The sequence below is a fragment of the Serratia sp. P2ACOL2 genome (genome assembly GCF_003691565.1).
Lineage (GTDB): Bacteria > Pseudomonadota > Gammaproteobacteria > Enterobacterales > Enterobacteriaceae > Serratia > Serratia liquefaciens.
This window is the reverse complement of record NZ_CP033162.1, coordinates 4,186,719-4,244,389: the sequence shown is the minus strand read 5'-3', so window position 1 is coordinate 4,244,389 and position 57,671 is coordinate 4,186,719. Positions and strand designations below refer to the sequence as shown.

The 57,671-nt window shown below is 54.4% G+C and carries 48 protein-coding genes, 2 tRNA genes and 3 rRNA genes (1 of these 53 only partly in view); 37 read left to right on the top strand and 16 right to left on the bottom strand.

Translation table 11 applies throughout. The annotated features are described in order from the left end of the window. From rpsB to EBA31_RS20485, 18 genes are all read left to right on the top strand, one after another. A protein-coding gene (rpsB, locus tag EBA31_RS20570) for a 30S ribosomal protein S2 (protein ID WP_020828365.1) crosses the window boundary here: on the top strand, nucleotides 1-6 show its end. The gene continues 720 nt to the left of window position 1, outside the view; the window shows 6 of its 726 coding nt (coding positions 721-726); its start codon lies off the left edge, out of view; it ends in the stop codon at nucleotides 4-6. A 128-nt stretch (nucleotides 7-134) separates the two neighbouring features. Next, nucleotides 135-986, top strand: coding sequence for a translation elongation factor Ts (tsf, locus tag EBA31_RS20565; RefSeq protein ID WP_020828364.1), 852 nt, complete (start codon nucleotides 135-137; stop codon nucleotides 984-986). 148 nt (nucleotides 987-1,134) lie between these two features. Further along, nucleotides 1,135-1,860: a UMP kinase gene (pyrH, locus tag EBA31_RS20560; protein WP_004952223.1), complete on the top strand. Its 726-nt coding sequence runs from the start codon at nucleotides 1,135-1,137 to the stop codon at nucleotides 1,858-1,860. A 123-nt stretch (nucleotides 1,861-1,983) separates the two neighbouring features. Then, nucleotides 1,984-2,541, top strand: coding sequence for a ribosome recycling factor (frr, locus tag EBA31_RS20555; protein WP_020828363.1), 558 nt, complete (start codon nucleotides 1,984-1,986; stop codon nucleotides 2,539-2,541). 157 nt (nucleotides 2,542-2,698) lie between these two features. Continuing rightward, nucleotides 2,699-3,895 (top strand): 1-deoxy-D-xylulose-5-phosphate reductoisomerase, encoded by a 1,197-nt coding sequence (gene ispC, locus EBA31_RS20550; RefSeq protein WP_122080078.1) that lies wholly within the window; start codon nucleotides 2,699-2,701, stop codon nucleotides 3,893-3,895. A 278-nt stretch (nucleotides 3,896-4,173) separates the two neighbouring features. Then, nucleotides 4,174-4,932: a (2E,6E)-farnesyl-diphosphate-specific ditrans,polycis-undecaprenyl-diphosphate synthase gene (gene ispU / locus EBA31_RS20545; RefSeq protein ID WP_020828361.1), complete on the top strand. Its 759-nt coding sequence runs from the start codon at nucleotides 4,174-4,176 to the stop codon at nucleotides 4,930-4,932. Nucleotides 4,933-4,941: 9 nt separating this feature from the next. Next, nucleotides 4,942-5,790: a phosphatidate cytidylyltransferase gene (gene cdsA, locus EBA31_RS20540; protein WP_122080077.1), complete on the top strand. Its 849-nt coding sequence runs from the start codon at nucleotides 4,942-4,944 to the stop codon at nucleotides 5,788-5,790. Between the two features lie 28 nt (nucleotides 5,791-5,818). Then, nucleotides 5,819-7,174 carry a sigma E protease regulator RseP gene (gene rseP / locus EBA31_RS20535; protein ID WP_116691862.1) on the top strand — a complete coding sequence of 452 codons (1,356 nt, stop codon included), beginning with the start codon at nucleotides 5,819-5,821 and terminating at the stop codon, nucleotides 7,172-7,174. 35 nt (nucleotides 7,175-7,209) lie between these two features. Further along, complete coding sequence (gene bamA, locus EBA31_RS20530) at nucleotides 7,210-9,612, top strand: outer membrane protein assembly factor BamA (protein WP_122080076.1); 2,403 nt, start codon at nucleotides 7,210-7,212, stop codon at nucleotides 9,610-9,612. Between the two features lie 158 nt (nucleotides 9,613-9,770). After that, a complete protein-coding gene (gene skp, locus EBA31_RS20525; RefSeq protein WP_020828357.1) occupies nucleotides 9,771-10,268 on the top strand; it encodes a molecular chaperone Skp in 498 nt (165 codons plus the stop codon). A 4-nt stretch (nucleotides 10,269-10,272) separates the two neighbouring features. Continuing rightward, nucleotides 10,273-11,295 carry a UDP-3-O-(3-hydroxymyristoyl)glucosamine N-acyltransferase gene (gene lpxD, locus EBA31_RS20520; protein WP_122080075.1) on the top strand — a complete coding sequence of 341 codons (1,023 nt, stop codon included), beginning with the start codon at nucleotides 10,273-10,275 and terminating at the stop codon, nucleotides 11,293-11,295. 160 nt (nucleotides 11,296-11,455) lie between these two features. Further along, the gene (gene fabZ, locus EBA31_RS20515; protein ID WP_017893789.1) at nucleotides 11,456-11,911 is read left to right on the top strand and encodes a 3-hydroxyacyl-ACP dehydratase FabZ; all 456 of its coding nucleotides are present in this window, start codon (nucleotides 11,456-11,458) and stop codon (nucleotides 11,909-11,911) included. 3 nt (nucleotides 11,912-11,914) lie between these two features. Continuing rightward, entirely contained in the window at nucleotides 11,915-12,703 is a 789-nt protein-coding gene (lpxA, locus tag EBA31_RS20510) for an acyl-ACP--UDP-N-acetylglucosamine O-acyltransferase (protein ID WP_020828355.1), read from the top strand. A 3-nt stretch (nucleotides 12,704-12,706) separates the two neighbouring features. After that, nucleotides 12,707-13,855 carry a lipid-A-disaccharide synthase gene (gene lpxB / locus EBA31_RS20505; protein ID WP_122080074.1) on the top strand — a complete coding sequence of 383 codons (1,149 nt, stop codon included), beginning with the start codon at nucleotides 12,707-12,709 and terminating at the stop codon, nucleotides 13,853-13,855. After that, nucleotides 13,852-14,445, top strand: coding sequence for a ribonuclease HII (gene rnhB, locus EBA31_RS20500; protein WP_020828353.1), 594 nt, complete (start codon nucleotides 13,852-13,854; stop codon nucleotides 14,443-14,445). Before lpxB ends, rnhB begins: the two co-directional genes overlap by 4 nt. An 86-nt stretch (nucleotides 14,446-14,531) precedes the next feature. Next, nucleotides 14,532-18,020, top strand: coding sequence for a DNA polymerase III subunit alpha (gene dnaE / locus EBA31_RS20495; RefSeq protein ID WP_020828352.1), 3,489 nt, complete (start codon nucleotides 14,532-14,534; stop codon nucleotides 18,018-18,020). Nucleotides 18,021-18,032: 12 nt separating this feature from the next. Continuing rightward, nucleotides 18,033-18,992, top strand: a complete 960-nt coding sequence (gene accA / locus EBA31_RS20490) for an acetyl-CoA carboxylase carboxyl transferase subunit alpha (protein WP_122080073.1) — start codon at nucleotides 18,033-18,035, stop codon at nucleotides 18,990-18,992. Between the two features lie 111 nt (nucleotides 18,993-19,103). Beyond that, the gene (locus EBA31_RS20485) at nucleotides 19,104-21,248 is read left to right on the top strand and encodes a lysine decarboxylase LdcC (protein WP_122080072.1); all 2,145 of its coding nucleotides are present in this window, start codon (nucleotides 19,104-19,106) and stop codon (nucleotides 21,246-21,248) included. On the opposite strand, the gene EBA31_RS20480 is transcribed toward EBA31_RS20485, so the two are convergent. Beyond that, nucleotides 21,245-21,790: a MarR family winged helix-turn-helix transcriptional regulator gene (locus EBA31_RS20480; RefSeq protein WP_116691874.1), complete on the bottom strand. Its 546-nt coding sequence runs from the start codon at nucleotides 21,788-21,790 to the stop codon at nucleotides 21,245-21,247. The genes EBA31_RS20485 and EBA31_RS20480 overlap by 4 nt on opposite strands. A 149-nt stretch (nucleotides 21,791-21,939) precedes the next feature. Here EBA31_RS20480 and EBA31_RS20475 point away from each other — a divergent pair, with 149 nt between their 5' ends. The 8 genes from EBA31_RS20475 (at nucleotide 21,940) to EBA31_RS20440 (ending at nucleotide 31,491) form a co-directional block, all read left to right on the top strand. Further along, nucleotides 21,940-22,173: a glutaredoxin domain-containing protein gene (locus EBA31_RS20475; protein ID WP_122080071.1), complete on the top strand. Its 234-nt coding sequence runs from the start codon at nucleotides 21,940-21,942 to the stop codon at nucleotides 22,171-22,173. 123 nt (nucleotides 22,174-22,296) lie between these two features. Beyond that, complete coding sequence (locus EBA31_RS20470) at nucleotides 22,297-22,686, top strand: VOC family protein (protein WP_020828347.1); 390 nt, start codon at nucleotides 22,297-22,299, stop codon at nucleotides 22,684-22,686. Nucleotides 22,687-22,775: 89 nt separating this feature from the next. Further along, nucleotides 22,776-24,332 carry a lysine decarboxylation/transport transcriptional activator CadC gene (cadC, locus tag EBA31_RS20465; RefSeq protein ID WP_122080070.1) on the top strand — a complete coding sequence of 519 codons (1,557 nt, stop codon included), beginning with the start codon at nucleotides 22,776-22,778 and terminating at the stop codon, nucleotides 24,330-24,332. Between the two features lie 365 nt (nucleotides 24,333-24,697). After that, nucleotides 24,698-26,047, top strand: coding sequence for a cadaverine/lysine antiporter (cadB, locus tag EBA31_RS20460; RefSeq protein ID WP_020828345.1), 1,350 nt, complete (start codon nucleotides 24,698-24,700; stop codon nucleotides 26,045-26,047). Nucleotides 26,048-26,135: 88 nt separating this feature from the next. Then, nucleotides 26,136-28,277, top strand: a complete 2,142-nt coding sequence (locus EBA31_RS20455) for a lysine decarboxylase CadA (protein WP_020828344.1) — start codon at nucleotides 26,136-26,138, stop codon at nucleotides 28,275-28,277. 63 nt (nucleotides 28,278-28,340) lie between these two features. Then, entirely contained in the window at nucleotides 28,341-29,789 is a 1,449-nt protein-coding gene (gene dtpD, locus EBA31_RS20450) for a dipeptide permease DtpD (protein WP_115058151.1), read from the top strand. A 56-nt stretch (nucleotides 29,790-29,845) separates the two neighbouring features. Then, on the top strand, nucleotides 29,846-31,156 hold the full coding sequence (gene tilS, locus EBA31_RS20445) for a tRNA lysidine(34) synthetase TilS (protein ID WP_122080069.1): 1,311 nt from the start codon (nucleotides 29,846-29,848) through the stop codon (nucleotides 31,154-31,156). Between the two features lie 17 nt (nucleotides 31,157-31,173). Continuing rightward, nucleotides 31,174-31,491, top strand: a complete 318-nt coding sequence (locus tag EBA31_RS20440; RefSeq protein ID WP_162838000.1) for a cytochrome c — start codon at nucleotides 31,174-31,176, stop codon at nucleotides 31,489-31,491. Between the two features lie 68 nt (nucleotides 31,492-31,559). On the opposite strand, the gene rof is transcribed toward EBA31_RS20440, so the two are convergent. Together rof and EBA31_RS20430 are read right to left on the bottom strand one after the other, a co-directional pair. After that, the gene (gene rof, locus EBA31_RS20435) at nucleotides 31,560-31,817 is read right to left on the bottom strand and encodes a Rho-binding antiterminator (RefSeq protein WP_230090436.1); all 258 of its coding nucleotides are present in this window, start codon (nucleotides 31,815-31,817) and stop codon (nucleotides 31,560-31,562) included. After that, nucleotides 31,810-32,010: a YaeP family protein gene (locus EBA31_RS20430; protein ID WP_041415645.1), complete on the bottom strand. Its 201-nt coding sequence runs from the start codon at nucleotides 32,008-32,010 to the stop codon at nucleotides 31,810-31,812. The genes rof and EBA31_RS20430 overlap by 8 nt, the downstream gene beginning before the upstream one ends. Nucleotides 32,011-32,214: 204 nt before the next feature. Between EBA31_RS20430 and EBA31_RS20425 the strand changes: the two genes are divergently transcribed. The 3 genes from EBA31_RS20425 to nlpE are packed head-to-tail and all read left to right on the top strand — an operon-like array spanning nucleotide 32,215 to nucleotide 33,893. Then, nucleotides 32,215-32,763: a YaeQ family protein gene (locus tag EBA31_RS20425; protein WP_020828338.1), complete on the top strand. Its 549-nt coding sequence runs from the start codon at nucleotides 32,215-32,217 to the stop codon at nucleotides 32,761-32,763. A gap of 3 nt (nucleotides 32,764-32,766) precedes the next feature. Continuing rightward, entirely contained in the window at nucleotides 32,767-33,180 is a 414-nt protein-coding gene (arfB, locus tag EBA31_RS20420; protein WP_046372783.1) for an alternative ribosome rescue aminoacyl-tRNA hydrolase ArfB, read from the top strand. Nucleotides 33,181-33,209: 29 nt separating this feature from the next. Next, nucleotides 33,210-33,893, top strand: coding sequence for an envelope stress response activation lipoprotein NlpE (nlpE, locus tag EBA31_RS20415; RefSeq protein ID WP_041414885.1), 684 nt, complete (start codon nucleotides 33,210-33,212; stop codon nucleotides 33,891-33,893). Nucleotides 33,894-33,944: 51 nt separating this feature from the next. Here the strand turns inward: nlpE and proS are convergent, their stop codons facing one another. The 6 genes from proS to metN all read right to left on the bottom strand — a co-directional run bounded on the left by proS (nucleotide 33,945) and on the right by metN (nucleotide 39,572). After that, nucleotides 33,945-35,666 (bottom strand): proline--tRNA ligase, encoded by a 1,722-nt coding sequence (proS, locus tag EBA31_RS20410; protein ID WP_122080068.1) that lies wholly within the window; start codon nucleotides 35,664-35,666, stop codon nucleotides 33,945-33,947. Nucleotides 35,667-35,789: 123 nt separating this feature from the next. Further along, on the bottom strand, nucleotides 35,790-36,497 hold the full coding sequence (gene tsaA, locus EBA31_RS20405; RefSeq protein ID WP_020828334.1) for a tRNA (N6-threonylcarbamoyladenosine(37)-N6)-methyltransferase TrmO: 708 nt from the start codon (nucleotides 36,495-36,497) through the stop codon (nucleotides 35,790-35,792). Further along, a complete protein-coding gene (rcsF, locus tag EBA31_RS20400; RefSeq protein WP_020828333.1) occupies nucleotides 36,494-36,898 on the bottom strand; it encodes an Rcs stress response system protein RcsF in 405 nt (134 codons plus the stop codon). Before rcsF ends, tsaA begins: the two co-directional genes overlap by 4 nt. 120 nt (nucleotides 36,899-37,018) lie before the next feature. Next, nucleotides 37,019-37,834 carry a MetQ/NlpA family lipoprotein gene (locus tag EBA31_RS20395; RefSeq protein WP_020828332.1) on the bottom strand — a complete coding sequence of 272 codons (816 nt, stop codon included), beginning with the start codon at nucleotides 37,832-37,834 and terminating at the stop codon, nucleotides 37,019-37,021. A gap of 60 nt (nucleotides 37,835-37,894) precedes the next feature. Then, nucleotides 37,895-38,548, bottom strand: a complete 654-nt coding sequence (locus EBA31_RS20390; RefSeq protein ID WP_020828331.1) for a methionine ABC transporter permease MetI — start codon at nucleotides 38,546-38,548, stop codon at nucleotides 37,895-37,897. Continuing rightward, nucleotides 38,541-39,572, bottom strand: coding sequence for a methionine ABC transporter ATP-binding protein MetN (metN, locus tag EBA31_RS20385; protein WP_020828330.1), 1,032 nt, complete (start codon nucleotides 39,570-39,572; stop codon nucleotides 38,541-38,543). Before metN ends, EBA31_RS20390 begins: the two co-directional genes overlap by 8 nt. A 187-nt stretch (nucleotides 39,573-39,759) precedes the next feature. On the opposite strand from metN, the gene gmhB reads away from it, so the two are divergent. The 7 genes from gmhB (at nucleotide 39,760) to EBA31_RS20350 (ending at nucleotide 47,427) form a co-directional block, all read left to right on the top strand. Continuing rightward, nucleotides 39,760-40,323, top strand: a complete 564-nt coding sequence (gene gmhB, locus EBA31_RS20380; protein WP_020828329.1) for a D-glycero-beta-D-manno-heptose 1,7-bisphosphate 7-phosphatase — start codon at nucleotides 39,760-39,762, stop codon at nucleotides 40,321-40,323. 422 nt (nucleotides 40,324-40,745) lie between these two features. Further along, nucleotides 40,746-42,288 (top strand): 16S ribosomal RNA (locus EBA31_RS20375). A 75-nt stretch (nucleotides 42,289-42,363) separates the two neighbouring features. Continuing rightward, nucleotides 42,364-42,440 (top strand) — tRNA-Ile (locus EBA31_RS20370). 37 nt (nucleotides 42,441-42,477) lie between these two features. After that, nucleotides 42,478-42,553, top strand: a tRNA-Ala gene (locus tag EBA31_RS20365). A gap of 205 nt (nucleotides 42,554-42,758) precedes the next feature. Then, nucleotides 42,759-45,665, top strand: a 23S ribosomal RNA gene (locus tag EBA31_RS20360). A 102-nt stretch (nucleotides 45,666-45,767) separates the two neighbouring features. After that, nucleotides 45,768-45,883, top strand: a 5S ribosomal RNA gene (rrf, locus tag EBA31_RS20355). Together the 16S, 23S and 5S rRNA genes with 2 tRNA genes alongside form the textbook arrangement of a ribosomal RNA operon. Before the next feature lie 233 nt (nucleotides 45,884-46,116). After that, nucleotides 46,117-47,427 (top strand): MFS family transporter, encoded by a 1,311-nt coding sequence (locus EBA31_RS20350; RefSeq protein WP_044554485.1) that lies wholly within the window; start codon nucleotides 46,117-46,119, stop codon nucleotides 47,425-47,427. Between the two features lies 1 nt (nucleotide 47,428). On the opposite strand, the gene EBA31_RS20345 is transcribed toward EBA31_RS20350, so the two are convergent. From EBA31_RS20345 to trxC, 5 genes are all read right to left on the bottom strand, one after another. Next, on the bottom strand, nucleotides 47,429-47,761 hold the full coding sequence (locus tag EBA31_RS20345) for a YfiM family lipoprotein (protein WP_020828327.1): 333 nt from the start codon (nucleotides 47,759-47,761) through the stop codon (nucleotides 47,429-47,431). Between the two features lie 239 nt (nucleotides 47,762-48,000). Continuing rightward, the gene (gene pssA, locus EBA31_RS20340) at nucleotides 48,001-49,356 is read right to left on the bottom strand and encodes a CDP-diacylglycerol--serine O-phosphatidyltransferase (protein ID WP_162302908.1); all 1,356 of its coding nucleotides are present in this window, start codon (nucleotides 49,354-49,356) and stop codon (nucleotides 48,001-48,003) included. A 153-nt stretch (nucleotides 49,357-49,509) separates the two neighbouring features. Further along, on the bottom strand, nucleotides 49,510-52,158 hold the full coding sequence (locus EBA31_RS20335; RefSeq protein WP_122080066.1) for a bifunctional acetate--CoA ligase family protein/GNAT family N-acetyltransferase: 2,649 nt from the start codon (nucleotides 52,156-52,158) through the stop codon (nucleotides 49,510-49,512). A 169-nt stretch (nucleotides 52,159-52,327) separates the two neighbouring features. Beyond that, nucleotides 52,328-53,023, bottom strand: a complete 696-nt coding sequence (locus tag EBA31_RS20330; protein ID WP_122080668.1) for a tRNA-uridine aminocarboxypropyltransferase — start codon at nucleotides 53,021-53,023, stop codon at nucleotides 52,328-52,330. A gap of 119 nt (nucleotides 53,024-53,142) precedes the next feature. Continuing rightward, complete coding sequence (trxC, locus tag EBA31_RS20325) at nucleotides 53,143-53,562, bottom strand: thioredoxin TrxC (protein ID WP_041414882.1); 420 nt, start codon at nucleotides 53,560-53,562, stop codon at nucleotides 53,143-53,145. Between the two features lie 208 nt (nucleotides 53,563-53,770). Here trxC and EBA31_RS20320 point away from each other — a divergent pair, with 208 nt between their 5' ends. Next, nucleotides 53,771-54,871 (top strand): tRNA/rRNA methyltransferase, encoded by a 1,101-nt coding sequence (locus EBA31_RS20320; RefSeq protein WP_020828322.1) that lies wholly within the window; start codon nucleotides 53,771-53,773, stop codon nucleotides 54,869-54,871. A gap of 72 nt (nucleotides 54,872-54,943) precedes the next feature. Here the strand turns inward: EBA31_RS20320 and emrB are convergent, their stop codons facing one another. After that, nucleotides 54,944-56,479, bottom strand: a complete 1,536-nt coding sequence (gene emrB / locus EBA31_RS20315) for a multidrug efflux MFS transporter permease subunit EmrB (RefSeq protein ID WP_048761023.1) — start codon at nucleotides 56,477-56,479, stop codon at nucleotides 54,944-54,946. Between the two features lie 17 nt (nucleotides 56,480-56,496). Beyond that, nucleotides 56,497-57,669: a multidrug efflux MFS transporter periplasmic adaptor subunit EmrA gene (emrA, locus tag EBA31_RS20310; RefSeq protein ID WP_020828320.1), complete on the bottom strand. Its 1,173-nt coding sequence runs from the start codon at nucleotides 57,667-57,669 to the stop codon at nucleotides 56,497-56,499. Nucleotides 57,670-57,671 lie beyond the last annotated feature (2 nt).

Sequence of the window (57,671 nt, the reverse complement as noted above, 5' to 3'; positions counted from 1 at the left end):
GAATAATAAGGCAAGCTCGTCACTGAGCCCTTATTAACCAGGTATTGAATATGTTGGTTAGGGGGGCCTTTATTGGCCCCCTTTGCTTATCTGAATGAGAACTGTCTCTACGTGAGATAACCGAGGAAAAAGAAATGGCTGATATTACCGCTGCTCTGGTAAAAGAACTGCGCGAGCGTACTGGCGCTGGCATGATGGATTGCAAAAAAGCTCTGGTCGAATCTAACGGCGACATCGAGCTGGCAATCGAAAACATGCGTAAATCTGGCGCGATCAAAGCGGCGAAAAAAGCAGGCAACGTAGCTGCTGACGGCGTGATCAAAACCAAGATCGAAGGCAACTACGGCGTGATCCTGGAAGTAAACTGCCAGACTGACTTCGTTGCTAAAGATGCCGGTTTCCAGGCATTCGCTGACAAAGTGCTGGACGCTGCTGTTGCAGGCAAAATCACTGACGTTGAAGTGTTGAAAGCACAGTTCGAAGAAGAACGTGTAGCGCTGGTTGCCAAAATCGGTGAAAACATCAACATCCGTCGCGTGGCTTCCCTGGAAGGCGAAGTGCTGGGCAGCTACCTGCACGGCGCACGTATCGGCGTTCTGATCGCGGCTAAAGGCGCTGACGAAGAGCTGGTTAAACAAATCGCCATGCACGTTGCAGCGAGCAAGCCAGAATTCGTTAAGCCTGAAGATGTGTCTGCTGAAGTGGTAGAAAAAGAGTACCAGGTTCAGCTGGACATCGCCATGCAGTCTGGCAAGCCGAAAGAAATCGCTGAGAAAATGGTTGAAGGCCGCATGAAGAAATTCACCGGCGAAGTTTCTCTGACCGGTCAGCCTTTCGTTATCGAACCAAGCAAAACCGTTGGCCAGGTGCTGAAAGAGCACAATGCTGACGTCGTTAACTTCATCCGCTTCGAAGTGGGCGAAGGCATCGAAAAAGCGGCAAATGACTTTGCTGCTGAAGTTGCTGCAATGAGCAAGCAGTCTTAATGACTGTTAATGGAGCCGCCGTCTGGCGGTTCCATTTTATCCAGCCAGAATTACACCGGTGGCAGGCCCTGTGGCATGATACTCAGCACAGGCGCACTTCATCGGCTGAAATCCCCAATACTAATACTGCTTCTTAGGACAGAACACCATGGCAACCAATGCAAAACCCGTATATCAGCGTATTCTGCTCAAACTGAGTGGCGAAGCCCTGCAAGGCGCAGAAGGTTTTGGTATCGACGCTAGCGTTTTGGATCGCATGGCTCAGGAAGTTAAAGAGCTGGTCGAACTGGGAATTCAGGTCGGTGTAGTTATTGGCGGCGGTAACCTGTTCCGCGGCGCGGGCCTGGCGCAGGCCGGCATGAACCGCGTAGTGGGCGACCACATGGGAATGCTGGCTACTGTGATGAACGGCCTGGCTATGCGTGATGCACTGCACCGTGCCTATGTGAACGCCCGCCTGATGTCAGCCATTCCGTTGAACGGCGTGTGCGACAACTACAGCTGGGCCGAGGCGATCAGCCTGCTGCGTAATAACCGCGTGGTGATCTTCTCCGCCGGTACCGGCAACCCGTTCTTCACCACCGATTCTGCTGCGTGTCTGCGCGGGATCGAGATCGAAGCGGACGTGGTATTGAAAGCGACTAAAGTGGATGGTGTATACTCCGCTGATCCGGTTAAAAATCCGGATGCAACGCTGTACGAACATATCACCTATCAAGATGTACTGGAGCGCGAGCTGAAAGTGATGGATCTGGCGGCGTTTACGCTGGCCCGCGATCACGGTCTGCCGATTCGCGTATTCAACATGAACAAGCCAGGTGCGTTGCGCCGGGTGGTGATGGGTGAGAACGAAGGCACGCTGATCAGCAAATAAGGCTGTTCTGCCCAATTTAGCGGGAGCGGGTAACGTGGTGCGTTATGTGCTCTCCTTGAGTAAAATTCACGGGCTATACTGTGGTATGGCCTGCCAAGTCTCCAGCTTCCAAGGGTTTGCAACGTGATTAATGAAATCAGAAAAGATGCTGATTCACGCATGGAAAAAAGCGTAGAAGCATTCAAAAACCAAATCAGCAAAATCCGTACCGGCCGTGCTTCTCCAAGCATCCTGGACGGCATCATGGTGGAATACTATGGTTCTGCAACGCCGCTGCGTCAGTTGGCTAACGTGACCGTAGAAGACTCCCGTACCCTGGCAATCAACCTGTTTGATCGCTCCCTGGGTTCAGCGGTAGAAAAGGCCATCATGGCGTCTGATCTGGGCCTGAACCCAAGCTCAGCCGGCAGCGTGATCCGTGTTCCGCTGCCTCCGTTGACCGAAGAGCGCCGTAAAGACCTGATCAAAGTGGTGCGCGGTGAAGCCGAGCAGGGCCGTGTTGCCGTACGTAACGTGCGCCGTGACGCCAACGACAAAGTGAAGGCGTTGCTGAAAGACAAAGAAATCAGCGAAGACGAAGATCGTCGTTCTCAGGACGACATTCAGAAAATGACCGACGCCTACATCAAGCTGCTCGATGCCGCGCTGGCGGACAAAGAAAAAGAGCTGATGGAATTCTAATCAGCATCGCGCAGAAAAAAAGCGTCGCCTGGGCGGCGCTTTGTTTTTTGTGGCGCAGATCCCGTTTCATCGTGCTGATTGATCATGGACAAGCGGTGGCGAAGGTTACACACTGGAGCACCTCCGATCTCATCAGACAGTTATTCAGAGTGAGCTCATGAAGCAACTGACTATTCTTGGCTCCACCGGCTCAGTGGGGACCAGTACCCTGGCCGTGGTCAGGGAAAACCCCGACCGTTTTGCGATTAGAGCGCTGGTTGCCGGCCACAACGTAGCGGTTATGGCGCAGCAGTGCATGGAGTTTCGTCCGACCTATGCCGCGATGGCAGACGAAGGCGCAGCGCGTGAATTGCGCATCCTGCTGTCGGAAAATGGCGTTGCCACCGAGGTGATGGCGGGCGAGCAGGCCGCTTGTGAACTGGCGGCGTTGGATGACGTTGATCAGGTCACCGCCGCCATCGTCGGCGCTGCCGGGTTGCTACCAACGCTGGCGGCAATTCGCGCAGGCAAGCAGGTGCTGCTGGCGAACAAAGAGTCGCTGGTGACCTGTGGGCGCCTATTTATGGACGCGGTGCAAAAAAGTCAGACGCAGTTGCTGCCGCTGGACAGCGAGCATAACGCGATTTTTCAGAGTTTGCCTGAGAGCATTCAGCGTCAGTTGGGATACTCTTCATTAGACAGTCATGGTGTGTCGCGCATCGTGCTCACCGGTTCCGGCGGCCCGTTCCGCACCACGCCACTGGAACAGTTTGCCACGATGACGCCGGATCAGGCCTGTGCCCATCCCAATTGGTCGATGGGGCGCAAGATCTCGGTGGATTCCGCCACCATGATGAACAAAGGACTGGAATATATTGAGGCCCGCTGGCTGTTTAACGCCTCGGCTGAACAAATGGAAGTGATTCTGCATCCGCAGTCGGTGATCCACTCGATGGTGCGCTACACCGATGGCAGCGTACTGGCCCAGTTGGGCACGCCGGATATGCGCACGCCGATCGCCCATGCTATGGCTTACCCGCAGCGGGTCAGTTCTGGCGTGGAAGCGTTGGATTTTTGTCGCATCGGCTCGCTGACCTTTGCCGAACCTGAACGGGAACGTTATCCCTGCCTGTATCTCGCCATCGAGGCCTTTGACGCCGGGCAGGCGGCAACCACCGCACTGAACGCGGCTAACGAAGTGGCCGTGGCGGCGTTCCTGCAGGAACAGATTCGCTTTACCGATATTGCGGCGGTGAACCAAAAAGTGGTCGAACGGCTATCCCTGCAGGAACCGTCCTGCATTGATGCGGTCTTAGAAATAGATCGCCAGGCACGTGAGGTTGCAGTTGGGTTGGTTAAATCACTGCGTAACTGATAACGGCATTTATCTTATTTTGTTCGCAAATTACGCGTGCCGCAGTGGGGCCGTTTGTTCAGGCCCGGCTGAGGTGATATAGTCTGCGCCACTTGTCAGCGGTTATACCGTTGAATTCTGGCCCGATTGATATCTCGAACGCCAACGGAGCAGCGGAAATTACCGACTGTCTCCAGGCAGACTGAAAAGCCGTGTCGGGCACACGGCTTTTTTTGCGCGTAAGGGCCTGATGTTCCGGAAGGGCAGTTGTATTTCTATTGAGGAAATAAGTACGAGTTATGTCGTCCGCAAATCAACAAGAGGCTAATCCGTCCACTCTGGGGCCACGGCATGTTGCCATTATCATGGACGGTAACGGGCGCTGGGCTAAACGTCAGGGTAAGTTACGTGTCTTCGGTCATAAAGCAGGGGTGAAATCGGTTCGTCGCGCGGTCAGTTTTGCCGCCAACAACCATTTAGATGCGCTCACGCTTTATGCCTTCAGCAGCGAGAACTGGAACCGTCCGGTGCAGGAAGTCTCCGCCCTCATGGAGCTTTTCGTCCGAGCCTTGGACAGCGAAGTAAAAAGCCTGCATAAACATAACGTCAGACTGCGGGTGATCGGCGATATCAGCCGTTTCAGCGCGCGTTTGCAAGAGCGGATCCGTCGCTCTGAGCAACTGACTGAAAATAACGATGGCCTGACACTCAACATTGCTGCCAACTATGGCGGCCGTTGGGATATTATTCAGGGAGTAAGGGAACTGGCTGAGCAGGTGAAGGACGGTTCGCTGCGTCCGGATCAAATTAGCGAAGAATTACTGGGTGAGCGGGTCTGCATGAGCGATCTGTCACCGGTGGATCTGGTGATCCGCACGGGCGGTGAACACCGCATCAGTAACTTCTTACTGTGGCAAATTGCTTATGCCGAACTTTACTTTACTGATGTACTCTGGCCTGATTTTGATGAACTTGTCTTTGAAGGTGCGCTGAATGCATTTGCACAACGCGAGCGTCGCTTCGGGGGAACAACACCTATCGGCGCCAATGCGTCCTAGGGGGAACTTTTGCTGAAGTATCGCCTCATAACGGCTCTGATTTTAATCCCGATTGTTATCGCGGCGTTGTTCTTGCTGCCGCCGGTGGGCTTTGCCCTGGTAACGCTGGTTGTGTGCATGCTGGCAGCCTGGGAGTGGGGCCAACTGGCCGGTTTTACCTCCCGCTCGCAGCGCATCTGGCTGGCGATATTGTGCGGCTTCCTGCTGGCGCTGATGATGCTCAGCATTCCGGCCTACCACCAGTCGGTTCACCTGCCTCAGGTAGGCGGGCCACTGTGGCTGTCACTTGTCTGGTGGTTGGCGGCGCTGCTGCTGGTGCTGTTTTATCCGGGGTCTGCCGCGCTGTGGCGTAATTCGCGTCCAATACGTCTGATTTTTGGTTTGCTGACCATAGTTCCGTTCTTCTGGGGCATGCTGTCGTTGCGTCAGTTCGGCTATGAACAAAACCACTTCACCGGCGCCTGGTGGCTGCTGTATGTGATGTTGCTGGTTTGGGGCGCGGATTCCGGCGCCTACATGTTCGGCAAGCTGTTCGGCAAGCATAAGCTGGCGCCAAAAGTTTCTCCGGGGAAAACCTGGGAAGGGCTCATCGGTGGTTTGATTACCTCGGCCCTGATATCCTGGTTGTTTGGCCGTTACGCCCCGTTGAATATCGTGCCGACCACCTTACTGATTTGTTCGGTGATTGCCGCACTGGCTTCCGTGCTGGGCGATCTTACCGAGAGCATGTTCAAACGCGAAGCGGGTATCAAAGACAGTGGTCATTTGATACCGGGTCATGGCGGTATACTGGATCGTATCGACAGCCTGACCGCAGCAGTGCCTGTATTTGCCTGCCTGATGCTGTTAGTGTTTTAATCCGTCAACGACGGGGAGTGAAGGGATTATGGGTAGCGTGCTCTGGAACTTAGTCGCATTTCTTATTGCACTCGGTGTTTTGATCACCGTGCACGAGTTCGGGCACTTTTGGGTAGCCCGTCGCTGCGGCGTCCGTGTAGAACGCTTTTCCATCGGCTTTGGCCGCGCCTTATGGCGCCGTACTGACCGTCAGGGGACGGAGTACGTGATTGCCCTGATCCCTCTGGGCGGTTACGTGAAGATGCTCGATGAGCGGGTTGATTCGGTTGCACCGGAATTCCGCCATCAGGCATTTAACAACAAAACCGTGTGGCAACGCGCCGCTATCGTCAGTGCCGGCCCTATCGCCAACTTCCTGTTTGCTATTCTTGCTTACTGGCTGGTATTTATTATCGGCGTTCCCAGCTTCCGTCCTGTGATTGGTGAAATATCGCCACAGTCGATTGCTGCCCACGCTGAAATTTCGCCTGGAATGGAACTTAAGTCCGTTGACGGTATCGAAACGCCTGATTGGGAATCAGTTCGTCTGGCGCTGGTGGCGAAGATCGGCGACGCGGAAACCGAAGTGGGTATCGCGCCGTTTGGCTCTTCTCAGGTGGTGACTAAAACCCTGGATTTGCGCCAGTGGAATTTCGAGCCGGACAAACAGGATCCCGTGGTGGCGTTGGGTATTATTCCGCGCGGCCCACAGATAGAATCTGTCCTTGCCGAAGTGCAATCGGGGTCGGCGGCACAAAAGGCGGGTTTACAAGCGGGGGACAGGATCGTTAAAGTCGACGGTCAGCTATTGGGTCGTTGGCAAACGTTGGTTAAACGGATCCACAACGGCCCTGGGCAACCGCTGGTTTTAGAGATTGAAAGAAACGGCGCCCCCTTGTCTTTGACGCTGATACCGGATACAAAGCCGGTGGGAAAAGACAAATCGGTGGGTTTCGCCGGCATCATTCCGAAAGTGCTGCCGCTGCCGGACGAGTATAAAACGATTCGTCAGTATGGACCTTTCCCAGCGCTGTATCAGGCTGGGGACAAGACCTGGCAGCTAATGAGCCTCACGGTCAAAATGCTGGGTAAATTAATAACCGGTGATGTAAAGCTGAACAACCTGAGTGGCCCGATTTCGATTGCACAGGGAGCAGGGGCGTCAGCCGGGGTCGGGTTAGTGTATTATCTGATGTTCCTGGCGTTGATCAGTGTCAACCTGGGTATCATCAACCTGTTCCCATTACCGGTGTTAGATGGTGGGCATCTCCTCTTCCTGGCGATAGAAAAGCTGAAGGGTGGGCCGGTTTCCGAGCGAGTACAGGACTACAGTTACCGCATAGGTTCGATCGTGTTGGTGCTTTTAATGGGTCTTGCACTTTTCAATGATTTTTCTCGCCTTTAGGGGCGGGGATAGGTTAGGAAGAACGCATAACAACGATGGCGATGAAAAAGTTGCTCATAGCGTCGCTGCTGTTTGGCAGCGCCACCGTATACGGTGCAGACGGGTTCGTAGTGAAAGATATTCATTTCGAAGGCCTGCAGCGAGTCGCCGTCGGTGCGGCGTTACTCAACATGCCGGTTCGCGTAGGCGATACCGTCTCTGACGATGATATCAGTAATACCATCCGTGCCTTGTTTGCCACTGGCAACTTCGAGGACGTTCGCGTGCTGCGCGATGGTAATACGCTGATTGTTCAGGTTAAGGAACGCCCTACCATTGCCAGCATCACTTTCTCCGGCAACAAGTCGGTGAAGGATGACATGCTCAAGCAAAACCTGGAGGCCTCTGGCGTTCGGGTTGGCGAAGCGCTCGACCGCACCACGATATCCAGCATTGAAAAAGGGCTGGAAGACTTCTATTACAGCGTCGGTAAATACAGCGCCTCGGTGAAAGCCGTTGTCACGCCGTTGCCGCGTAACCGTGTTGACCTGAAACTGGTGTTCACGGAAGGGGTCTCCGCCAAGATTCAACAAATCAACATTGTCGGCAACCATGCCTTCACTAACGATGAGCTGATTTCACGCTTTCAACTGCGTGATGAAGTGCCGTGGTGGAACCTGGTTGGCGATCGCAAATACCAGAAACAAAAGCTGGCGGGTGACCTTGAAACCCTGCGCAGTTTCTATCTGGACCGCGGCTACGCGCGCTTTAATATCGATTCGACTCAGGTCAGCCTGACGCCGGACAAAAAAGGCATCTACATCACCATCAATATCACTGAAGGCGAGCAGTACAAGCTCACCGGCGTGATGGTTAACGGCAATCTGGCCGGTCATTCGGCGGAAGTCGCCCAGTTGACCAAGATTGAACCGGGTGAGCTGTATAACGGCAGCAAAGTGACCAAAATGGAAGACAACATCAAAACGATGTTGGGCCGTTACGGTTATGCCTACCCGCGTGTTGCTACGCAACCTGAAATCAACGACGCGGATAAAACCGTGAAGCTGCACGTAAACATTGATGCGGGTAACCGTTTCTATGTGCGTCGCATCAAGTTCGAAGGCAACGACACCAGTAAAGACTCCGTACTGCGCCGTGAAATGCGTCAGATGGAAGGTGCGTGGCTGGGCAACGCTCAGGTCGAGCAGGGTAAAGAACGTCTGAACCGTTTGGGTTATTTTGAAACGGTAGACGTGGAAACCCAGCGCGTGCCTGGCACTGCGGATCAGGTAGACGTCACTTACAAAGTGAAAGAGCGTAACACCGGTACCTTCAACTTCGGCGTCGGCTACGGTACCGAGAGCGGCGTGAGCTTCCAGGCGGGGGTCCAGCAGGACAACTGGCTGGGTACCGGTTATTCCGTCGGTATCAGCGGCACAAAGAACGACTACCAGACCTATACCGAGCTGTCGGTAACCAACCCGTACTTCACCGTTGACGGTGTGAGTTTGGGTGGGCGTATCTTCTACAACGACTTTAAAGCGGATGACGCGGACCTGTCCGACTATACCAACAAGAGTTACGGCATAGACGGTACCTTGGGCTTCCCGATCAACGAAAACAACTCGTTGCGTACCGGTTTGGGTTACGTGCATAACGGCCTGTCCAACATGCAGCCGCAGGTTGCCATGTGGCGTTATCTGGACTCCATGGGTCTGGATCCGAACAAGACTGACCGTGCCAGCTACTCTGCGGATGACTTCACGCTGAACCTGGGTTGGACCTACAACAACCTGGACCGTGGCTATTTCCCAACGTCGGGTAACCGTACCACCCTGAATGGTAAAGTGACCATTCCAGGATCGGATAACGAATACTACAAACTGACGCTGGACAGCGTGCAATACGTCCCAATCAACGACGATCGCACCTGGGTGCTGTTAGGTCGTGGTCGTCTGGGTTATGCGGATGGTCTGGGCGGCAAAGAGATGCCGTTCTACGAGAACTTCTACGCCGGCGGCTCCAGCACCGTGCGTGGTTTCGGTTCGAACACCATCGGTCCAAAAGCGGCGTACTACAATTCCAACTCGTATAGCTGCAGCAATGGCGCGACGATTTGTAATTCGGACGATGCGGTCGGTGGTAACGCCATGGCCGTCGCCAGTATGGAGCTGATTACGCCAACGCCATTCATCAGCGAGAAATACGCAAACTCAGTGCGTACTTCCCTGTTCATGGATGCGGGTACCGTATGGGATACCAACTGGCAGAACTCTCAGACCAGCATGTACGATATTCCGGACTACAGTAAAGCGAGCAATATCCGCGTTTCTGCCGGTATCGCCTTGCAGTGGATGTCACCTTTGGGGCCATTGGTGTTCTCTTATGCCAACCCGATCAAGAAATACGAAGGCGACAAGTCCGAACAGTTCCAATTTAACATTGGTAAGACCTGGTAACAGGTCGAGCTTCTGGGCATAAGCAGTTATTAAGAATCGCAAATGCCAGGCGCCTGCCAAAACACAGAGATGATTCTCATTGTTTTGCGGGATAAGTCTGGCAGATTGTGTACTTCAAGTGTCATATGGCACAAATGGGTGATGGTAAGGAGTTTATAGTGAAAAAGTGGTTGTGTGCCGCAGGCCTCGGTTTAGCAATGGCTGCTTCAGCTGGCGTTCAGGCAGCAGATAAGATCGCTGTAGTTAACGTCTCCAGCATTTTCCAACAGTTGCCGGCTCGTGAAACCGTAGCTAAACAGCTGGAAAACGAGTTTAAAGGCCGTGCGGGTGAGCTTCAGAACATGGAGCGTAGCCTTCAGACCAAAATGCAACGTCTGCAGCGTGATGGCGCTACCATGAAAGCCAGCGATCGCAGCAAGCTTGAAAAAGACGTGATGGCACAGCGCGAGCAGTTCTCTCAGAAAGCCCAGGCTTTTGAGCAGGACAACCGTCGTCGCCAGATGGAAGAGCGTAACAAAATCCTGAGCCGTATTCAGGACGCTGTGAAATCTGTTGCCAGCAAAGAAGGCTATGACGTAGTGATCGATGCTAACGCCGTTGCCTACGCAGGTTCTTCTAAAGACATTACTGCTGACGTGCTGAAACAGGTTAAATAACAACATGCCTTCTATTCGACTGGCTGATTTAGCGCAGCAGTTGGATGCACAATTGCACGGTGATGGCGATCTCGTCATCACCGGCATTGCTTCTATGCATTCGGCACAGGCTGGCCAAATCACGTTTTTGTCAAACAGCCGCTATCAAGAGCAGCTGGCTGCCTGCCAGGCAAGCGCAGTCGTGCTTACCGAGGCGGATTTACCACACTGCCGTTCTGCGGCGCTGGTGGTTAAAAACCCTTACCTGACCTACGCGCGCATGGCGCAACTGATGGACACCACTCCCTCTCCGGCCCAGGATATCGCCCCTAGCGCGGTTATTTCCCCTGAAGCCACCTTGGGGAAGAACGTGGCTATCGGAGCAAATGCGGTGATCGAGTCCGGCGCAGTCCTTGGCGATAACGTGGTTATCGGCCCGGGCTGTTTTATCGGCAAACGTGCACGCATTGGCGCGGGAACGCGTCTGTGGGCTAACGTAACGATTTATCATGAAGTCGAGATCGGTCAGCAATGTCTGATCCAATCGGGCACCGTGATTGGTGCTGACGGTTTCGGCTATGCCAACGAACGCGGCAACTGGATTAAAATTCCTCAGTTGGGCACGGTGATTATCGGCGATCGCGTCGAAATCGGCGCTTGCACCACCATTGACCGCGGCGCGTTGGATAACACCCAGATCGGGAATGGTGTTATCATCGACAACCAATGCCAGATTGCACATAACGTTGTGATTGGCGACAATACTGCCGTTGCCGGCGGTGTTATCATGGCGGGCAGCCTGAAAATCGGCCGCTACTGCCAGATCGGTGGAGCCAGCGTGATCAATGGTCACATGGAGATCGCCGACAAGGTTGTTGTCACCGGAATGGGAATGGTTATGCGACCAATCACCGAACCTGGGGTATACTCTTCGGGCATTCCGTTACAACCCAACAAAGTTTGGCGTAAAACCGCTGCGTTGGTGATGAATATCGATGAGATTAGCAAGCGCTTAAAAGCTGTCGAACGAAAAGTCGGAAAAGACTAATCACTACCGCCCGCCTGACTGGGTACAAAACGAAACGCGTTGGTCATGAGACCAAAAGCGCAAAGAGTTGTTAATTTGCGGCCTGCATGATGATCTCCTTTTGGGGTCAGCGCAGGCCGTGTTGTTGATGCCATCAGTTTTTAGAGACAGGAAGAGTATTTTGACTACTGACACTCATACTCTGGATATTGCAGAAATTTTAGAGTTGCTTCCTCACCGTTACCCGTTCTTGCTGGTTGATCGCGTCCTCGAGTTTGAGGAGCACAAATTCCTGCGTGCGGTGAAGAACGTATCTGTAAATGAGCCGTTTTTCCAGGGACACTTCCCTGGTAAGCCGATTTTTCCAGGCGTATTGATTCTGGAAGCCATGGCGCAGGCCACCGGTATTTTGGCGTTTAAAAGCGTCGGCAAACTGGAACCGGGCGAGCTGTATTACTTCGCCGGTATCGATGAAGCCCGCTTCAAACGCCCAGTCGTGCCTGGTGATCAGATGATCATGGAAGTCACCTTTGAGAAAACACGTCGTGGTCTGACGCGCTTTAAAGGCGTGGCAACCGTTGACGGCAAAATTGTCTGCGAAGCAACCATGATGTGTGCGCGCAGCCGGGAGGCTTAATCCGTGATCGACAAAACCGCCTTTATCCATCCTAGCGCGATTATTGAAGAAGGTGCCGTTATCGGCGCTGGCGCGCACATCGGTCCCTTCTGTTACGTCGGCTCCCAGGTGGAAATCGGCGAAGGCACGGTACTGAAGTCCCACATTGTGGTGAATGGCCTGACCAAAATCGGTCGCGACAACCAGATCTATCAATTTGCCTCTATCGGTGAAGTGAATCAGGATCTGAAATACGCGGGCGAACCTACGCGCGTCGAGATTGGCGATCGCAATCGCATTCGCGAAAGCGTGACCATTCATCGCGGCACAGCGCAGGGCACAGGGTTGACCAAGGTAGGTAATGACAACCTGCTGATGGTTAACGTGCACGTTGCGCACGACTGTGTGGTGGGTAATTCCTGTATCTTGGCGAACAATGCTACGCTTGCCGGGCATGTGGAAATTGACGACCATGCCATTATTGGCGGCATGACGGCTATCCACCAGTTCTGCATCATCGGCACCCACGTGATGGTGGGCGGTTGTTCCGGTGTTGCCCAAGACGTGCCTCCTTTTGTCATCGCGCAGGGTAACCACGCCACGCCATTCGGCGTTAACGCCGTGGGCCTGAAGCGTCGTGGTTTCGATAAAGATCAAATGCAGGCAATCCGTAACGCCTACAAGATCCTTTATCGCAGCGAGAAAACGCTGGATGAAGCGAAAACAGAAATCGAAACCCTGGCAAAAGAGCAGCCGGTGGTGCAGCAGTTCCTGGATTTCTTTGGCCGCTCAACCCGCGGTATCATTCGCTGACCTATGCAAAATCGCCCATTGACTATCGGATTGGTCGCCGGAGAAACCTCCGGTGATATTCTTGGCGCCGGTTTGATCCGTGCGCTTAAGGCGCAAGTCCCCGACGCGCGTTTTGTTGGCGTCGCCGGCCCGCTGATGCAGGCTGAAGGCTGTGAAACTTGGTACGAAATGGAAGAGCTGGCGGTAATGGGCGTGGTCGAGGTGCTTGAGCGCCTGCCACGCCTGTTAAAGATCCGTAAGGATCTTACCCGCCGGTTCAGCGATCTGAAGCCGGACGTGTTTGTGGGTATCGACGCGCCGGACTTCAATATCACTCTGGAAGGTCGTCTGAAACAACGCGGCATTCGCACCATTCATTATGTCAGCCCGTCCGTCTGGGCCTGGCGTCAAAAGCGCGTTTTCAAAATTGGCAAAGCCACCGATCTGGTGCTGGCGTTTCTCCCTTTCGAAAAAGCGTTTTACGATCGTTTTAACGTTCCCTGCCGGTTTATCGGCCACACCATGGCTGATGCCATGCCGCTGCAGGCGGACAAATTGGCTGCGCGCGCTACGTTGGGCATCGCACCCGATGCGCGTTGTCTGGCCCTGTTGCCGGGCAGCCGAAGCGCTGAAGTTGAGATGCTGAGCGCCGATTTCCTGAAAACGGCGCAGTTGCTGCGTACCCGTTATCCCGACCTTGAGCTGGTGGTGCCGCTGGTTAACGCCAAACGACGCGAACAGTTCGAGCGGATCAAAGCTGAAGTGGCGCCAGAGCTGCGGGTCCATCTGCTGAACGGCCAAGGGCGTGAGGCGATGGTTGCCAGCGACGCGGCATTACTGGCTTCAGGTACCGCCGCACTGGAGTGCATGCTGGCCAAATGTCCGATGGTGGTGGGTTACCGTATGAAACCGTTCACCTTCTGGATGGCGCAGCGGCTAGTGAAGACGCCATATGTTTCGCTGCCTAACCTGTTGGCAGGCCGTGAAATCGTCACCGAACTGCTGCAGCATGACTGCGTGCCGGACAAGCTGGCGGCGGCGGTAATGCCGCTGCTGGAAGACGGCCCGCAAACTGACGAACTGAAACAGACTTTCCTGACCTTGCACCAAAGCATCCGTTGCGGTGCCGATGAACAGGCCGCTCAGGCTGTGTTGGAGCTGGCAAAAGCATGATTGAACCCTTCATCTATCCTGTCGCCACGCTAATTGCAGGCGTGGACGAAGTGGGCCGTGGCCCTTTGGTTGGCGCAGTGGTTACCGCTGCGGTGATCCTCGATCCCGCACGGCCGATCGTTGGCCTGGCGGACTCGAAGAAGCTCAGTGAGAAGCGCCGCCTGGCGCTGTATGACGAGATCGTCGAGAAAGCGCTGTCCTGGAGCCTGGGCCGCGCTGAGCCAGAAGAAATCGACCAACTGAACATTCTGCATGCCACTATGCTGGCGATGCAGCGTGCTGTGGCCGGTTTGCATATCGCGCCGGACATGGTATTGATCGACGGTAATCGCTGCCCTAAATTGCCGATGCGTTCGCAGGCGGTCGTGAAGGGAGACAGTCGCGTGGCGGAAATCAGCGCGGCATCCATTCTGGCTAAGGTAACGCGTGACCGCGAAATGGCCGAGTTGGATCTTGTGTTCCCCGATTACGGTTTTGCGCAGCATAAGGGCTACCCGACCGCCTTCCATCTGGAGCGGCTGGCCGCTCTGGGTGCGACCGAGCATCACCGCCGCAGTTTTGCCCCGGTAAGAAGGGCGCTGGGGCTGTAATCTGCAGGCCCGGTTATCCGGGCCAGACAAGCGATAGCGTTAACCCGGGTTCAGTCCGCTGAGCCCCTAGATTCAGGTATCTGGATATGGCCGAACCTCGTTTTATTCACCTGCGCGTTCATAGCGACTACTCCATGATAGATGGATTGGCCAAGATTGGGCCGTTGGTGAAGAGAGCCGCCGCGTTAGCCATGCCTGCTTTGGCAATTACCGACTTTACCAACCTGTGTGGTCTGGTGAAGTTTTATGGCAGCGCGCACGGCGCCGGGATCAAACCGATCATCGGCGCGGATTTTCATGTGCAAAGCGAAGTGCTGGGCGATGAGCTGGCGCAGCTCACCGTGCTGGCCGCCAATAATGAAGGTTACCAAAACCTGACGTTGCTGATTTCCCGCGCTTATCAGCGTGGTTACGGTGCCGCCGGTCCGACTATTGATCGGGACTGGTTGATTGAGCACCGTGAAGGGCTGATTTTGCTCTCTGGCGCGCGCCAGGGGGACGTCGGCAAGTTTCTGCTGCGCGGCAACCAGCCGCAGGTGGAGCAGTGCCTGGAGTTCTATCAGCAATACTTCCCTGACAGCTATTACCTCGAACTGATCCGTACCGGTCGGCCGGACGAAGAAAACTATCTGCACGCCGCAGTGGCGCTGGCCACTGAACGCGGATTGCCGGTGGTGGCCACTAACGACGTGCGCTTTCTGGTCGAGGATGACTTTGACGCCCACGAAATCCGCGTCGCCATTCATGACGGCTTCACGCTGGACGATCCCAAGCGCCCACGTAACTATACGGCGCAGCAATACATGCGTAACGAAGACGAGATGTGTGAGCTGTTTGCCGACATCCCGGAAGCGTTGCTCAACAGCGTAGAGATCGCCAAGCGTTGTAACGTGACTATTCGTCTCGGCGAGTACTTCCTGCCGCAGTTCCCGACCGGTGATATGAGCACCGAGGACTTCCTGATCCTCAAGTCGAAGGAAGGGCTAGAAGATCGCCTGGAGTTCCTGTTCCCAGACCCAGAGGTGCGCGCTCAACGCCGCCCTGAATACGATGAACGTCTGGATATTGAACTGAACGTGATCAACCAGATGGGCTTCCCGGGCTACTTCCTGATCGTGATGGAGTTCATCCAGTGGTCGAAGGATAACAATGTGCCGGTTGGCCCGGGGCGTGGTTCCGGTGCCGGTTCTTTAGTAGCCTATGCACTGAAAATCACCGATCTTGACCCGCTGGAATTTGACCTGCTGTTTGAACGCTTCCTTAACCCGGAACGTGTTTCGATGCCCGACTTCGACGTCGATTTCTGCATGGAAAAACGCGATCTGGTGATTGAGCACGTGGCGGATATGTACGGCCGTGAGGCGGTATCGCAAATCATCACCTTCGGTACCATGGCGGCGAAAGCGGTTATCCGCGACGTGGGTCGCGTGCTGGGCCACCCCTATGGCTTCGTCGACCGCATCTCCAAACTGGTGCCGCCCGATCCGGGCATGACGCTGGAAAAAGCCTTTGCCGCGGAACCTCAACTGCCGGAAATTTACGAGGCCGATGAGGAAGTCAAAGCGCTGATCGACATGGCGCGCAAGCTGGAAGGGGTCACGCGTAACGCCGGTAAGCACGCCGGGGGCGTGGTGATCGCGCCGACCAAAATCACCGACTTCGCGCCGTTGTATTGTGACGCCGAGGGGCAGCATCCTGTTACCCAGTTCGACAAGAACGACGTGGAATACGCCGGGCTGGTGAAGTTCGACTTCCTCGGCTTGCGTACCCTGACCATCATCGACTGGGCGTTGGAAATGATTAACGCCCGGCGCGCCAAAACCGGGCTGGAGCCGATTGATATCGCCGCCATCCCGCTCGAAGACAAAAAAAGCTTCGACATGCTGCAGCGTTCGGAGACCACCGCGGTCTTCCAGCTTGAATCGCGCGGTATGAAGGATTTGATCAAACGTCTGAAGCCCGACTGTTTCGAAGACATGATCGCACTAGTGGCGCTGTTCCGCCCTGGTCCTCTGCAGTCAGGCATGGTAGACAACTTTATCGACCGTAAGCACGGCCGCGAAGAAATTTCCTACCCGGATATCCAGTGGCAGCATGAGTCGCTCAAGCCGGTGCTGGAGCCGACCTACGGCATTATCCTGTATCAAGAACAGGTTATGCAGATTGCCCAGGTACTGGCCGGGTATTCGCTGGGCGGCGCGGACATGCTGCGCCGTGCGATGGGTAAAAAGAACCCGGTTGAAATGGCCAAGCAGCGTGGCGGTTTCGAGGATGGGGCAAAAGCACGCGGCATCGACGGCGAACTGTCGGTAAAAATCTTCGATCTGGTGGAGAAATTCGCCGGTTATGGCTTCAACAAGTCTCACTCCGCCGCCTATGCGTTGGTGTCCTACCAGACGCTGTGGCTGAAGGCACACTACCCGGCCGAGTTTATGGCGGCGGTAATGACCGCCGATATGGACAACACCGATAAGGTGGTGGGGCTGGTGGATGAGTGCTGGCGTATGGGGCTGAAAATCCTGCCGCCGGACATCAACAGCGGCCAGTACCATTTCCACGTTAACGATGAAGGCGAGATCGTTTACGGTATCGGCGCCATCAAAGGCGTCGGGGAAGGGCCGATTGAAGCCATTCTGGAAGCGCGCAACAGCGGTGAACAGGGCTACTTTAAAGACCTGTTCGATCTGTGCGCACGCTCCGACATCAAAAAAATCAACCGCCGCATTCTGGAAAAGCTGATCATGTCCGGGGCGTTCGACCGCCTTGGGCCACACCGCGCCGCATTGATGAACTCTTTGCCCGATGCGTTAAAAGCGGCAGATCAGCATGCCAAAGCCGAAGCGATCGGCCAGGTGGACATGTTTGGCGTACTGGCGGAAGCGCCGGAGCAAGTGGAGCAATCCTACGCCAACGTGCCCCGCTGGCAGGAGCAGGTGGTGCTGGACGGTGAACGGGAAACGTTGGGGTTGTACCTCACCGGCCACCCAATCACCCAGTACCTGAAGGAGATCGAACGCTACGCCGGTGGCCAGCGTTTGAAAGATATGCACCCGACGGATCGGGGCAAAATGACCACCGCCGTTGGGCTGGTGATCGCCTCGCGGGTTATGGTCACCAAGCGCGGTAACCGCATCGGGATCTGTACTCTGGATGACCGCTCTGGCCGTCTGGAGGTGATGTTATTCACCGATGCGTTAGAAAAATACCAGCATTTATTGGAAAAAGACCGTATCCTGATCGCCAGTGGACAGGTCAGCTTTGATGACTTTAGCGGCGGGCTTAAAATGACCGCCCGTGAGCTAATGGATATCAGTGAAGCCCGTGAAAAATACGCTCGCGGACTTGCTATCTCGCTGACGGACAGGCAAATTGATGACCAGCTTTTGAACCGTCTCCGTCAGTCTTTGGAACCCCATCGCTCGGGGACGATTCCAGTGCATCTTTACTATCAACGGGAAGATGCGCGGGCCAAGCTGCGTTTTGGCGCAACCTGGCGCGTGACGCCCACCGACCGCTTATTGATAGATTTGCGGACTTTGGTAGGTAATGAGCAGGTGGAACTGGAATTTGACTAAAATAGGAATGCTATGAGTCTGAATTTTCTTGATTTTGAACAGCCGATTGCAGAGCTGGAAGCGAAAATTGACTCGCTGACTGCAGTCAGCCGTCAAGACGAAAAATTAGATATTAATCTGGACGAAGAGGTTCAGCGCCTTCGTGAAAAGAGCGTTGAGCTGACGCGCAAGATTTTTTCCGATCTTGGGGCCTGGCAAGTTGCCCAATTGGCACGCCACCCGCGCCGTCCTTATACCCTGGATTATATCAAACACATCTTTACCAACTTCGAAGAGCTGGCGGGTGATCGCACCTATGCCGATGACAAAGCGATTGTCGGTGGCATTGCGCGCCTGGATGGCCGTCCGGTGATGATCATCGGGCATCAGAAAGGCCGCGAGACCAAAGAGAAAATCCGCCGTAACTTCGGCATGCCGGCACCAGAAGGCTATCGCAAAGCGCTGCGCCTGATGGAAATGGCCTCTCGCTTCAAGATGCCGCTGATCACTTTCATTGACACCCCAGGCGCCTACCCGGGCGTGGGCGCGGAAGAGCGTGGCCAGTCAGAAGCGATTGCCCATAACCTGCGTGAAATGTCTCGCCTGAAAATTCCGGTGATCTGTACGGTGATTGGCGAAGGCGGTTCCGGTGGCGCATTGGCCATTGGCGTGGGCGACAAAGTGAACATGCTGCAGTACAGCACCTATTCGGTGATCTCACCGGAGGGTTGTGCTTCCATTCTGTGGAAAAGCGCCGACAAAGCGCCGATTGCCGCAGAAGCCATGGGCATTACCGCACCGCGCCTGAAAGAGCTGAAGCTGATCGACTCGGTGATCCCGGAACCGCTGGGCTCTGCTCACCGCGACGTGCCGGCGATGGCGGAAGCGCTGAAAGCGCAGCTGCTGGCCGATCTGAAAGATCTCGACGGCCTGAACACCGAAGAGCTGCTTAACCGCCGCTACCAGCGCCTGATGAACTACGGCTATTGCTGAGTGCTGTCACGCGTTGCAAGAAACCGCCTTCGGGCGGTTTTTTTTTGTCTACACACCGCAGTATTTTCATGTTGTTATAGAGGTTTGGTGGTTAACTGACAGGAGCAGCCGATGAACATCATCGCGATCATGAGCCCAGCGGGCGTTTACTATAAAGACGAGCCGATCCGCGAGCTTCACACCGCACTGGCTGCGATGAACTTCCAACTGGTGTATCCCAAAAACAGCGGCGATTTGTTGAAGCTGATCGAAGCTAACGCACGCATTTGCGGCGTGATTTTCGACTGGGACGACTACAGCCTGGAGTTGTGCAGCGAGATCAACGAGCTCAACGAGTATCTGCCGCTGTATGCGTTTATCAACACGCATTCCACCTTCGACGTTAGCCTGCATGAAATGCGTATGGTGCTGTATTTCTTCGAGTACGGCCTGAATGCAGCAGATGATATTGCGCAGCGCATCCAGCAATATACCGCCGAATACATCGATACTATTACGCCGCCGCTGACCAAGGCACTGTTCAACTACGTGCATGAAGGGAAATACACCTTCTGTACTCCCGGCCATATGGCCGGTACCGCCTTTCAGAAGAGCCCGGTCGGTTGCCTGTTTTACGATTTTTTCGGTGCCAATACTCTGAAAGCCGACGTGTCGATTTCGGTCACCGAGCTGGGCTCGCTGCTGGATCACACTGGCCCTCACCTGGAGGCCGAAGAGTATATTGCGCGCACCTTTAACGCCGAGCAAAGTTATCTGGTGACCAACGGCACCTCTACCGCCAATAAAATTGTCGGCATGTATTCGGCACCGACCGGCAGCACGGTATTGATCGACCGCAACTGCCATAAGTCCCTGTGCCATCTGCTGATGATGAGCGATATCGTGCCGATTTATTTGCGCCCGCTGCGCAATGCCTACGGGATTCTTGGCGGGATCCCACAGCGTGAATTCACCCATGACAGCATTGCCGCTCGGGTGGCTGACACGGCCAACGCCAGTTGGCCAGTCCATGCGGTGATCACTAACTCGACCTACGATGGCCTGCTGTACAACACCGACTACATCAAGCAGACGCTGGACGTCCCATCAATTCATTTTGATTCCGCCTGGGTGCCCTATACCAATTTCCATCCGATTTACGACGGCAAGAGCGGCATGAGCGGTGAACGTATACCCGGTAAAGTGATCTACGAAACCCAGTCGACTCATAAACTGCTGGCGGCGTTTTCACAGGCCTCGATGATCCACATTAAGGGTGACTATGACGAAAGTACCTTTAACGAGGCCTATATGATGCACACCACCACTTCGCCGAATTACGGCATCGTGGCGTCGATGGAGACCGCGGCGGCGATGCTGCGTGGCAATCCGGGGCGACGGTTGATTAACCGCTCGGTGGAGCGTGCGCTACATTTCCGTCGTGAGGTGCAGCGTTTGCGGGAAGAAAGCGATAGCTGGTTCTTCGATATCTGGCAGCCGGAAGAGATTGACGAGGCGCAGTGCTGGCCGCTAAACCCGGACGACAACTGGCACGGCTTTGGCAATACCGACCGCGATCACATGTATCTCGATCCTATCAAGGTCACCATCCTGACGCCGGGGATGAATGAGCTTGGCGCGCTGGAAGAGAGCGGCATACCGGCAGCGCTGGTAGCGAAATACCTGGACGAACGCGGTATCGTGGTGGAGAAAACCGGCCCTTATAATCTGCTGTTCCTGTTCAGTATCGGCATTGATAAAACCAAGGCGATGAGCCTGCTGCGTGGCCTGACCGACTTTAAACGCGCTTACGATCTCAATCTGCGAGTGAAGAACATGCTGCCGGACCTGTATGCCGAGGATCCGGATTTCTACCGTAATATGCGTATTCAGGATCTGGCCGCCGGGATCCATAGCTTGATCTGTCGGCACGATCTGCCGGGTTTGATGCAGCGGGCTTTTGATGTGTTGCCAGAAATGAAGCTGACGCCACACCAAATGTTCCAGCAGCAGGTGCGTGGCAACGTGGAAACCTGCGAGTTGGATCAACTGGTCGGCAAAGTCGCGGCGAACATGATCCTGCCTTATCCGCCAGGGGTTCCGCTGGTGATGCCGGGGGAGATGATCACCGAAGAGAGCCGAGCAGTGCTCGATTTCTTGCTGATGTTGTGTTCTATCGGCGAGCGCTATCCGGGGTTTGAAACCGATATCCACGGCGCGAAGCTGACCGAAGACGGGCGTTATCTGGTGAAAGTACTCAAAGCACCGCAGCCTTAAGCAAACTCACGGCAGATCAGGTTCACGCTGCTTGTCGGCAGCGGTTCCTGCGTCAGGCCGCAAAATGGCTGCCCGTCATGCCGCTGGTGATAGCGGCATTGATGACATTCGCCGAACAGTGCCACATTATCATCCTGTTTTTGCAACTGACGCAGCAACTGCGTCAGTAATTCCAGCAACTGTCCGCCGTCCTGCTGCATGGCATCCTGCGCCTGCTGTAAATAGGCCGGCGGGAATAGGGCATCCATCAACGAGCGCGATTTGTCGGTCAGCTTTAACCTGACGCTGCGACGGTCCTTCTCGTCTGCCGTACGGGCGATCATCCCGTTACTTTCCAACTTTTTCAGCGATTGCGACACCGTACCCTTGGTCAGGCCGAGATATTCCGCCACCGCCATCGGCGTATTGGAGTAATGGTTGCAGCGTGCCAGGTAATACAAGGCGCTCAGCTGCACCGGCGGCAGGCTTTCCAACTCTTCATGACTCCGCAGCCAGCTACGTTGCAGGCTATTCAGTCGTTCCAGTAAATCAAACAGTGTCAACATGGGATCCTCGCTAGCGTGGCAAAATAGTATCGATTAAAAACTATATTGACAAGGCATGGTGAAGGATTTATTGTGCTATTGGTTTCGAATCGAAACTAAATGGGTGCGCAGTTCACCCACAACAGTCAGAACCAAGGAGAATTATCATGACTAAGGCCGTTTTCTATCATGCCGGTTGCCCGGTTTGCGTGAGCGCAGAGCAGCAGTTGTTGGGCCTGCTGAGCCAGGATGTGCAGGTGGACGTGGTTCATCTGGGCGAAACGCCGGCGCGTATCGCCGATGCGGAAAAAGCCGGGGTGCAGAGCGTCCCTGCATTGGTGGTGGGTGGGCAGGTGCTGCACATCAACTACGGTGCGGCATTGGCGGATCTTAAAGCCTGATCGACCTATTGCATTGCCGATAGCTCAATAACAGCCCCGTCTTATCCAGCGGGGCTTTTTGCCGTTGACGATACCGCCGCTGCCGGATACCTTGCCTCATCAGACAGACAATGAGGCATCACAATGTTGGCATTACGTCAGGTACACCACATCGCAGTTATAGGCTCAGATTATGCAGCCAGTAAGCATTTTTACTGCGATATTCTGGGGTTCACCCTATTAGGCGAGTTTTACCGTGCGGAGCGCGATTCATGGAAAGCGGATTTGGCGCTCAACGGTCAATACACCATCGAACTGTTTTCCTTCCCGTCACCGCCGGCCCGCGTCAGTCGCCCGGAAGCCTGCGGCTTGCGTCATTTGGCGTTCAGCGTCGACGACATCGAGCAGGCCATCCAGCATTTGCAGAATGCTGGGGTAGTTTGCGAACCGGTGCGTATCGATCCTTACACCCAGTCACGTTTCACTTTTTTCAGCGATCCGGATGGGTTACCTCTAGAATTATATGAGCTATGAATGCTTAATCGGGACCGGGCGACGCAGGCGGCACCCGCATATGCTATCATCCCGCGCTTGCCGCACGCCCCTTTTGAGTTATGTTCACTATGCAAGAGCCTGTTTTTCGCGTTGGAGAATGGTTAGTTACTCCCGCAGACAACAAAATAAGCCGTGACGGGCGCCAACAGACGTTGGAGCCTCGCCTGATCGATATGCTGCAATATTTCGCCCGGCATCCGGATGTGGTGCTGAGCCGAGATGAGCTGATCGATAATGTATGGAAACGCAACATCGTCACCAATCATGTGGTGACCCAGAGTATTTCCGAGCTGCGCAAATACCTGAAAGACGGCGACACCAATAGCCCGGAATACATTATCACCGTACCCAAACGCGGCTATAAGCTGGCTGCACCGGTCATGTGGTGTGAAGGGGACGATGTGGCAACGCCTGCGGTGCCGCAGGTCGCGGTGATCATGCATGAGCCGGAAGATGGCAGCGACGGCAGCGAAGAAGACGAGGTAGCCTATGAGCCGCCCAAACCAACCAAGACAAAAACGCCGTCGGTCACCTCAACCACCCCTTTTTATCGCCAATCAACATTCTGGGTATGGCTGGCATTTCTTGCTGCGTTGAGCGCCTGTGTGGTGTTTGTTGCCATCGCGACCTTGTCGCAGCGCATACCGGAATCCACCATGCCGGTGCTGATGAACCCACGTGATATTGACATCCGTATTCAGGGCGGTAACAGTTGCAGCAACTGGACGCCGCAGCTCTCTTATGTTGTTGGCCTGAGTGAAGTGGTGACGGACTCGCTGAATACTTACTCGACCTTCCTGGTGCACGATCAGACTAACTACAACTACACCGGACCCAGCAGTTCAGGTAAGTCTCTGACCATTGAGTTCGTCAATCAGCGCCATTATCGCGCTCAGCAGTGTTTCCTGTCGGTGCGTCTGGTGAACAACGCGGACAGTTCTATCATGTTGGATAAGCGTTACTTTGTGACCGATGACAACCAGCTAAAAATTCAGGAAGATTTCCTCAGCAGTCTGTCTACTGCTCTTAAGCAGCCCTGGCCGCCGCAGTTGCAGCAGCGCCTGACCCAGCTTTTGCCGAATTCCGGCCCGGCCTTGCAACAGTATTATCAGGCGCACCAACTCTTGATTCAGGGTGATAACGACTCACTGACCCATGCGAGTAATATGCTGGCGGATATGATAAAAATCACGCCGAATTTTATTTATCTCTCTGCAGAAAAAGCGCTGGCCGATTTATTGCGGAACTCTTATCAACCCTTTGACGGCGTACAATTGGCGCAATTGCAGGCAGAAATCACCCGTCTGAATACGCTGCCGGCGTTAAAAGAGAGCCCGATTATTCAGCAAATCCATACAATACAGGCGCTGGGGCAGGGGAATACCGATGAGGCCCACCAGGCAATCAACAGAGGCATCGAATTGCAGATGTCCTGGATGAATTATGTTTTGCTGGGTAAGGTTTATGAAATGCAGGGCAATAACCACCTGGCGGCAGATTCCTATATCACCGCCTTTAATCTTCGTCCTGGAGAAAATACGCTGCATTGGATAAGTAATGCCGTTTTTCACACCTCAATTAACGCCGTCGTTCCCTATCTCAATAACTATACTCAAAGCGAATAACCTTCGATAACACCGCTGACTCAATATCTTGAGTGGCGGTGTTATTTATTGTGCTGATTTTGTTAAATTAAATAAATACATCGGTTGGTGATTTATTCTCTGTTGTTCACGTTTGTAGATGAAAAATAACACATCTATCCTACTGTTTTTTAGTGATATTTATCTTTTCTTGATGCTGTGTTTAGCTCTTTATTTGTTAATGGAAAACCTCAAGTTATCATTTGTATGATCATGACCGTAATATCACTTTATCTTTAGGACTTTACTGACGCCATTCTTTAGCATCCTGACCATCAAGTCCGGTCATTAGCAAAACTGCATAACGACCTGGACTTATAAGAAATCAAAATCAGGAGAAACTGACCATGGCTTCATCCAAGAAAATCGGGCTTATTGCCTGCACCGGTGTTGTTGCCGGTAATATGATGGGGAGCGGCATTGCATTATTACCCGCGAACCTGGCAAGTCTCGGATCTATCGCTATTTGGGGATGGGTAATATCCATTATTGGTGCGATGTCGCTGGCCTATGTATATGCTCGCCTGGCCACCAAAAATCCTCAACAGGGCGGTCCTATTGCCTACGCGGGTGAAATTTCCCCGGCGTTTGGTTTCCAAACCGGTGTGCTTTATTACCATGCGAACTGGATCGGTAATTTGGCCATCGGCATCACCGCGGTTTCTTATCTTTCTACCTTCTTCCCTGCACTGAATAATCCGGTACCGGCGGGTATTGCCTGTATTGCTATTGTTTGGGTGTTTACCTTTATTAACCTGCTGGGCGGTTCATGGGTCAGTCGTTTGACGACTATGGGCCTGGTATTGGTGCTGATCCCGGTGATTGTGACTGCGACTGCAGGCTGGCATTGGTTCGACGCGGCAACCTATCAGGCTAACTGGAATACCTCCGGTACCACTGATTTCCATGCCGTAATCAAAAGTATCCTGCTGTGCCTGTGGGCGTTTATCGGCGTGGAATCTGCCGCAGTAAGCACCGGCATGGTGAAAAACCCGAAACGTACCGTACCGCTGGCAACCATGCTGGGGACTGCGCTGGCTGGGATCATCTACGTTGCAGCAACTCAGGTCATCAGCGGTATGTATCCTGCGTCTGAGATGGCTGCTTCCGGTGCACCGTTCGCTATCAGCGCCTCTACCATCATGGGTGGCTGGGCTGCGCCAATGGTTTCTGCCTTCACCGCCTTTGCCTGCCTCACTTCACTTGGTTCCTGGATGATGCTGGTTGGTCAAGCCGGGGTACGTGCCGCCAACGACGGTAACTTCCCGAAAGTTTATGGTGAAGTCGATAAAAACGGCGTGCCGAAAAAAGGCCTGCTGCTGGCAAGCTGCAAAATGACTGCGCTGATGGTGCTGATTACGGCCATGAGCTCCGGCGGCGGTAAAGCTTCCGACCTGTTCGGCATGTTGACCGGTATCGCGGTACTGCTGACCATGCTGCCTTACTTCTACTCCTGCGTAGATCTGATCCGCTTCGAAGGTGTCAATATCCGTAACCTGCTGAGCCTGATTGCCTCGGTGCTGGGTTGTGGCTTCTGCTTCATCGCACTGATGGGTGCCGACTCGTTCGAACTGTCCGGTACCTTCATCATCAGCCTGATCATCCTGATGTTCTACGCCCGCAAAATGAATACCCGTCAGACCGCCAAAGCCAACGGTGTAGCCCTCGACGGCAACACGACGGCCAAAGCGCACTAAGCACGTACTGACCCACTTCTTAATTTAGCCCCTTGCAGTAATTGTCACTCGTGATGGCAAGGGGCTCGCTTTACCTGGAGAAATGATTATGAACGTTATAGCTATCATGAACCACATGGGTGTCTACTTTAAAGAAGAGCCTATCCGCGAACTGCACAAAGCATTGGAAAGCCTGGACTTCCGCGTTGTCTATCCTAACGATCGCGAAGACCTGTTAAAGCTGATCGAGAATAATGCACGCTTGTGCGGGGTGATTTTCGACTGGGATAAATACAACCTCGAGTTGTGTGAAGAAATCAGCCAGTTGAATGAATATATGCCGCTGTATGCATTTGCCAATACGCATTCAACCCTGGATGTCAGCCTGAACGATCTGCGCATGCAGGTGCGTTTCTTTGAATATGCGTTGGGTGCGGCTACCGATATCGCTGCCAAGATCAAACAAAACACCGATGAGTACATCGATACCATCCTGCCACCGCTGACCAAAGCGCTGTTCAAATATGTGCGTGAAGGCAAATACACCTTCTGTACTCCAGGCCACATGGGGGGCACCGCCTTCCAGAAAAGCCCGGTCGGTAGCCTGTTCTACGATTTCTTTGGCGCCAACGCCATGAAGTCCGACATTTCTATTTCGGTTTCCGAACTGGGCTCACTGCTGGACCACACCGGTCCGCACAAAGAAGCTGAAGAGTATATTGCTCGCGTATTCAACGCTGAACGCAGCTATATGGTGACTAACGGCACTTCTACCGCCAACAAAATTGTCGGCATGTACTCCGCACCGGCCGGCAGCACCGTATTGATTGACCGTAACTGCCACAAATCGCTGACCCATCTGATGATGATGAGCGACATTACGCCAATCTACTTCCGCCCAACCCGTAATGCTTACGGCATTCTCGGTGGTATCCCGCAGAGTGAGTTTGCCCGTGACACCATCGCCAAACGTGTTAAAGAAACACCAAACGCGACCTGGCCAGTGCATGCGGTAATCACCAACTCTACCTATGACGGTCTGCTGTACAACACCGATCATATTAAGAACGCGCTGGATGTGAAATCTATTCACTTTGACTCCGCCTGGGTGCCTTACACCAATTTCCACCCGATCTACAAAGGCAAATGCGGCATGAGCGGCGGCCGTGTGGAAGGGAAGGTGATTTATGAAACCCAATCCACCCATAAACTGCTGGCGGCGTTCTCGCAGGCTTCGATGATCCACGTTAAAGGCGATATCAACGAAGAAACCTTCAACGAAGCCTACATGATGCAAACCACCACTTCACCGCACTACGGTATCGTGGCGTCTACCGAAACTGCCGCGGCGATGATGAAAGGCAATGCCGGTAAGCGTTTGATTAACGACTCTATTGAACGTGCTATCAAGTTCCGTAAAGAAATCAAACAGCTGAACGTTGAGTCCGAAGGTTGGTTCTTTGACGTCTGGCAGCCAGAACACATCGATCAGGCTGAATGCTGGCCGCTGAAGTCTGACAACGCCTGGCACGGCTTCAAAAATATCGACGATGAACATATGTATCTCGACCCGATCAAAGTCACTCTCCTGACCCCAGGGATGAGTAAAGAGGGTGAAATGCAGGAGTTTGGTATCCCGGCCAGCCTGGTTGCTAAATACCTGGACGAGCACGGTATCATCGTTGAGAAAACCGGCCCATATAATCTGCTGTTCCTGTTCAGCATCGGTATCGACAAAACCAAAGCCCTCAGCCTGCTGCGCGGCCTGACTGATTTCAAACGTTCGTTCGACCTGAACCTGCGGGTGAAAAACATGCTGCCGTCACTGTACAAAGAGGCGCCTGAGTTTTATGAAAACATGCGCATTCAGGATCTGGCGCAGAACATTCACAACCTGGTGGTTGAGCACAACCTGCCGGATCTGATGTACCGCGCATTTGAAGTGCTGCCAACCCTGGTCATGAACCCGTTCAATGCGTTCCAGAAAGAGCTGCACGGTGAAGTGGAAGAGGTTTATTTGGAAGACATGGTCGGCAAGGTGAATGCCAACATGATCCTGCCATATCCTCCAGGTGTTCCACTGGTGATGCCAGGTGAAATGCTCACCGAGGAAAGCCGTCCGGTACTGGAGTTCCTGCAAATGCTGTGCGAAATCGGCGCACATTATCCGGGCTTCGAAACTGATATCCACGGCGCTTACCGTCAGGCGGATGGACGTTACACCGTGAAGGTGTTGAAAAACGATAAATAACTGAAATAACGGGGAGGCGTTTACGCCTCCCTTTTGTCGTTCACCGACTGATGGGAGAAAACCATGAAAACACCCTCACAGCCGCGCGCAATCTACTATGTCGTAGCCATACAAATTTGGGAATATTTCAGCTTTTACGGCATGCGTGCATTACTTATTCTCTATCTTACTCATCAACTTGGTTATTCCGATAGCCGCGCTATCAGCCTTTATAGCGCCTATGCCTCTCTGGTTTACGTCACGCCGATCCTTGGCGGCCTGCTTGCCGATCGCCTGCTGGGCAACCGCGTTGCGGTAATCGCCGGGGCGGTACTGATGACGCTGGGCCACATTGTCCTCGGTCTGAGCGCCGTCTCGACACATTCACTCTATCTGGCCCTGGCGATCATCATCTGCGGCTACGGCCTGTTCAAATCCAATATCAGCTGCCTGCTGGGCGAGTTATACCAACCGCAAGACTCGCGCCGTGAAGGGGGCTTTTCACTGCTGTATGCCGCTGGCAACGTGGGGTCGATTCTGGCACCCATCGCTTGTGGGCTGGCGGCAGAGCGCTATGGCTGGCACGTCGGTTTTGCGCTGGCGGGGATCGGCATGCTGGCAGGGCTGGCCATCTTCCTGTTTGGCAGCCGTCATTTCACCCACACACGCGGGGTGGATCGTGCGCAGATGTGCGCCAACACCCTGAAGGTACCGAACTGGGTGTGGCTAAGCGCCATGCTGTTGTTGGCCCCCTTGTTCTTTACCTCGCTGTTTATTTACGGTCTGGCGGGACAATTACTGATGCTGGTGTGTGCTGCTGCGGTGGTAATGGTGGCGCGGATTATGATCCGGGCTACGAGAGAGCAACGCCGTGGATTGTGGCAGATCGTTATGCTGATGCTGCTGGGTACTTTGTTTTGGGCTTTCGCTCAGCAGGGCGGTAGCTCCATCAGCCTGTTTATCGATCACTATGTCGATCGCCAATGGTTTTCCTGGACGGTGCCGACGGCTTTATTCCAGTCAGTGAATGCCTTTGCCGTGATGTTTGGCGGTGTGATGCTGGCCTGGCTTGTACGAGGCAACGGCAGCGGTAGCCGTACGCTGCGCATTTGGGGGAAATTCGCCTTCGGCTTGCTGCTGATAGGCGTCGGTTTCACCCTGATGGCGCTGAATGCCCGCTACGGTCAGGGATCGATGTTCCTGATGATCGCCGGGCTTTCCGTGATGGGGCTGGCCGAATTGTTCATCGACCCGGTCGCCATGGCGCAAATCACCCGGTTGAATATCCCAGGCGCTACCGGGGTACTGACGGGGATCTATATGCTGACTACCGGCTCGATTGCAAATTATCTGGCGGGCATTATCGCGGGGCAAACAGCGGAAGATCCGGCAACCGGAGCGACCGCACAGGCCTACGCGCACCTGTTCTCGCAAATCGGCTGGTGGGCATTGGGTTGTACTGCCGCAGTGATTGCGGTGTTGGCCATGTGGTGGTTGCTGGCCGGCCGCCACCTGCGTGCGGTTAATGCTTGATTGATGGTATTGCGGGGGGTAACGTGCAGCTATCTGGACGTTATTAAGCCTAATCAATGAATAGCAATCAATTATCTGGACAGCTTGCCCGTCAGCTGGGAGCGCGCCGGCACTTGCTGGTGGCATTCAGCGGCGGGCTGGATTCCAGCGTACTGCTGCACTTACTGGTGCAGTTGCGTCAACAGCTGCCGGAGTTGCAGCTACGCGCGGTGCACGTGCACCACGGCCTGAGTTCTTTTGCCGATCGGTGGGTAGAACACTGTCGCCAACAATGTGCCGCCTGGCAACTGCCATTGGTGGTGCAATATGTGCAGGTCGACGGCCGTCAGGACGGCATCGAAGCCGCGGCCCGGGCGGCGCGCTATTCCGCTTTTGCTGCCACGCTGGCCGCGGATGAAACCTTGCTCACCGCGCAACACCTTGACGATCAATGTGAAACCTTTCTTTTAGCGTTAAAGCGCGGCAGCGGCCCGGCGGGCCTGTCGGCAATGGCTGCGCAAACCTCATTGGGAAATAACGGCTTGTTACGTCCATTGCTGGGCAGTTCCCGGCAGCAGTTGGAAGCCTATGCCCAGCAGCATCAGCTCAGTTGGATTGAAGACGACAGTAACCAGGACTCGCGCTTCGATCGCAATTTTCTGCGCCTGCAGGTATTGCCACTGTTGAATCAGCGCTGGCCGCATTTTGCCGCCGCGACGGCGCGTAGCGCCACCCTGTGTGCCGAGCAAGAGCAACTGTTGGATGAGCTACTGGCAGAGCAGTTGCACTCGTTGCTCGATGAAGAAAATGCGCTGGCGATTGACGGTTTGTTGGGATGCTCGCCGGCCCGACGTTTTGCTTTGTTACGCCGTTGGATCGCAGCACGTGGCGCAAGCATGCCCTCACGCGAACAGTTGCAGCGTCTGTGGGACGAAGTGGCGCTCAGCCGTGAAGATGCCGAACCTCAGCTACAGCTGGGACAATATCAGATCCGCCGTTTCCGTCGGCGCCTATACCTGTTGCCATTGATGGCCGATCTGCGTCAAACCTGCCTGGAGTGGTCGTTGACAGAGCCGCTGATGTTGCCGGATGGATTGGGGGAGCTGGTGAGTGGGGAAGGCGATATTGTCCTGCGCGCTCCGCAGCCACTGCAAAAAGTGAGTGTTCGCTTTAGCGCTCAGGGCAAGCTCCGCATCCTGGGGCGCACGCATTCCCGGTCGATCAAAAAACTGTGGCAAGAGTTGGGTATTCCACCGTGGCAGCGTGAGCGTACTCCTTTGATCTATTATGATGACCAACTTATCGCTGCGCTGGGCGTTTTTGTCAGCGAGGCCGGACAACCCGCCGAGGGGCAGCAACCCCTGCGGCTGCAGTGGCGTAAAAAATAATAAGAGCGTAAGGAGCAATGATGAAATTTGTGAGCGCAATAGCGGTGTTGGTTGGTTTGTGCAGTTTGCCGGCCATGGCGGCGGGGGATGCGGCGGCAGGTAAGGATAAATCCGCCAGTTGCATGGCATGCCACGGCGCTGAAGGGAAGGTCTCGGTGCCAATGTATCCTAATCTGGCTGGGCAAAACGCCATGTATCTGGAGCATGCATTGCAGGCGTATAAGAAAGGCGAACGTAACGGTGGCCAGGCAGAGGTGATGAAAGCCTATGTTTCAGCGCTGTCCGATGACGATATTGCCGATCTGGCAGCTTACTATGCCAGCCTTAAACCCTAACCAGCCTGAAGCTCTAAATGACGAGGGCAGCCGTTGGGCTGCCCTGTTGGGATGGCGTTACCGAAAAATCAGTCAGACAGGCTGACGACCACGGTACCGATTTCCGGATGACTGAAACTGAGGATGTGATCCAGACGCAAGCTGAGAGCATTGCCGGCCTGATCGATAATCAGATACTCAACGCCCTTGGTAAATTTCAGCTCGGTGGCTTTGCCTTCGAGTTTATCTCCGTCGCGTAACTCCAGCTTCAGTATGTAGTTATGCTGACAGGCGAGTTCCAGGCTTTCATAGTCATCGCAATTGATGGATTGGTACTCATCATTCATCAACATAGTCGCTCACCAATAAGTTAGCGGCAGCAAAAGCCGCCTGTTCCCTAACGGAGGACGGTAGCGCGTTATCCGCAGCAACTTCGTCCAATGCCTTTAATACACATGCTAACGCATCAGGCACGTAGCCGCGATCACCACTGCCGATCTCGGCGTAAAAACGGCGTACTAACTCACAGTATTGTTGCACAGTTTCCTCCCTTAAGAACCTCTGCGTCATCGAAACCCTTTAGCGATGAGGCGCAGGCTCTCGGAGCTTGACTCTATCCTAGACGACTATAGCACAGCTATTCTGGAGTTATTAGCACCTGCGCGCGGCTTTCGCACTGCGCTTTGCCTGGCAGCGGTTGGGCCAAATCAAGTACACTGTCGCCTGATAATTATGAGGTCACCCATGGCGCTGAAAGCTACCATTTATAAAGCCACGGTCAATATCGCTGATATGGATCGTCATTTCTACCACGACGCCACGCTTACCTTGGCCCAACACCCTTCCGAAACCGAACAGCGCATGATGCTGCGCCTGCTGGCCTGGATTTGCCACGCCGACGAGCGCCTGGTATTCACCAAAGGCCTGAGTGCTGAAGATGAACCGGAAATCTGGCAGCGTAATGACCATAACGGGCTGGAAATGTGGATCGAAATGGGTCTGCCTGATGAGAAGCGCATCAAGAAAGCCTGTAATCAGTCTCCGCGAGTGGTGCTTTACGCCTACGGGGAACGTGCTGGCCACGTATGGTGGCAATCGATGCAGAGCAAAGTGGCAAACCACAAAAACCTAAGCATCCGTTTCCTGGATGATGAACAATTAAGCAAGCTGGCGGCCTTGGCCAGCCGTAATATGACGCTGCAGGCCACGCTGCAAGAGGGAACTATCTGGCTTTCTGACGCTCAGAATAGTCTGGAAATCCAGTTTGCCGAATGGCAACAGGCGCAGGTGTGATCGGTGCTGGAACTGTCGAGAAGCGTTGCCATACCGGATAACGAGCTGGAATTGACGGCGATCCGTGCGCAGGGTGCGGGTGGCCAGCACGTGAACAAAGCCTCAACGGCCATCCATTTGCGCTTTGACATCCGGGCATCCAGCCTGCCAGAGTATTATAAGGAAAGGCTGCTGGCCCTGAATAATCATTTAATTACCGCCGATGGGGTGGTGATTATTAAAGCGCAGGAATATCGCAGCCAGGAATTAAACCGTGAGGCGGCGTTGGCCAGATTGGTGGCGCTGATTCAGCAGGCGATGGTGGTGGAAAAAGCGCGCAGAGCGACCAAGCCCACGAAAGGGGCTAAATTACGTCGGCTGGAAGGCAAAGTACGTAAAGGCGCAACGAAAGCGCTGCGCGGCAAAATCCGCACTTAAGGATACATGGACACAGTAGGAGAATAGCTGTGAAGAAAATAACAATAGCCCTGTTTTTAGCGGCAGGGGCACTCTCATTATTGGGATGTAATAATCAGTATCAGCCAAAGGAACAGCCTCTTCAGGCAATGCAGCAAAGTTATCAGGGCGTGTTGCCTTGTGCAGACTGCGGCGGCCTGGATACTTCGCTGTTCCTGGATGAAGACGGCACTTTCGTGCTGCAGGAAACCTATCGTGATACCAAAGACGGCGACCAGACTTTCGCTGACTACGGTAAGTGGGCACGAACCGCCGATAAGCTGGTGCTGACGGACAGCCGTGGCGACAAACGCTATTTCCGGCCCGCCGGCAAGAGCCTGGAAATGCTGGATCAAAGCGGTGCGATTATCGAGTCCAAATTGAATTATCGTCTGGATCCGGTAGAGAAAGCCTTGCCTAAAACGCCGATGGCGCTGAAAGGCAGCTACACCTACATGGCGGATGCGGCGGTGTTTAAAGACTGCGCCACGGGCAAGACGTTCCCGGTAGACAATACCATTGCGTTGGAACAAGGGTATGCCAAAGCCTATAAAACGCCGGGTGAACCGGTCTTCCTGACGTTGAATGGCCACTTCAGTGTTCAGCCGTCAATGGAAGAAGGGCAGACTGAAAAGGCGCTGGTGCCGGACGGTAAACTCGTTTTCGACCGCAGCAAAAATTGCGACAGCAAATAACGACCATAAAAAAACCCGCCTAGGCGGGTTTTTGCTTTCTGTCTCTGCGGATCAGCGTTTGATCTGCCCCAGCAGGAAATCAACGATTTCGCCGGTTTTGATCATTTGCTTCTCGCCGACACGGCGGTTTTTGTACTCAATCTCTTCGCTGTCGAGGTTACGGTCGCCGATAACGATAGAGTGCGGCACGCCAATCAGTTCCATATCCGCGAACATCACGCCTGGACGTTCTTTACGGTCATCGAGGATCACGTCGATGCCATGGGAACGCAGGGTATTGTACAGCTCTTCCGCCAGCGCCTGCACGCGGAAGGACTTGTGCATATTCATTGGCAGAATGGCGACCTGGAACGGGGCGATAGCATCTGGCCAGATGATGCCGCGATCGTCATGATTCTGTTCGATAGCTGCAGCCACCACGCGAGTGACCCCAATACCGTAGCAGCCCATGGTCAGGACCTGATTACGGCCGTCTTCGCCCTGAACCGTCGCCTTCATTGCTTCAGAGTACTTGGTGCCGAGCTGGAAGATATGGCCCACTTCGATACCGCGTTTGATCAGCAATGTCCCTTTACCGTCCGGGCTGGTATCGCCATCGACCACGTTACGGATATCGGCAACCTGCTGTGGCAGCGGCAAATCACGCTCCCAGTTGATGCCGAAGTAATGCTTACCGTCAATGTTGGCACCGGCGCCAAAATCGCTCATCGCCGCGACGCTGCGGTCGGCTACGACCGGAAGCTGCAGATTGACCGGGCCGAGTGAACCAGGGCCTGCGCCGACGATGGCGCGGATCTCTTCTTCGGTGGCGAAGGTCAGCGGAACGGCAACCTGTGGCAGCTTCTCGGCTTTCACTTCATTCAGTTCGTGATCGCCACGCACCAGCAGAGCAACCAGCTTGTGGCCGCTTTCCTCTTTAGCGCGAACCAGCAGCGTTTTGACCGTTTTCTCGATAGGCAGTTGGAATTGTTCTACCAGCTCGGCGATGGTCTTGGCATTCGGCGTATCTACAATGCGCAGTTCTTCGCTGGCTGCCGCACGTGGCTGAGCCGGGGCAACCGCTTCTGCCAGTTCGATATTGGCAGCAAAGTCGGAACCGGTGGAAAACACGATATCGTCTTCACCGCTATCGGCCAGCACCTGGAACTCGTGTGAGGCGCTACCGCCGATAGAGCCGGTATCGGCATCCACCGCACGGAAGTCCAGGCCCATGCGGCTGAAGATTTTGCTGTAGGCTTCGTACATCGCATCGTAAGTCGCCTGCAGAGATTCCTGCGAGGTGTGGAACGAGTACGCGTCCTTCATCAGGAATTCACGCGAACGCATCACGCCGAAACGAGGGCGGACTTCATCGCGGAACTTAGTCTGAATCTGGAAGAAGTTCAGCGGAAGTTGCTTGTAAGAGCTGATCTCGTTGCGGATCAGATCGGTGATCACTTCTTCGTGCGTTGGACCCAGTACGAATGGGCGATCGCCGCGATCGACAAAGCGCAGCAGTTCAGGACCGTACTGCTCCCAACGGCCGCTTTCCTGCCACAGATCGGCAGGCTGTACTACCGGCATGCAAACCTCGATCGCGTTAGCATTGTTCATTTCTTCGCGAACGATGTTTTCAACCTTTTTCAGAACGCGCAGGCCGGTAGGCAACCAGGTATAAAGACCGGAGGCAAGCTTGCGAATCATCCCGGCGCGCAGCATCAGCTGGTGGCTGATCACTTCGGCATCGGCAGGTGTCTCCTTCAGAGTGGAGAGCAGATATTGGCTAGTACGCATGGTGTTTTGGTTCCGTTAGAACTGCAAATTGCAACCGGCTGCCAGTAGTAGGGCAGCCAAAATTTTCGAAAGTGATTTAGTTTACCAGTGCGAGCAGGTTGTCAAAAGAGAGACGGTGGAATTTTAACGCAGGTCGAGTGACAACACCTCGGTTTGCTGATCCACCACCCGCCAGCGCACGTTGAAATCCAGCAGCCAGACGGCATAATCCCGTTCCGCCTGTTGCCCCTTGCGGTAAGCCGGACGCGGATCCTGAGCCAGCACCTGAGTGATAAACCGACGTAGCTGCGGATAACGCTGCTGATGTTGCAGCAACTGCTGTTCCGCCTCGGCAGTAAAGCTCACCGGCATATCGCCGGCTGGTGCGGCTTGGGCAAATCCGGCGCGTGCCTGCGGCTGGCTTTCGGCAAACGGCAGGTAAGGTTTGATATCTACCACCGGCGTGCCGTCAACCAGATCCAGGCTGCCTAATTCCAGTACTACCTCAGCGCCTTGAATGCGCACGCCTTTTAATTCGATCAGCGACATGCCGAGCGGGTTGGGGCGAAAGGTCGAGCGGGTTGCGAAGACGCCCATCCGGGCATTACCGCCCAGACGAGGAGGGCGAACGGTTGGCCGCCAGCCACCTTCCAGGGTTTGATGGAAAATGAACATTACCCAAAGATGGCTGAAGTCGCTAAGGCCGCGTATTGCTTCCGGCTGGTTATAAGGAGGCAGCAGCACCAGTTCGCCGCCACCGTCTTCGACTAACCCCGGCTGGCGGGGTACGGCGAATTTTTCTTTATACGGTGAACGAATAGTGCCGATCTGATTGAAAACAAACTCGGTCATTTGGACGAAACGTTAAGCGCAGAGCCCTGGCAAATGGCCTGTTGGTAACAGCCGGCAACGCCGCTGACAATCTGGCAGTCATGCAGCAGCACGGCATTGGCCTTCATGTAGGACGCGCGAATTTGCATACGCTTACGGGCGGTGGCCAGATTGGGTGGGGAATCCTGTACTGTCGTCTGGCAAGATTCGCCGGAGACTTCACCCAGATCGCGGAATGGCTTACCTACTAATTCTTCTGCACTTTTGTACAGTTTTACCGGTGCCGGACGTGCTGCTGGCGTGGTTTTTGCGGGTGTGGTCGAGACCGGTTTGCTGGTGCTGCTTGTTGAAGGTGGCGCGAAACGCTGCGACGAACACCCTGCAAGCGCGAGCGCTAACAAACAGAGAGGTAAAGCACGCATTGAGATTCCTCTGCCTTGATGGAATATGTGAGTGGCGCTATTGAAGCAATCTATGGTGGAAATAACAAGACGGGCCGGAGCCCGTCTTGCAATTATAGGAATAAATTCGGTAATTAATGATTACCAGCCTTTAACTGCACCACCGTTAAAGATTTTGTTGGCTGCTTCGTTCACTTCGTCAGACTGATAGGCCTGAACGAATTTCTTCACGTTTTCCGCGTCTTTATTGTCTTCGCGGGCAACCAGCAGGTTCACGTAAGGTGAATCTTTATCTTCAACAAACAGGCCGTCTTTTGCCGGTGTCAGGCCAATCTGGCTGGCGTAAGTGGTGTTGATCACCGCCAGCGCGATTTGCTGATCGTCCAGCGAGCGTGGCAGTTGCGGCGCTTCCAGCTCGACCAGCTTCAGGTTTTTCGGGTTTTCAGTCACGTCCAGCACGGTTGGCAGCAGGCCAACACCGTCTTTCAGTTTGATCAGGTTAACCTTCTGCAGCAGCAGCAGGGAGCGGCCCAGATTGGTTGGGTCGTTTGGCAGCGCAACCTGAGAACCGTCTTTCAGTTCGTCCAGAGATTTGATCTTCTTGGAGTAACCGGCAATCGGGTAAACGAAGGTGTTGCCGACCGGTACCAACTTATAGCCGCGATCTTTGATCTGCTGATCCAGATACGGTTTGTGCTGGAAGGCGTTCAAATCGATGTCGCCTTTACTCAGTGCTTCGTTCGGCAGCACGTAGTCGTTGAAGGTCACCAGTTCGACGTCCAGACCGTATTTTTCTTTCGCCACTTTTTGCGCGATTTCAGCAACCTGCTGCTCAGCACCGACAATGACGCCGATTTTGATATGGTTCGGATCTTTTTCTTCCTGACCGCAGCCTGCCAGAGCCAGAGTACCGATCAGTGCGCCGATTGCCGCGATGGATTTAAATTTTAACGACATATCCCTTCCTCATTAGACTCGCATTTGAAATACGCTGTGTGAGCGCAGTTGCTGTAAAAACTATTTATGGGTGACGGCTTTGACGATCCGATCACCGCAGAACTGAATCAGATAGACCAGCACTACCAGTAATACTAATACGGTATTCATTACTGTGGCGTTATAACCTATATAACCGTACTGATAACCGATCTGCCCCAGCCCGCCGGCACCTACCGCACCGCCCATGGCGGAATAACCCACCAACGTGATCAAGGTAATGGTGGCAGCGTTGACCAGGCCCGGTAGGGCTTCCGGCAGCAGTACCTTTTTGATGATTTGCATCGGGGTCGCGCCCATTGCGCGGGCAGCTTCCACCAGGCCAGAAGGGATCTCCAGCAGGGCGTTTTCTACCATACGGGCGATAAAGGGCGCTGCGCCGACCGTCAGCGGCACGATAGCCGCCTGCAGGCCGATAGAGGTACCGACGATCATCCGCGTAAAGGGAATCATCCACACCAGCAGGATAATGAACGGAATGGAACGGAACACGTTCACTAACCCGGACAGCGTCCTGTATAGCGTATTGTTGGCGGCGATTTGCCCCGGGCGAGTCACATACAACAGCACGCCAACCGGCAAGCCAAGTACGAAACCGAAGAAGCCGGAGACAAAGGTCATCATGACGGTTTCCCACACGCCGCGCGCCATTAGCCAAATCATTGCCTCAGACATAACCCAGAACCTCTACTTTTACCTGATTTTCCTGTAGGAACTTAATCGTTGCCAGCGCATCTTCATCGCTGCCGTGCAGCTCTGCCAGCATCACGCCGAATTTAACGCCGCCGGCGTAATCCATCTGGGCGCTGATGATATTGTTGTTGACGTTGAAACGGCGAGCGGCTTCTGACAGCAGCGGCGCATCTACGGACTGGCCGGTGAATTCCAAACGCAACAGCGGCTGACGGCCACCGCTGCGTTCCGGAGCCAGACGCTTGGCATAATCATCGGGGATATCCAGATGCAGCGTGGATTGAATGAACTGTTGGGCCAGCGGCGTTTTCGGGTGAGAGAACACTTCGCTGACGCTGTCTTTTTCAATCAACTGACCCTGGCTGATGACCGCGACCTGATCGCAGATGCGTTTCACCACGTCCATCTCATGGGTGATCAACAGGATGGTCAGGCCGAGACGACGATTAATGTCTTTCAGCAGTTCCAGAATGGAACGGGTAGTGGCTGGATCCAATGCGCTGGTGGCTTCGTCACACAGCAGGACTTTCGGTTGGCTTGCCAGCGCACGGGCAATCGCCACGCGTTGCTTCTGGCCGCCGGACAGATTGGCCGGGTAGGCGTCGTGTTTGTCCGACAACCCGACCAGTTCCAGCAATTCGGTCACGCGCTTTTTGATTTCAGCCCGTGGGGTGTTGTCCAGCTCCAGCGGCAGCGCAACGTTGCCAAATACCGTGCGGGAAGAAAGCAGGTTGAAGTGTTGGAAGATCATGCCGATTTGGCGGCGTGCGCGTGTCAGTTCGCTTTCAGACAGCGAGGTCAGATCCTGTCCGTCAACCAACACCTGGCCGGAAGTCGGGCGCTCAAGCATGTTGGCGCAGCGGATCAGCGTACTTTTACCGGCGCCTGATGCACCGATAACGCCATAAATTTGCCCGGCAGGGACGTGAAGAGTCACGTCAGAGAGCGCGCTAATGGTGCGCGAACCCTGCTGGAACACTTTGGTGATGTTAGAAAGTTTAATCATATTCTTCTTATTTTAGCGTGGTTGCCCGTGGCTAGATAAAAGTAAACCTTGGCGTGGACCAAGGTATAAATCAGATGTTAAGGCGTCTAGACGTCTAAGTCAACGATCAACGCTGTTCTCTGCCGTTCTCAGTACCGGGTAAAACATGCGATACTGTCCGGGTTTTCAGGCCCTCAGGAGCAAACCGGTGACACAAAGCGTTCCAGCAATTTTCCTCGATCGTGACGGCACGATTAATGTCGACCATGGCTACGTCCATGAAATCGATAATTTCCACTTTATAGAAGGCGTGATCGACGCCTGTCGCGAACTTAAAAAGATGGGCTTTGCTTTAGTATTGGTGACCAACCAGTCTGGCATTGCGCGTGGCAAGTTCAGCGAAGACCAATTTATGTACCTGACGGAGTGGATGGATTGGTCGCTGGCCGATCGCGATGTTGACCTGGACGGTATCTATTTCTGTCCGCATCATCCTGAAGCTGTAATAGAAGAGTACCGTCAGACATGCGACTGCCGTAAACCTGAGCCGGGCATGCTGTTGCAAGCGCAGCAAGAATTGAACATTGATATGGCCGCTTCTTATATGGTGGGTGACAAACCGGAAGATATGCAGGCGGCAATAGCGGCAGGTGTCGGTACTAAAGTTCTGGTGCGCACCGGTAAGCCGGTCACTGAACAAGGTGAGAAACTGGCGGATTGGGTGCTAAATAGCCTAGCAGACCTGCCAGAAGCCATCAAAAAGCGGGTTTAATAGACGTTATGCATGAATAGTGAGCTGTCAGATAAAAAGTGAATATTAATCCTTGTCATTCTGAACCGGCTCCCTATAATGCGCCTCCATCGACACGGAACATGTGAACAACTTCACAGAGTCTCCGGGGTTCGAAGAGAAAAAATCCTGAAATTTAGGGGTTGACTATGAAAGAGGAAAGCGTATTATACGCCACCTCGAGATAGCAAGCTACGGCGGCTAACTCACTGCTCTTTAACAATTTATCAGACAATCTGTGTGGGCACTCCACAAGACGATATCCAGAACCTTAGGGTTCAAAAAAATATCAAGTCTTGAAGAGTGACCAAGCAATAATTCATTTAGTTGACGTGTTTAACTGATGAATATTACGAAAGTTAATTTTCGAGCATCGCTTCACGAGTTGAAGCAAATCAAGCTTTTAATTGAAGAGTTTGATCATGGCTCAGATTGAACGCTGGCGGCAGGCCTAACACATGCAAGTCGAGCGGTAGCACAGGAGAGCTTGCTCTCTGGGTGACGAGCGGCGGACGGGTGAGTAATGTCTGGGAAACTGCCTGATGGAGGGGGATAACTACTGGAAACGGTAGCTAATACCGCATAATGTCTACGGACCAAAGTGGGGGACCTTCGGGCCTCATGCCATCAGATGTGCCCAGATGGGATTAGCTAGTAGGTGGGGTAATGGCTCACCTAGGCGACGATCCCTAGCTGGTCTGAGAGGATGACCAGCCACACTGGAACTGAGACACGGTCCAGACTCCTACGGGAGGCAGCAGTGGGGAATATTGCACAATGGGCGCAAGCCTGATGCAGCCATGCCGCGTGTGTGAAGAAGGCCTTCGGGTTGTAAAGCACTTTCAGCGAGGAGGAAGGGTAGTGTGTTAATAGCACATTGCATTGACGTTACTCGCAGAAGAAGCACCGGCTAACTCCGTGCCAGCAGCCGCGGTAATACGGAGGGTGCAAGCGTTAATCGGAATTACTGGGCGTAAAGCGCACGCAGGCGGTTTGTTAAGTCAGATGTGAAATCCCCGCGCTTAACGTGGGAACTGCATTTGAAACTGGCAAGCTAGAGTCTTGTAGAGGGGGGTAGAATTCCAGGTGTAGCGGTGAAATGCGTAGAGATCTGGAGGAATACCGGTGGCGAAGGCGGCCCCCTGGACAAAGACTGACGCTCAGGTGCGAAAGCGTGGGGAGCAAACAGGATTAGATACCCTGGTAGTCCACGCTGTAAACGATGTCGACTTGGAGGTTGTGCCCTTGAGGCGTGGCTTCCGGAGCTAACGCGTTAAGTCGACCGCCTGGGGAGTACGGCCGCAAGGTTAAAACTCAAATGAATTGACGGGGGCCCGCACAAGCGGTGGAGCATGTGGTTTAATTCGATGCAACGCGAAGAACCTTACCTACTCTTGACATCCAGAGAATTCGCTAGAGATAGCTTAGTGCCTTCGGGAACTCTGAGACAGGTGCTGCATGGCTGTCGTCAGCTCGTGTTGTGAAATGTTGGGTTAAGTCCCGCAACGAGCGCAACCCTTATCCTTTGTTGCCAGCACGTAATGGTGGGAACTCAAAGGAGACTGCCGGTGATAAACCGGAGGAAGGTGGGGATGACGTCAAGTCATCATGGCCCTTACGAGTAGGGCTACACACGTGCTACAATGGCGTATACAAAGAGAAGCGAACTCGCGAGAGCAAGCGGACCTCATAAAGTACGTCGTAGTCCGGATCGGAGTCTGCAACTCGACTCCGTGAAGTCGGAATCGCTAGTAATCGTAGATCAGAATGCTACGGTGAATACGTTCCCGGGCCTTGTACACACCGCCCGTCACACCATGGGAGTGGGTTGCAAAAGAAGTAGGTAGCTTAACCTTCGGGAGGGCGCTTACCACTTTGTGATTCATGACTGGGGTGAAGTCGTAACAAGGTAACCGTAGGGGAACCTGCGGTTGGATCACCTCCTTACCTAATGATATTGATTCGCGTGAAGTGCTCACACAGATTGTCTGATGAAAAAGTAACGAGCAGAAATACCTTTATAGGCTTGTAGCTCAGGTGGTTAGAGCGCACCCCTGATAAGGGTGAGGTCGGTGGTTCAAGTCCACTCAGGCCTACCACTTCTCGAAGTGGAAAAGGTACTGCACGTGACTGTATGGGGCTATAGCTCAGCTGGGAGAGCGCCTGCCTTGCACGCAGGAGGTCAGCGGTTCGATCCCGCTTAGCTCCACCATATAGTCCTGTATTTCAATACTTCAGAGTGTACTGGCAACAGTATGCTGCGAAGTATTTTGCTCTTTAACAATCTGGAACAAGCTGAAAATTGAAACATGACAGCTGAAACTTATCCCTCCGTAGAAGTATTGGGGTAAGGATTAACCTGTCATAGAGTCTCTCAAATGTAGCAGCACGAAAGTGGAAACACCTTCGGGTTGTGAGGTTAAGTGACTAAGCGTACACGGTGGATGCCTAGGCAGTCAGAGGCGATGAAGGGCGTGCTAATCTGCGATAAGCGTCGGTAAGGTGATATGAACCGTAATAACCGGCGATACCCGAATGGGGAAACCCAGTGCAATTCGTTGCACTATCATACGATGAATACATAGTCGTATGAGGCGAACCGGGGGAACTGAAACATCTAAGTACCCCGAGGAAAAGAAATCAACCGAGATTCCCCCAGTAGCGGCGAGCGAACGGGGAGGAGCCCAGAACCTGAATCAGTTCTTGTGTTAGTGGAAGCGTCTGGAAAGTCGCACAGTAAAGGGTGATAGTCCCGTACACTAAAATGCATTAATTGTGAGTTCGATGAGTAGGGCGGGACACGTGACATCCTGTCTGAATATGGGGGGACCATCCTCCAAGGCTAAATACTCCTGACTGACCGATAGTGAACCAGTACCGTGAGGGAAAGGCGAAAAGAACCCCGGCGAGGGGAGTGAAATAGAACCTGAAACCGTGTACGTACAAGCAGTGGGAGCACCTTCGTGGTGTGACTGCGTACCTTTTGTATAATGGGTCAGCGACTTATATTTTGTAGCAAGGTTAACCGCATAGGGGAGCCGTAGGGAAACCGAGTCTTAACTGGGCGAATAGTTGCAAGGTATAGACCCGAAACCCGGTGATCTAGCCATGGGCAGGTTGAAGGTTGGGTAACACTAACTGGAGGACCGAACCGACTAATGTTGAAAAATTAGCGGATGACTTGTGGCTGGGGGTGAAAGGCCAATCAAACCGGGAGATAGCTGGTTCTCCCCGAAAGCTATTTAGGTAGCGCCTCGTGAACTCATCTTCGGGGGTAGAGCACTGTTTCGGCTAGGGGGCCATCCCGGCTTACCAAACCGATGCAAACTCCGAATACCGAAGAATGTTATCACGGGAGACACACGGCGGGTGCTAACGTCCGTCGTGAAGAGGGAAACAACCCAGACCGCCAGCTAAGGTCCCAAAGTCATGGTTAAGTGGGAAACGATGTGGGAAGGCATAGACAGCCAGGATGTTGGCTTAGAAGCAGCCATCATTTAAAGAAAGCGTAATAGCTCACTGGTCGAGTCGGCCTGCGCGGAAGATGTAACGGGGCTAAACCATGCACCGAAGCTGCGGCAGCGACGCTTAGGCGTTGTTGGGTAGGGGAGCGTTCTGTAAGCCGTTGAAGGTGACCTGTGAGGGTTGCTGGAGGTATCAGAAGTGCGAATGCTGACATAAGTAACGATAAAGCGGGTGAAAAGCCCGCTCGCCGGAAGACCAAGGGTTCCTGTCCAACGTTAATCGGGGCAGGGTGAGTCGACCCCTAAGGCGAGGCCGAAAGGCGTAGTCGATGGGAAACAGGTTAATATTCCTGTACTCGGTGTTACTGCGAAGGGGGACGGAGAAGGCTAGGCTAGCCGGGCGACGGTTGTCCCGGTTTAAGCGTGTAGGGGGAGTGACCTGGTAAATCCGGTTACTTATCAACCCTGAGGCGTGATGACGATGCACTACGGTGCAGAAGTAGTTGATGCCAAGCTTCCAGGAAAAGCCTCTAAGCATCAGGTAACACAGAATCGTACCCCAAACCGACACAGGTGGTCAGGTAGAGAATACCAAGGCGCTTGAGAGAACTCGGGTGAAGGAACTAGGCAAAATGGTGCCGTAACTTCGGGAGAAGGCACGCTGGCGCGTAGGTGAAGAGACTTGCTCTCGGAGCTGAAGCCAGTCGCAGATACCAGCTGGCTGCAACTGTTTAATAAAAACACAGCACTGTGCAAACACGAAAGTGGACGTATACGGTGTGACGCCTGCCCGGTGCTGGAAGGTTAATTGATGGGGTCAGCCGCAAGGCGAAGCTCTTGATCGAAGCCCCAGTAAACGGCGGCCGTAACTATAACGGTCCTAAGGTAGCGAAATTCCTTGTCGGGTAAGTTCCGACCTGCACGAATGGCGTAATGATGGCCAGGCTGTCTCCACCCGAGACTCAGTGAAATTGAACTCGCTGTGAAGATGCAGTGTACCCGCGGCAAGACGGAAAGACCCCGTGAACCTTTACTATAGCTTGACACTGAACATTGAGCCTTGATGTGTAGGATAGGTGGGAGGCTTTGAAGCGTGGACGCCAGTCTGCGTGGAGCCAACCTTGAAATACCACCCTTTAATGTTTGATGTTCTAACTCGGCCCCGTGATCCGGGGTGAGGACAGTGTCTGGTGGGTAGTTTGACTGGGGCGGTCTCCTCCCAAAGAGTAACGGAGGAGCACGAAGGTTAGCTAATCACGGTCGGACATCGTGAGGTTAGTGCAAAGGCATAAGCTAGCTTGACTGCGAGAGTGACGGCTCGAGCAGGTACGAAAGTAGGTCTTAGTGATCCGGTGGTTCTGAATGGAAGGGCCATCGCTCAACGGATAAAAGGTACTCCGGGGATAACAGGCTGATACCGCCCAAGAGTTCATATCGACGGCGGTGTTTGGCACCTCGATGTCGGCTCATCACATCCTGGGGCTGAAGTAGGTCCCAAGGGTATGGCTGTTCGCCATTTAAAGTGGTACGCGAGCTGGGTTTAGAACGTCGTGAGACAGTTCGGTCCCTATCTGCCGTGGGCGTTGGAAGATTGAGAGGGGTTGCTCCTAGTACGAGAGGACCGGAGTGAACGCACCACTGGTGTTCGGGTTGTCATGCCAATGGCACTGCCCGGTAGCTAAGTGCGGAAAAGATAAGCGCTGAAAGCATCTAAGCGCGAAACTTGCCTCGAGATGAGTCTTCCCTGGGCCTTTAAGGCCCCTGAAGGAACGTTTAAGACTAAGACGTTGATAGGCTGGGTGTGTAAGTGCAGCGATGCATTGAGCTAACCAGTACTAATGATCCGTGAGGCTTAACCTTACAACACCAAAGGTGTTTTAGAGAGATTGTAGAGATTTTCAGCGAGTTCCGAGATTGGTTTCAATGGCTACGGGAGTAGCGGTTGGAATGAAACAGAATTTGCCTGGCGGCAATAGCGCGGTGGTCCCACCTGACCCCATGCCGAACTCAGAAGTGAAACGCCGTAGCGCCGATGGTAGTGTGGGGTCTCCCCATGCGAGAGTAGGACACTGCCAGGCATCAATTAAGCCAAGAGGCCATCCGCAAGGATGGCCTTTTTGCTATGTCCGCTATATAAATATTTGCTGTTATTTCGCCCAATTTTCACGCCAGTCTTCAATGCGCATCACAAAAATCACGCTATATTCTTCGCCCGCTATTTGTTTTAATTGTTAACTCAATATTAACAATTGAGTTACATTTAAACGGCAGGACGCCGACTTCACGGTTTATCTGGCTCGGAGAATAGAAAATGACAGAAACAACCTCGGCCATTGAGGATGGAAATGCCGTCGATCCGGCAGTGCAGGACAAAAAGAAACGCATTTTCGCTATTGTTGGCGCTTCATCGGGTAACCTGGTGGAGTGGTTTGATTTTTACGTCTATTCCTTCTGTTCTATCTACTTTGCCGCTTCATTTTTCCCCGCCGGTAACAGCACCACCCAATTGCTACAAACTGCCGGCGTGTTCGCCGCCGGTTTCTTCATGCGCCCGATCGGCGGCTGGTTGTTCGGTTATATTGCCGATAAGCATGGTCGCAAAAACTCGATGCTGATCTCTGTTTGCATGATGTGTGCAGGATCGCTGGTGATCGCCTGTTTACCGACCTATGAGTCGATCGGCAGTTGGGCTCCGGTGCTACTGTTGGTTGCGCGTCTGTTCCAAGGCCTGTCGGTCGGCGGTGAGTACGGTACCAGCGCCACCTATATGAGCGAGGTGGCAATAAAAGGGCGACGTGGTTTCTATGCTTCTTTCCAGTATGTCACGCTGATTGGCGGCCAATTGCTGGCGTTGCTGGTTCTGGTGGCTCTGCAGCAGATCCTCTCTGCTGAGGAATTAAAAGCTTGGGGCTGGCGTATTCCCTTTGCGATTGGCGCGGTATTGGCGGTAGTGGCGTTATATCTACGTCGGTCGCTGAATGAAACCTCCGATGCCAAAACCCGTAACCATAAAGATGCGGGTTCACTGAAGGGGCTGTGGAAGAACCGTAAAGCCTTCCTGATGGTGTTGGGCTTTACCGCCGGTGGTTCGCTGAGTTTTTATACTTTTACGACCTATATGCAAAAGTACTTGGTCAATACTTCCGGGATGGACGCCAAGCTGGCCAGCGGCATTATGACCGCCGCACTCTTTATCTACATGCTGCTGCAGCCTTTGGTCGGGGCATTGTCAGACAAGATCGGTCGCCGCAGTTCAATGCTGATCTTTGCCTCGTTGGCGACCTTGCTGACCGTACCTATCTTGCTGACGCTGAAAAATGTCAGCAACCCTTATGCGGCCTTCGGTCTGATTGTGCTGGCGTTATTTATCGTCAGTTTCTATACCTCGATCAGCGGGCTGCTGAAGGCTGAAATGTTCCCGCCGGAGGTGCGCGCGTTAGGCGTTGGTCTGTCTTATGCGGTGGCTAATGCGATGTTTGGCGGCTCGGCGGAATATGTTGCACTGTCGCTGAAGTCGTTTGGCTTCGAGAATGCCTTCTTCTGGTATGTTTCCGGCATGTGTCTGCTGGCGCTGATCGTTTCTCTTCGCTTGCACCGCAAAGGGAAAGAGATCCAGCTGTGAATCAGCGGGTTGCGTGGTAAAGGCTATAGCCGGTCGCTGCTCCCGCGACATCCCAGGCAAAATCTTTCCAACTCCAGCCGGTGCCGCCTTCGCGACTGTCATACAGTTCTTTGGCGGCGCCGAGCCCGATTGAAAACATCAGGCCAAAGCTGCGGCTGCGTGCCTCATTCCAGTTTTGATGATCGCCATAAGCCGCACCGGCGGCAGCGAAAGCCGCAGAGGCGACAAAGTGTTGTGCCTTGTCTTTCCCGGTCCAGCTGTCATTTGCCAGGTGGGTACAGCCGCTGGTGAGCAATAGAAAGGGGAGCACGGCCAGGCAGCGGAGTGGGCGCATAATGAAAACATCCTGTTGTCATGACACATAAAAACCCCGGCATTGGCCGGGGTGAGACTGCTGAAAAACATACAATGTTTGTCAGCAGGCGCTAAAGGTTTTGAAAATAAATCAGGAAAATCAATTTATTGATTTTCGGCTGATGACACAAAGGGGGAAAAACCACGCTTTTATCCCCCTTTGTCAACAATCTGACCCCGGCATAGGCCGGGGTCTGCGATAGCTAAATTATAGCGGGATTACAGTATACGGCTAATCAACCGGTCAATACGGATACGGCGCAGGCGGCGGATCAGCTTGCGCACTTTGATCGGGTACTGCTGGATGCTTTGCAGTTCCAGGTAGTTCCCCACCACGGTGGTGTGAGTGCGGATGCACTCCAGCTCTTTATGCCGTTGCTCACGCATCTCCTGCTTGGGATCGTGGATCAGAATGGCATTCTCCAGATCCAGTCGCCAGGCGCGCGGATTGAGGTTATTACCGGTAATCAACTGCCATTCGTCATCGACCCACATGCCTTTCAGGTGGTAGCTGTTATCGCCGTCTTTCCACAGGCGAACAATCAGTTGGCCGGTATCGACATAGCGCTGCAGGCGGCTGAGGAAACGCCGCAGATTGATTTCGTACAGGTAAGGCAGGGCGCCGATAATTTTGAACGGCTGATCTTCCGGAATATAGAAATCATTGGCGGTTTTGTCGCCCACAATAATTTCCACCTGTTTGCCCTGGCGCAGCAGATAGATGATATTGCGCACCAGCAGGGCCGGCAGGTTGAAGTAAGGGGTGCACAGCGTCAGTTTCTGATCGGCACAGGACATCAGATGGTGAATGGTTTTATTCAACACGCTTTGCTTACCCAGCCCAACCAGCGGCGTTACCGCCAGCTCATCGTTGCCCGCCTGGTTGCGAAACTGATAACCGGCTCGGCGCAGACCGAAACGAAATAAGCGAGTTTCGTTTTTGATCTCCGGGCTCTTGGGACGATCGTCACGATCCAAACGTTGCACGGCACCGGCGGTCAGCAGGTGCTGCTTGATGTAATCGATCATGGTATTGGCCAATTCGCCATTGGTGATCAACTGGTAACGATCGTAGCGGTATTTCTCATGCTGATGCAGGTAAACGTCATTGATGCTGGCACCGCTGTAAACCACGGTATCGTCGATCACAAAACCTTTCAGGTGCAACACGCCCAGGGCTTCGCGGGTATTCACCGGCACGCCGTAGATTGGCACGGCAAGCTCTGGGTGCCGGTCTGCCATTGAGCAATACCAATCGGCGTTGGTATTGGCGGCCGCGGCGCCGATGCGCCCACGCTGGGCACGATGCCAGTCGACCAGAATGCAAATCTCCAGCGTCGGGCACCGCTGCTTGGCTTGATAAAGCGCGTTGAGAATATCGCGTCCGGCGTCGTCATGCTCCAGATACAGAGCGACCAGATAAATGCGTTGGGTGGCGTTAGCGATCAATTCCAGCAGCGTGGCACGGTAATCAGACGGTGTGTACAAAGTACGTACATCAGCTACCGTCTGGGGGAGTTTGGGCAGTTGTGCAAGGTGTTGTTGATGTTTGCTACGTTTAAATTTTGACAACATCACAGTGCGCTTCTTCTCTCATGATTAGATGGCCGGAACGCCAAATACGGGAAAACAGTAAATCGAATAATCGGGCGATAATACCACTAGTTGTCCCGATTGTGCGTATGTTTTGGCGTTAAGTGGTGGATTCGTAGCGCATTGCGACACAGGTCACTGCGCTTCTTCCGCCTGCAGCGGCAGGGTCAAATTGACGATACCGTCCTCAAGCTGCACATCGATGCCAAAGCCCAGCCGTTGCGCCAGCGCTATCATTCCGCGGTTATTAGGCATGGTGATGCCGGTCAGGCGGGCCAACCCGTGGGCGCGGGCATAGGCAATCATTTTTTCCAACAGTTGACGCCCCAGACCGAGCCCTTTCAGATCTGAACGCACCAGCACGGCAAATTCCGCGTCGGTATTATCCGGGTCGGAGAGGGCTCGTGTTACGCCAATGATTTGGTCATCCCGCACCGCGACAAAAGCCATCTCCCGATCGTAGTCGATCTGCGTCATGTTAGCCAAATCGTCATGGGTAAACTCGTTGATCTCACTGAAGTAGCGATAGTAGAGATCTTCCTTGGTCACGCGATCGATAAAGTGTTTCAGCGCGGGTTCATCTTCCGGCAGGATCGGTCGGAACAGGCATTGCGATCCGTCTTTCAATCCGATGGTTTCTTCCAGCTCATGAGGGTAAGGACGGATCGCCAAGCGTGCCTGCGGATCACCTTCGAACGGAGCAAGCTGCATGGAAACGTCGAGCAGGGTGAATTCGCTGCCAGAGGCCAGAACCGGGTGGATATCCAGACGGGTAATTTCCGGGCAGTCGAGGATCAGATTGGACACCTGTACCAGCAAGCGGCTCAGTCCAGGGATATCCAGCGGTCGTAAAGCGCTGCGGCCGCGAATTTTTCCGCCTTTCACCGCCTGCAATACCAGATAACGCGCCAGCGCCATATTCAGCGGCGGCAGCGCTACGGCGACCTGATTTTCCTGGCGCCATTCGATACCGCCTTCACCCAGCATGATTAGCGGGCCGAAAATGGCATCTTGCTCCACCGCGATACGAAGCTCCTGCGCTCCGGCGCGGTTGGCCATGCTCTGAACCAGCAGGCCGTGAATGCGCGCTTGTGGATAGGTACGTTTAACGCGGTCGAGAATTGCCTCAGCGGCGCGTTGTACCTCGGTAGCGGTGCGCAAATAGAGCATTACCCCCTGAACTTCAGACTTGTGCGGAATATCGGGGGAGCGCAGCTTCAGGGCCACAGGATAGCCAATTTGCTCGGCAATATGCACGGCTTCGGCGCTGTCTTCGGCAATCCAGGTAGGCAGCGTCGTCAGGTCATAGGCCTTTAGAATCGACTGTACCTCGTGGGTATCGAGCTGCGTTGCGCCCTCCGCCAGCGCCTGCTGAATCAATCGGTGAGCGTCGGCGGTGTTGGCCGTCAAACCGACCGGAAGCGCCGGGGTTTCTTTAAGCTGTTTCTGATTACGGCGATATTCCACCATATGCATAAACGCGGTTACTGCACCTTCCGGCGTTCGGTAGGTGGGAATACCGGCTTCGGTAAATAACCGGCGGGCTTCTTGCGAAGAGTACTCGCCGCACCAGTTGGTCAGCAAAGTCACGCGTTTACCACGCGGGTGCTGACGCACGGCCTCGATAATACGTTCGGCGGTCAGGGTGCCTGGGGCTGCCGCGCTAGGAGCGTGGATCAGCAATAAAGCGTCGTAGTCGTGGCTGTCGAGCAGGGTCTTGACCGCCGCCAGATAGCGCTGCGGTGTTGCATCGTCTCGCAGGTCAATCGGGTTGCCGGCGCGTATAAAGTCGGGCAAGGCGTCACCCAACTGCGCCAGGATCTCGTCTCCCAGCGGCGCCAGCTTGCCGTTGCGCCCCAACAGTTCGTCCAACGCCATTGCCGCCGGTGCCGCACCGTTGCTGACGATCATCAACCGCTCTCCGCGCAACGGATGCATATGGCTCAGCGTTTCCACTGCCGAGAACAGCTCGTGGGTATCCTGTACGCGCAGTAAACCGGCGCGTTGGATTGCGGCATCGTAAGCGGCATCCAGCCCCTGCTGACTGTTGAGCAACAGCTGGGCCTGCTGACTGCGTCCGCTTTTGACCACCAGAATGGGTTTGTTGCGCGAAGCACTGCGCGAGGCAGATAAAAAGCGGCGCGCATCGCTGATGTTTTCCAAATACAGCAGGATGGCGCTGGTTTTACTGTCGCGTGCCAGAAAATCCAGCAGGTCGTCGACGTCAATATCCAGGCTGTCGCCCAGCGCGATAAAATAGGAAAAGCCGACTTCGCGTTGCTGTGCCCAGTCGAGAATGGTATTGGCCACCGCGGCGGACTGGGAAATAAACGCCAGCTTGCCCTTCAGGATCGGTACCGGCGAGAAACTGGCGTTGATGCCTTGCCAGGGGGCCAGCAGGCCCAGGCTGTTCGGCCCCAGCAGGCGCATAGAATAACGCTGCGCGCAGGCTTTCAGCTCGGCGAACTGTTCTGGCGGCGAGGAGAGCACAATGGCCGTTTTGCAGCCGCGTTTGCCCAAATCCTCAATCAAGGCCAGATTGCGATGCGCATGGGTACACAGTATGGCCAGATCGGGGCTGAGCGGCAGGCTGGCGACGTCCGGGTAGGCCATGACTCCGCATACCGCCTTATAACGCGGCGTGACGGGCATGACCGGCCCGTTGAAGCCGCCGGCCAGCAGGTTGCTCATCATCAGGTTGCCGGCGCGGCCAGGCTGCTGTGAAGCGCCGAGAACAGCAATCGATTTAGGACGTAAAAGCGCTTCTAACCCTCGCTGGCTCATGCACGGCTCCTTTATATCCGTTATCCTTCAAAAGACAGGGGTGTTGGCTGCCCTCTCTCACCCTGGCCACTTAGTTAACTAAGCTCCCTGGGATGCGTTCAGTTGCCGCCTACCTGTCTTTCGAATGCTATTGGCTATAGGCAACGTTACCGACTTGATTCTAGGCGTTTTACAACGGCTTTGCTGTGACCGGTGCCTCCGGGCGAGTAGGTTTCCCTGCCAGATACTGTTGACGGAAGTAGCGAAAATGCTCAGCCAGGCCGTCGGCCGCGGCGGTATCACCGGCCTGTTGCAACAGCGCTGTCGCCACTTCCGCGGTGCAGTGCTGCTCTGTGCGGCTGGCTTCACGCAGTTGGTAATTTGAGGCGGCGGTAACATTGAGCGAAAACACCGGAAACTGATTGAGGTACGGGCTTTTGCGGAACATCTTGCTCGCCTCGGTCCAGGTGCCGTCGAGCATAATAAACAGCGGCGGTTTGCCACCGACGGGCAGTTCGCTGAATACCGGTCGTTCAGGGGCGGCATAAGATGCGGGAAACACCACGTAAGGTTGACGTTCGGGATCGTTAATCGCCGTCAGCAGGCCAGGGTCAACCTCGGTACGCGACCAAAGAAACGCCTGGGTATCCGGCAGAATATCGGCGATCAATCTGCCGGTATTGCTTGGTTTGAGCGGTTCTGCGCCAAACATGATCAGGCAAAAACGGCTGGCGGCCGGCTGCGGCTGGATAGTGTCACACAGGCAGTTTTTTTGTGGCAGCAGACACCCCTGACAACGCGTAATGCGGTTGCCACGCGCCAGAAAAGGGCGGGTTGATCGTTCCAGGCGAAACTGGCGCAGGCGAAGTACGGCGTTGTCGGTCATAAAGATCCCGGGGAAAAAACGCCATTGTAACGCAGAAAAAAGCCCGACGGGAGCGTTCGGGCCGGTTTGAAATGCGGCGGTGTCATTCACAATGGGCAACACCGCCTGGACTTTCTGCGTTAAACTAGTTCATTGAGCCAGTTATCAAACGGCGTTTTCGGCATGGCGCCATTGAGCATGTCGACCATTTTTCCGTCGCGGAAGAGCATAATGGTCGGGATGCTGCGGATGCGGAAACGGGCGCTCAGTTCCGGTTCAGCCTCGGTATTCACTTTTACGAAGCGGACTTTACCGGCGCGCTCTTCGGCAACGTCTTCGAAGATCGGCGCAAAGCTGACGCAAGGACCACACCACGGTGCCCAAAAGTCGACCACCACCGGCAGGCCATCCTGCAGCAGCGCGTCCAGTGTCGCGGCGGTGGCATTGATCACTTCACCGTCAAAAAGCGCATGGCCGCAACGGCCGCATTTTGCGCCGTCAGCCACACGATCTTCAGGTACGCGGTTGGTGGCATTACAAGCGGGACAAACTGTATTCATGATGACCTCGGATACTGGGAAAGCACGACATACCGCATTCGGGTTGCGGAGATGTATCTTTAATGCTGCTTATTATCGTTAAAAGCGCGTCAATGAACAAAGAGGTTTGTTCAATGAATACGATAGTTGTTAGCTTTTAGCGCAAGTAGGTGGCTTAGCACCCCAACATCAGGTAATCTTCGCGCCCTGCGCGTTGGTGGAGAAGAAAATGAACGATTCATTTAGTGGCAAGAACGGTAAAGTTAAAGTGATGTACGTCCGCAGTGACGACGACAGTAACGGCGACGACCGTAACAAGAATAAGCGTCCGGCCGGTAAAGGCCGTCCGGCAGACGGTGCTCGCTCTTCGGGCCGTACCGGTCAGGACAAGCCGCGCGGTAACAACGATCGCCGTGGCTCTGGCTCTGATTCCCGCCGCAGTGAAAGCGATCGTCCTCGCCGTCCAGCGCGTACTGAAGACCGTGGCGGTTATGATTCGCCATGGAAAACCGTGTCTCGTGGTCCGGAAGAAGAGCCGGCGTTCGATCACGGTGGCATCAGCGGCAAAAGCTTTATCGATCCAGAGCAACTGCGTCGCCAGCGTGCGGAAGAAACCCGCGTGTACGGTGAAAACGCCTGTCAGGCGCTGTTTGCCAGCCGTCCGGACGCGATCGTCCGCGCCTGGTTCGTGCAGTCGGTCACGCCGCGTTTTCGTGAAGCGCTGCGCTGGATGGCAGCCAACCGCAAAGCCTACCACGTGGTAGATGAAGAAGAGCTGGCCAAAGCGTCCGGCACCGAGCACCACGGCGGCGTATGCTTCCTGATCAAAAAACGTCAGGGCCTGGATGCGCAAACCTATCTGAAAGAAGCACCGGCGAAAGACTGCGTGCTGGCATTGGAAGAGGTGGGCAACCCGCACAACCTGGGCGCTATCGTCCGTTCTTGCGCACACTTTGGCGTGAATGGCGTTCTGTTGCAGGATCCGGCATTGCTGGAGTCCGGTGCGGCGGTACGTACCGCAGAAGGCGGCGCGGAACACATCAAGGCGATCAGCGCAGATGACTTCCTGTCGGTGCTGGATACTTTCCGCAAGGCAGGTTACGCCATCGTGACCACTTCTAGCCATAAAGGCACCCCATTGGCACAGGCTAAGCTGCCGGCCAAAATGGTGCTGGTGTTGGGGCAGGAGCGTGATGGCCTGAGCGACAGCGCCTGGCAGCAGGGTGATATGAACGTGTCTATCGGTGGTACCGGCAAGGTAGAAAGCCTGAACGTATCGGTCGCGACCGGCATTTTGCTGGCCGATTGGTGGCGTCAAAACCAGGCTTAATATCCGTCGCCTGGCTGCAACGGTATAAATAAAAAACGGGCGCCTCTGGGCGCCCGTTTTGCTTTCTCTGGTTTAGTGAGCGCCGCCGCCCCCACCGCCGGAGCTGAACGGCGGTTTCGCCACCCAGACCAGCACCAGCAGGACCAGGAACACCCCGGCCGACAGCCAGAAGATCTCGTTGGCGGAGATAATCAGCCCCTGCGCGGTGATCTCGTTGGCGATGTAGGCCGAAGCCTGCTGCTTGCTCATGCCAATTTGTTCCAACTGCCGGTACATCTCTTGCGACTGCGGGTTGTAAGGATTCACAAACTCCGTCAGCTGCGAGTGATGCTGCGATTCTCGCTGGGTCCACAAGGTCGTGGTGATCGATGTCCCGATCGACCCCGCCAGTGTTCGAGTAAAGTTCGACAGGCTCGATGCCGCCGCCATGCGCTCCGGCGGCAGGCCGGACAGCGTAATGGTGGTCAATGGCATAAAGAAGCAGGCGATGGCGAAGCCCTGAATAAACTGCGGCCAGGCCGAGGCGCCAAAGTCCATTCCCGGTTCAAAGGTATAGGCGCGCCAGTAGAAGCACACCGCATACATAATGAAACTGAAGGTCACCAATCGTCGCATATCAAGCCGGTTGCCGAACTTGCCGATAATCGGCGACAGCAATACCGGTATCAACCCGACGGGCGCCGAAGCCAGTCCTGCCCAGGTGGCGGTATAGCCATAAACCTCCTGCAGCAACTGCGGCAATAGCACAATGGCGCCGAAGTACAGCATGTAGGCCAGGCTGATACACAGGCAGCCGACGGTAAAGTTGCGCGATTTGAACAGTGACAAATCCACCACCGGGTGGTCGTCCGTCAGTTCCCAGACAATCAGGAACAGCAGCGCCACCACCGCCACCACCGTCAGAACGATGATCTCGGTCGAGTTGAACCAGTCGAGCTCCTTGCCCTGATCGAGCATCACCTGCAAAGATCCTATACCGACGATCAGCAGCACCAGACCGACGGTATCGATCGGTTTGATCTCGGTTTTGGTTTCCCTGCCTTTCAGCGTCGACATCGCCACCAGGATCACCACGGCACCGATCGGGATGTTGATGAAGAAGATCCAGCCCCAGTGATAGTTGTCACTGATATAACCGCCGAGGATAGGCCCGAAAATGGGCGCAACGATCACCGTCATCGACCATAGTGCCAGGGCCATCGCTCGCTTGGCGGGCGGATAGTTGTTAAGCAACAGACTCTGCGACAGCGGGATCAACGGCCCCGCGACCACACCCTGGATCACGCGGAAGAAGATCAGCATGCCCAGACTGTTGGAAATGCCGCACAGCCAGGAGGCGAGTACGAACAGCGCGGTGGACCAAAGGAACAACCGCACTTCACCGATGCGCTTTGCCAACCAGCCGGTGATCGGGATGGAAATGGCGTTCGCCACGCCAAACGAGGTGATCACCCAGGTTCCCTGCGAGTTGGAAGACCCGAGGTTACCCGCAATCGTTGGGATCGCCACGTTGGCAATGGTGGAGTCCAGCACCTGCATAAAGGTCGCCAGGGCAAGCGCGACCGTCATCCAGGCGAGCTGAGCACCTTCAAGCGGTTTCTGTGCCAAGGTAGCCTCCCGCGCGCTTAACCGGCATTCGCATGGATCACGTCGGCGATCATTTGGTTAACCGGTGCCAGGTTCAACGCCAGGGCGTCGCTTTGGTACAGCGGTTTGTCGCGCACCACGTCAGACAGCACGCGGCCGTCCAGATTGGTGGTGTCAACTTTAACCAGGGTCGACAGACCGATACGCAGCGGATGATCGGCGATTTGCTTGGCGTCCAGTTCAATACGTACCGGCAGACGCTGAACCACCTTGATCCAGTTACCGGTGGCGTTCTGCGCAGGCAGCAGTGAGAAGGCGCTGCCGGTACCCATATCGATACCGACCACTTTACCGTTGTACACCACGTCATCACCGTAAATGTCACTGACTACGGTAGCCGACTGGCCGATACGCATATTGGCGATTTGGGTTTCTTTGAAGTTGGCATCAACCCAGATGTGATCGGCTGGCACCACTGCCATCAGCGGGGAACCGGCGGCGATTTGCGCGCCAACCTGTACGCTGCGGCGTGAGACATAACCGGTGATCGGGCTGATGATTTTGGTCCGTTGCAATGCCAGCCAGGCGTCACGCATTTGCGCTGCGGCCTGTTGAATGGCCGGCTGCTGCTCCAGCGGGGTATTCAATACCATCGCCTGGTTAGCGTTGTATTGCTGCACCGCCACTTCCAACGCCGCCTTGGCGCTGTCGACTGCATCGCGAGCATGTTGCAGCTCTTCACGGCCGATAGCGTCAACGCTGCCGAGCACGACGCGGCGTTTCAGATCGTTTTCAGCCTTGCTCAGGTCAGACTTGCGCAGGGCAATGTTGGCCTGATACTGCTTGCTGTTGATGATCAGCTGGTGGGTCTGACGCACGCTATTGGCCAGGCCGGTTTTGGCGCGTTCCAGCGCCTGTTCGGCATCGGTCGGATCCAGGGTAACCAACACGTCACCCTGTTTCACATAGTCGGTATTGTCGAAGTTGACGCGGTTAACGCTGCCGTTCACCTGGGCCATGATCTGGACCTGGTTACCGGAAACATAGGCGTCGTCGGTTTCCTGATGATGACGTAACACCAGGAACCAATAGACTAAATATGCCACCCCAATAACGATGAAAATAACCGTCAGCAGCAGCAGCCAAAATTTACGCTGCTTCTTTTTACCTGCCGGTTGCTGCGGGTTTTGAGTCTCCGCGCTTGCGCTCATGG

Bases quoted from the DNA above. Each gene is read 5' to 3' on its own strand.
- metN (WP_020828330.1), bottom strand. From the start codon at position 39,572: ATGATTAAACTTTCTAACATCACCAAAGTGTTCCAGCAGGGTTCGCGC.
- EBA31_RS20335 (WP_122080066.1), bottom strand. From the start codon at position 52,158: ATGAGCCAGCGAGGGTTAGAAGCGCTTTTACGTCCTAAATCGATTGCT.
- EBA31_RS20350 (WP_044554485.1), top strand. From the start codon at position 46,117: ATGACAGAAACAACCTCGGCCATTGAGGATGGAAATGCCGTCGATCCG.
- proS (WP_122080068.1), bottom strand. From the start codon at position 35,666: ATGCGTACTAGCCAATATCTGCTCTCCACTCTGAAGGAGACACCTGCC.
- EBA31_RS20330 (WP_122080668.1), bottom strand. From the start codon at position 53,023: ATGACCGACAACGCCGTACTTCGCCTGCGCCAGTTTCGCCTGGAACGA.
- dnaE (WP_020828352.1), top strand. From the start codon at position 14,532: ATGGCCGAACCTCGTTTTATTCACCTGCGCGTTCATAGCGACTACTCC.
- EBA31_RS20485 (WP_122080072.1), top strand. From the start codon at position 19,104: ATGAACATCATCGCGATCATGAGCCCAGCGGGCGTTTACTATAAAGAC.
- EBA31_RS20455 (WP_020828344.1), top strand. From the start codon at position 26,136: ATGAACGTTATAGCTATCATGAACCACATGGGTGTCTACTTTAAAGAA.
- accA (WP_122080073.1), top strand. From the start codon at position 18,033: ATGAGTCTGAATTTTCTTGATTTTGAACAGCCGATTGCAGAGCTGGAA.
- tsf (WP_020828364.1), top strand. From the start codon at position 135: ATGGCTGATATTACCGCTGCTCTGGTAAAAGAACTGCGCGAGCGTACT.
- bamA (WP_122080076.1), top strand. From the start codon at position 7,210: ATGGCGATGAAAAAGTTGCTCATAGCGTCGCTGCTGTTTGGCAGCGCC.
- rof (WP_230090436.1), bottom strand. From the start codon at position 31,817: ATGAATGATGAGTACCAATCCATCAATTGCGATGACTATGAAAGCCTG.
- pssA (WP_162302908.1), bottom strand. From the start codon at position 49,356: ATGTTGTCAAAATTTAAACGTAGCAAACATCAACAACACCTTGCACAA.
- EBA31_RS20470 (WP_020828347.1), top strand. From the start codon at position 22,297: ATGTTGGCATTACGTCAGGTACACCACATCGCAGTTATAGGCTCAGAT.
- rnhB (WP_020828353.1), top strand. From the start codon at position 13,852: ATGATTGAACCCTTCATCTATCCTGTCGCCACGCTAATTGCAGGCGTG.
- dtpD (WP_115058151.1), top strand. From the start codon at position 28,341: ATGAAAACACCCTCACAGCCGCGCGCAATCTACTATGTCGTAGCCATA.
- emrA (WP_020828320.1), bottom strand. From the start codon at position 57,669: ATGAGCGCAAGCGCGGAGACTCAAAACCCGCAGCAACCGGCAGGTAAA.
- ispC (WP_122080078.1), top strand. From the start codon at position 2,699: ATGAAGCAACTGACTATTCTTGGCTCCACCGGCTCAGTGGGGACCAGT.
- tsaA (WP_020828334.1), bottom strand. From the start codon at position 36,497: ATGACCGAGTTTGTTTTCAATCAGATCGGCACTATTCGTTCACCGTAT.
- EBA31_RS20345 (WP_020828327.1), bottom strand. From the start codon at position 47,761: ATGCGCCCACTCCGCTGCCTGGCCGTGCTCCCCTTTCTATTGCTCACC.
- pyrH (WP_004952223.1), top strand. From the start codon at position 1,135: ATGGCAACCAATGCAAAACCCGTATATCAGCGTATTCTGCTCAAACTG.
- trxC (WP_041414882.1), bottom strand. From the start codon at position 53,562: ATGAATACAGTTTGTCCCGCTTGTAATGCCACCAACCGCGTACCTGAA.
- EBA31_RS20390 (WP_020828331.1), bottom strand. From the start codon at position 38,548: ATGTCTGAGGCAATGATTTGGCTAATGGCGCGCGGCGTGTGGGAAACC.
- rcsF (WP_020828333.1), bottom strand. From the start codon at position 36,898: ATGCGTGCTTTACCTCTCTGTTTGTTAGCGCTCGCGCTTGCAGGGTGT.
- EBA31_RS20440 (WP_162838000.1), top strand. From the start codon at position 31,174: ATGATGAAATTTGTGAGCGCAATAGCGGTGTTGGTTGGTTTGTGCAGT.
- cadC (WP_122080070.1), top strand. From the start codon at position 22,776: ATGCAAGAGCCTGTTTTTCGCGTTGGAGAATGGTTAGTTACTCCCGCA.
- EBA31_RS20425 (WP_020828338.1), top strand. From the start codon at position 32,215: ATGGCGCTGAAAGCTACCATTTATAAAGCCACGGTCAATATCGCTGAT.
- EBA31_RS20395 (WP_020828332.1), bottom strand. From the start codon at position 37,834: ATGTCGTTAAAATTTAAATCCATCGCGGCAATCGGCGCACTGATCGGT.
- lpxB (WP_122080074.1), top strand. From the start codon at position 12,707: ATGCAAAATCGCCCATTGACTATCGGATTGGTCGCCGGAGAAACCTCC.
- lpxD (WP_122080075.1), top strand. From the start codon at position 10,273: ATGCCTTCTATTCGACTGGCTGATTTAGCGCAGCAGTTGGATGCACAA.
- ispU (WP_020828361.1), top strand. From the start codon at position 4,174: ATGTCGTCCGCAAATCAACAAGAGGCTAATCCGTCCACTCTGGGGCCA.
- rseP (WP_116691862.1), top strand. From the start codon at position 5,819: ATGGGTAGCGTGCTCTGGAACTTAGTCGCATTTCTTATTGCACTCGGT.
- cadB (WP_020828345.1), top strand. From the start codon at position 24,698: ATGGCTTCATCCAAGAAAATCGGGCTTATTGCCTGCACCGGTGTTGTT.
- EBA31_RS20475 (WP_122080071.1), top strand. From the start codon at position 21,940: ATGACTAAGGCCGTTTTCTATCATGCCGGTTGCCCGGTTTGCGTGAGC.
- tilS (WP_122080069.1), top strand. From the start codon at position 29,846: ATGAATAGCAATCAATTATCTGGACAGCTTGCCCGTCAGCTGGGAGCG.
- EBA31_RS20320 (WP_020828322.1), top strand. From the start codon at position 53,771: ATGAACGATTCATTTAGTGGCAAGAACGGTAAAGTTAAAGTGATGTAC.